Annotated in this window: 47 protein-coding genes; 17 read left to right on the top strand and 30 right to left on the bottom strand. The window is 67.6% G+C overall.

From position 1 onward, the window contains the following. The first annotated feature begins 184 nt into the window (after positions 1-184). Positions 185-1,036 carry a substrate-binding periplasmic protein gene (locus RN02_RS18625; RefSeq protein ID WP_043315845.1) on the top strand — a complete coding sequence of 284 codons (852 nt, stop codon included), beginning with the start codon at positions 185-187 and terminating at the stop codon, positions 1,034-1,036. Beyond that, positions 1,033-3,915, top strand: coding sequence for an HD domain-containing phosphohydrolase (locus RN02_RS18620; protein ID WP_043315843.1), 2,883 nt, complete (start codon positions 1,033-1,035; stop codon positions 3,913-3,915). Before RN02_RS18625 ends, RN02_RS18620 begins: the two co-directional genes overlap by 4 nt. Positions 3,916-4,564: 649 nt before the next feature. Here RN02_RS18620 and RN02_RS18615 read toward each other — a convergent pair. Next, complete coding sequence (locus tag RN02_RS18615; protein ID WP_009618384.1) at positions 4,565-5,638, bottom strand: ABC transporter ATP-binding protein; 1,074 nt, start codon at positions 5,636-5,638, stop codon at positions 4,565-4,567. Between the two features lie 126 nt (positions 5,639-5,764). Further along, positions 5,765-6,682, bottom strand: a complete 918-nt coding sequence (gene argF / locus RN02_RS18610) for an ornithine carbamoyltransferase (protein WP_009618386.1) — start codon at positions 6,680-6,682, stop codon at positions 5,765-5,767. A gap of 326 nt (positions 6,683-7,008) precedes the next feature. On the opposite strand from argF, the gene RN02_RS18605 reads away from it, so the two are divergent. From RN02_RS18605 to RN02_RS18590, 4 genes are all read left to right on the top strand, one after another. Beyond that, the gene (locus tag RN02_RS18605) at positions 7,009-7,443 is read left to right on the top strand and encodes a hypothetical protein (protein WP_009618388.1); all 435 of its coding nucleotides are present in this window, start codon (positions 7,009-7,011) and stop codon (positions 7,441-7,443) included. Between the two features lie 197 nt (positions 7,444-7,640). Continuing rightward, the gene (locus RN02_RS18600; RefSeq protein ID WP_043315841.1) at positions 7,641-9,734 is read left to right on the top strand and encodes a molybdopterin oxidoreductase family protein; all 2,094 of its coding nucleotides are present in this window, start codon (positions 7,641-7,643) and stop codon (positions 9,732-9,734) included. Between the two features lie 103 nt (positions 9,735-9,837). Next, positions 9,838-10,164 carry a Grx4 family monothiol glutaredoxin gene (grxD, locus tag RN02_RS18595; RefSeq protein ID WP_009618392.1) on the top strand — a complete coding sequence of 109 codons (327 nt, stop codon included), beginning with the start codon at positions 9,838-9,840 and terminating at the stop codon, positions 10,162-10,164. Positions 10,165-10,243: 79 nt separating this feature from the next. Then, the gene (locus tag RN02_RS18590; protein WP_043315839.1) at positions 10,244-11,404 is read left to right on the top strand and encodes an MFS transporter; all 1,161 of its coding nucleotides are present in this window, start codon (positions 10,244-10,246) and stop codon (positions 11,402-11,404) included. Between the two features lie 40 nt (positions 11,405-11,444). Here RN02_RS18590 and bfrB read toward each other — a convergent pair whose 3' ends face one another. The 4 genes from bfrB to pyrC form a co-directional block, all read right to left on the bottom strand. Then, positions 11,445-11,921 carry a bacterioferritin BfrB gene (gene bfrB / locus RN02_RS18585; RefSeq protein ID WP_043315837.1) on the bottom strand — a complete coding sequence of 159 codons (477 nt, stop codon included), beginning with the start codon at positions 11,919-11,921 and terminating at the stop codon, positions 11,445-11,447. A 207-nt stretch (positions 11,922-12,128) separates the two neighbouring features. Beyond that, a complete protein-coding gene (locus RN02_RS18580; RefSeq protein ID WP_009618406.1) occupies positions 12,129-12,344 on the bottom strand; it encodes a bacterioferritin-associated ferredoxin in 216 nt (71 codons plus the stop codon). Positions 12,345-12,767: 423 nt separating this feature from the next. Next, positions 12,768-13,442 carry a ribonuclease T gene (rnt, locus tag RN02_RS18575; RefSeq protein WP_009618408.1) on the bottom strand — a complete coding sequence of 225 codons (675 nt, stop codon included), beginning with the start codon at positions 13,440-13,442 and terminating at the stop codon, positions 12,768-12,770. Next, the gene (gene pyrC / locus RN02_RS18570) at positions 13,439-14,485 is read right to left on the bottom strand and encodes a dihydroorotase (protein WP_043315835.1); all 1,047 of its coding nucleotides are present in this window, start codon (positions 14,483-14,485) and stop codon (positions 13,439-13,441) included. The genes rnt and pyrC overlap by 4 nt, the downstream gene beginning before the upstream one ends. Positions 14,486-14,626: 141 nt before the next feature. On the opposite strand from pyrC, the gene RN02_RS18565 reads away from it, so the two are divergent. From RN02_RS18565 to gloA, 3 genes are all read left to right on the top strand, one after another. Next, complete coding sequence (locus RN02_RS18565; RefSeq protein ID WP_043315833.1) at positions 14,627-15,628, top strand: flagellar protein MotY; 1,002 nt, start codon at positions 14,627-14,629, stop codon at positions 15,626-15,628. A gap of 117 nt (positions 15,629-15,745) precedes the next feature. Next, positions 15,746-16,963 (top strand): argininosuccinate synthase, encoded by a 1,218-nt coding sequence (locus tag RN02_RS18560; protein ID WP_009618414.1) that lies wholly within the window; start codon positions 15,746-15,748, stop codon positions 16,961-16,963. A 93-nt stretch (positions 16,964-17,056) separates the two neighbouring features. Next, positions 17,057-17,449: a lactoylglutathione lyase gene (gloA, locus tag RN02_RS18555; protein ID WP_009618415.1), complete on the top strand. Its 393-nt coding sequence runs from the start codon at positions 17,057-17,059 to the stop codon at positions 17,447-17,449. 657 nt (positions 17,450-18,106) lie between these two features. On the opposite strand, the gene RN02_RS18550 is transcribed toward gloA, so the two are convergent. The 11 genes from RN02_RS18550 to metG form a co-directional block, all read right to left on the bottom strand. Continuing rightward, positions 18,107-18,286 (bottom strand): PA3496 family putative envelope integrity protein, encoded by a 180-nt coding sequence (locus RN02_RS18550; protein WP_009620730.1) that lies wholly within the window; start codon positions 18,284-18,286, stop codon positions 18,107-18,109. A 108-nt stretch (positions 18,287-18,394) separates the two neighbouring features. Next, positions 18,395-19,033 carry an endonuclease III gene (gene nth / locus RN02_RS18545; protein ID WP_043315830.1) on the bottom strand — a complete coding sequence of 213 codons (639 nt, stop codon included), beginning with the start codon at positions 19,031-19,033 and terminating at the stop codon, positions 18,395-18,397. Beyond that, positions 19,030-19,737 carry an electron transport complex subunit E gene (locus tag RN02_RS18540; protein WP_043315827.1) on the bottom strand — a complete coding sequence of 236 codons (708 nt, stop codon included), beginning with the start codon at positions 19,735-19,737 and terminating at the stop codon, positions 19,030-19,032. Before RN02_RS18540 ends, nth begins: the two co-directional genes overlap by 4 nt. Continuing rightward, entirely contained in the window at positions 19,730-20,374 is a 645-nt protein-coding gene (rsxG, locus tag RN02_RS18535) for an electron transport complex subunit RsxG (RefSeq protein WP_043315824.1), read from the bottom strand. Before rsxG ends, RN02_RS18540 begins: the two co-directional genes overlap by 8 nt. A gap of 1 nt (position 20,375) precedes the next feature. Continuing rightward, positions 20,376-21,413: an RnfABCDGE type electron transport complex subunit D gene (locus RN02_RS18530; RefSeq protein ID WP_043315822.1), complete on the bottom strand. Its 1,038-nt coding sequence runs from the start codon at positions 21,411-21,413 to the stop codon at positions 20,376-20,378. 3 nt (positions 21,414-21,416) lie between these two features. Further along, positions 21,417-23,714 (bottom strand): electron transport complex subunit RsxC, encoded by a 2,298-nt coding sequence (gene rsxC / locus RN02_RS18525; protein ID WP_043315819.1) that lies wholly within the window; start codon positions 23,712-23,714, stop codon positions 21,417-21,419. Then, a complete protein-coding gene (gene rsxB / locus RN02_RS18520) occupies positions 23,711-24,277 on the bottom strand; it encodes an electron transport complex subunit RsxB (protein ID WP_043315815.1) in 567 nt (188 codons plus the stop codon). The genes rsxC and rsxB overlap by 4 nt, the downstream gene beginning before the upstream one ends. Then, positions 24,274-24,858 carry an electron transport complex subunit RsxA gene (gene rsxA / locus RN02_RS18515; protein ID WP_043315811.1) on the bottom strand — a complete coding sequence of 195 codons (585 nt, stop codon included), beginning with the start codon at positions 24,856-24,858 and terminating at the stop codon, positions 24,274-24,276. Before rsxA ends, rsxB begins: the two co-directional genes overlap by 4 nt. Positions 24,859-24,901: 43 nt before the next feature. Then, positions 24,902-25,213, bottom strand: a complete 312-nt coding sequence (locus RN02_RS18510; protein ID WP_043272501.1) for a CcdB family protein — start codon at positions 25,211-25,213, stop codon at positions 24,902-24,904. Continuing rightward, positions 25,213-25,458, bottom strand: a complete 246-nt coding sequence (locus tag RN02_RS18505) for a type II toxin-antitoxin system CcdA family antitoxin (RefSeq protein WP_043272502.1) — start codon at positions 25,456-25,458, stop codon at positions 25,213-25,215. Before RN02_RS18505 ends, RN02_RS18510 begins: the two co-directional genes overlap by 1 nt. A 108-nt stretch (positions 25,459-25,566) precedes the next feature. After that, the gene (gene metG, locus RN02_RS18500; RefSeq protein WP_043315808.1) at positions 25,567-27,600 is read right to left on the bottom strand and encodes a methionine--tRNA ligase; all 2,034 of its coding nucleotides are present in this window, start codon (positions 27,598-27,600) and stop codon (positions 25,567-25,569) included. Positions 27,601-27,884: 284 nt separating this feature from the next. Between metG and apbC the strand changes: the two genes are divergently transcribed. Then, positions 27,885-28,979, top strand: coding sequence for an iron-sulfur cluster carrier protein ApbC (gene apbC, locus RN02_RS18495; protein WP_043272504.1), 1,095 nt, complete (start codon positions 27,885-27,887; stop codon positions 28,977-28,979). A 60-nt stretch (positions 28,980-29,039) separates the two neighbouring features. On the opposite strand, the gene RN02_RS18490 is transcribed toward apbC, so the two are convergent. Together RN02_RS18490 and RN02_RS18485 are read right to left on the bottom strand one after the other, a co-directional pair. Next, positions 29,040-29,876, bottom strand: a complete 837-nt coding sequence (locus tag RN02_RS18490) for a hypothetical protein (protein ID WP_043315805.1) — start codon at positions 29,874-29,876, stop codon at positions 29,040-29,042. A gap of 80 nt (positions 29,877-29,956) precedes the next feature. Beyond that, positions 29,957-30,535, bottom strand: coding sequence for a tetratricopeptide repeat protein (locus RN02_RS18485; protein ID WP_043315803.1), 579 nt, complete (start codon positions 30,533-30,535; stop codon positions 29,957-29,959). 331 nt (positions 30,536-30,866) lie between these two features. Here RN02_RS18485 and dcd point away from each other — a divergent pair, with 331 nt between their 5' ends. Beyond that, positions 30,867-31,433 carry a dCTP deaminase gene (dcd, locus tag RN02_RS18480; RefSeq protein ID WP_009620709.1) on the top strand — a complete coding sequence of 189 codons (567 nt, stop codon included), beginning with the start codon at positions 30,867-30,869 and terminating at the stop codon, positions 31,431-31,433. A 796-nt stretch (positions 31,434-32,229) separates the two neighbouring features. Here the strand turns inward: dcd and RN02_RS18475 are convergent. The 7 genes from RN02_RS18475 to RN02_RS18445 form a co-directional block, all read right to left on the bottom strand. Then, on the bottom strand, positions 32,230-32,994 hold the full coding sequence (locus tag RN02_RS18475) for an ABC transporter ATP-binding protein (RefSeq protein WP_009620708.1): 765 nt from the start codon (positions 32,992-32,994) through the stop codon (positions 32,230-32,232). 40 nt (positions 32,995-33,034) lie between these two features. Further along, positions 33,035-33,748 (bottom strand): ABC transporter permease, encoded by a 714-nt coding sequence (locus RN02_RS18470; RefSeq protein WP_009620706.1) that lies wholly within the window; start codon positions 33,746-33,748, stop codon positions 33,035-33,037. Next, positions 33,745-34,470: an ABC transporter permease gene (locus tag RN02_RS18465; protein ID WP_043315801.1), complete on the bottom strand. Its 726-nt coding sequence runs from the start codon at positions 34,468-34,470 to the stop codon at positions 33,745-33,747. Before RN02_RS18465 ends, RN02_RS18470 begins: the two co-directional genes overlap by 4 nt. 85 nt (positions 34,471-34,555) lie before the next feature. Beyond that, positions 34,556-35,335 carry an ABC transporter substrate-binding protein gene (locus RN02_RS18460; RefSeq protein WP_009620702.1) on the bottom strand — a complete coding sequence of 260 codons (780 nt, stop codon included), beginning with the start codon at positions 35,333-35,335 and terminating at the stop codon, positions 34,556-34,558. A 326-nt stretch (positions 35,336-35,661) separates the two neighbouring features. Further along, a complete protein-coding gene (locus RN02_RS18455; protein ID WP_043315798.1) occupies positions 35,662-38,205 on the bottom strand; it encodes a penicillin acylase family protein in 2,544 nt (847 codons plus the stop codon). 593 nt (positions 38,206-38,798) lie between these two features. Next, positions 38,799-38,990 carry an SEC-C metal-binding domain-containing protein gene (locus tag RN02_RS32510; protein ID WP_009620699.1) on the bottom strand — a complete coding sequence of 64 codons (192 nt, stop codon included), beginning with the start codon at positions 38,988-38,990 and terminating at the stop codon, positions 38,799-38,801. 7 nt (positions 38,991-38,997) lie between these two features. Next, a complete protein-coding gene (locus tag RN02_RS18445; RefSeq protein WP_009620697.1) occupies positions 38,998-39,483 on the bottom strand; it encodes an LEA type 2 family protein in 486 nt (161 codons plus the stop codon). 125 nt (positions 39,484-39,608) lie between these two features. Between RN02_RS18445 and RN02_RS18440 the strand changes: the two genes are divergently transcribed. Continuing rightward, entirely contained in the window at positions 39,609-40,157 is a 549-nt protein-coding gene (locus RN02_RS18440; RefSeq protein ID WP_043315795.1) for a hypothetical protein, read from the top strand. A 4-nt stretch (positions 40,158-40,161) separates the two neighbouring features. Here the strand turns inward: RN02_RS18440 and RN02_RS18435 are convergent, their stop codons facing one another. The 3 genes from RN02_RS18435 to RN02_RS18425 all read right to left on the bottom strand — a co-directional run bounded on the left by RN02_RS18435 (position 40,162) and on the right by RN02_RS18425 (position 41,991). Then, complete coding sequence (locus tag RN02_RS18435) at positions 40,162-40,788, bottom strand: trimeric intracellular cation channel family protein (protein WP_009620693.1); 627 nt, start codon at positions 40,786-40,788, stop codon at positions 40,162-40,164. A 238-nt stretch (positions 40,789-41,026) separates the two neighbouring features. Beyond that, a complete protein-coding gene (locus tag RN02_RS18430; protein WP_043315793.1) occupies positions 41,027-41,500 on the bottom strand; it encodes a YchJ family protein in 474 nt (157 codons plus the stop codon). A gap of 2 nt (positions 41,501-41,502) precedes the next feature. Beyond that, the gene (locus tag RN02_RS18425) at positions 41,503-41,991 is read right to left on the bottom strand and encodes a DUF6231 family protein (protein ID WP_043315790.1); all 489 of its coding nucleotides are present in this window, start codon (positions 41,989-41,991) and stop codon (positions 41,503-41,505) included. Positions 41,992-42,131: 140 nt separating this feature from the next. Here RN02_RS18425 and RN02_RS18420 point away from each other — a divergent pair, with 140 nt between their 5' ends. From RN02_RS18420 to RN02_RS18410, 3 genes are all read left to right on the top strand, one after another. Then, positions 42,132-42,764, top strand: a complete 633-nt coding sequence (locus RN02_RS18420) for an OmpA family protein (protein WP_009620687.1) — start codon at positions 42,132-42,134, stop codon at positions 42,762-42,764. Between the two features lie 120 nt (positions 42,765-42,884). After that, positions 42,885-43,160, top strand: coding sequence for a DUF1145 domain-containing protein (locus tag RN02_RS18415; protein ID WP_043315788.1), 276 nt, complete (start codon positions 42,885-42,887; stop codon positions 43,158-43,160). Beyond that, the gene (locus tag RN02_RS18410) at positions 43,153-43,917 is read left to right on the top strand and encodes a hypothetical protein (RefSeq protein WP_043315784.1); all 765 of its coding nucleotides are present in this window, start codon (positions 43,153-43,155) and stop codon (positions 43,915-43,917) included. The genes RN02_RS18415 and RN02_RS18410 overlap by 8 nt, the downstream gene beginning before the upstream one ends. Before the next feature lie 64 nt (positions 43,918-43,981). Here the strand turns inward: RN02_RS18410 and RN02_RS18405 are convergent, their stop codons facing one another. Beyond that, positions 43,982-44,446, bottom strand: coding sequence for a CopD family protein (locus tag RN02_RS18405; RefSeq protein WP_043315781.1), 465 nt, complete (start codon positions 44,444-44,446; stop codon positions 43,982-43,984). Between the two features lie 387 nt (positions 44,447-44,833). Here RN02_RS18405 and dinG point away from each other — a divergent pair, with 387 nt between their 5' ends. Continuing rightward, positions 44,834-46,978: an ATP-dependent DNA helicase DinG gene (dinG, locus tag RN02_RS18400; RefSeq protein ID WP_043315777.1), complete on the top strand. Its 2,145-nt coding sequence runs from the start codon at positions 44,834-44,836 to the stop codon at positions 46,976-46,978. An 86-nt stretch (positions 46,979-47,064) separates the two neighbouring features. Further along, positions 47,065-47,260, top strand: a 196-nt coding sequence (locus RN02_RS18395) for a hypothetical protein (RefSeq protein ID WP_043315775.1), incomplete at its 3' end; no start/stop codon positions are given.

Raw genomic sequence — 47,260 nt, 5'->3', positions numbered from 1 at the left:
CCCGCCGCAAGCCTGTGGCGGGCGTTTTCCCGCCGCCGCCGGGGTGGAATCCGACGAACTGCGTTTTTCCGGCAAAAGGCCAGCCTCCTATTACACTTTCCTACAGCTCTTTCTTACTAATTCTCCTGCCGCGGAAGAGGTCGTTGCGCTCCTCCCTGGCCGACACAACGGATGGGTCGGATTCATGGTCGTGCACCCTGTTTTGCGAACCGGGCTGGTTTTCGCCGTGCTGGCCTGCGCGGGTCCGCCCGCGGCCGCGGATGACCTTTACGGCTGCGCGCAACCGGTGCGCCTGGCGTTCTACCGCAACCAGGTGTTCTACCACGACGGCAAGGGCCTGGACGCCGACCTGGTGGCGGAGCTGGCGCGCCGCACCGGCTGCGCCTTCGAGGTCTCGGTGCGGCCGCGGGCGCAGATCTGGACGGCCCTGCAGCGCGGCGAACTGGACATGGCCACCAGCGCCGTGGCCACCGTCGAGCAGCGCCGCTACGCCTACTTCGTGCCCTACCTGCGCCTGCGCGAACGGCTGATCGTGCCGCTGGACCTGTCCGCCGACCTGCACAGCCTGGACGACTTCCATGCGCTGCCGGGCGTGCGCCTGGGCGCGGTCGCCGGCTACAACCACGGCCCCTACCTGGACGCCATGCTGCGCATCCTGCGCAGCGAGGGGCGGGTGCGCGAATACGTCGACGAGACGGCCTGCTTCAACGCCCTGCTGGGCGGCGAGGTGGACGGGCTGATCGGCCACGAACTGAGCCTGTCCGGGCTGCTCCACGAGCCGGCGCTGCGCCACCGCTTCCGCGGCATCGACGTGGCCCGCGGGCCCGGCGTGCCGCGCAGCCTGGTGCTGGCCCGCGGGCGTTTCAGCGCGGCGCAGAGCGCGCAGTGGCAGCGCCTGTTCGAGGACCTGCGGCTGGACGGCTCGCTGGTCCGCATCTTCCTGCGCAACGCGCCGCTGGACGTCGCCGCGGCGCTTCTCGACAACGGCTACCGGCCGACCCCCGACGGGCAAGGCGGACAGGATGAGGCACCATGAGGGCAGACAAACGCGGCATCCCCCTGCAGGTCCTGGTGACCGGCGCCATCATCCTGAGCATGCTGGTGCTGGCCGTGTCCCTGCTGGTGCAGGGCTACCGGGGCGTGGAAGGGGCGTTGGTGACGGCGGCGGGGGAATCCGCAGCGCAGCTGGGGGTGACGGTCAACGAGCGCATCCGCCGGCTGCTCGACCCGGCGCAGAACACCCTGCGCCTGCTCAGCTACGACGGCATCTCGCAGACCGACAACCTGCCGGCGCGCCTGGAGCGCCTGCCGATGCTGGCCGAGAACCTGCGCGCCAACCGCACCCTCAGCGCGCTCTACGTCGGCTACCCGAACGGCGAGTTCCTGCTGATCCGCGCCCTGCGCACGACGAAGGCGCGGCAGGCGCTCAAGGCCCCGGACAAGACCTTCTACCTGGTGCAGAGCCAGACCCTCGGCGAGCAGGGCGCGCTGGTCGGCGAGTGGCGCTTCTACGACGCGCGCCTGCAACTGCTGCAGCGCCAGGAACGCCCCGACTACCGCTACGACCCGCGCCAGCGCCCCTGGTACAAGGACGCCTATGCCGGCAAGGGCACGGTACTGACGCAGCCCTACGTGTTCTTCACCACCCAGGAGATCGGCCTGACCCTGGCCCTGCGCAGCGTCGACGGCGCGGCGGTGATCGGCATGGACGCCTCGGTGGACGACCTGGCCACCGAAATGGGCGGCCTGCGCCAGACCGCCAACACCGAGCTGGCGGTGCTCGGCGCACAGAACACGGTGATCGCCTACCCGGACCTGGAGCGTTTGCTGCTGCACCAGGGCGGCGAGGTGCGCCTGGCGCATCTCGACGAACTCGGCGTGCCCAGCCTGGAACGCCTGGTGGAGCTCGGCGGCCCGCCCGGCACGCCGCAGCGCTACCAGGTGGCGGGCGAGGACTGGTACGGCATCTGGGTACCGCTGGTGAGTTTCGCCAGCGGCCAGGCGCGGGTGCTGATCGGCATCCCGGCCGACGAACTGCTGGCCGGCGCGCGGCAGATGCTGCTGCGCCAGGCCGCCTGGAGCGGCGCGCTGCTGCTGGCCCTGCTGCTGCTCGGCTGGCTGATCGGCCGGCGCATCGCCCGCCCGCTGCGGGCCCTGGCCGACCAGGTGGGGGCGCTGGCGGCCTTCGACTTCGCCCGGCCGGTGGGCGTCGACTCGAAGATCCGCGAGGTGCGCGAGCTGAGCCGGGTGCTCGGCGGCATGTCGCGGACCATCCACAACTTCCAGGGCATCACCCTCAGCCTGAGCCGTGAGACGCGCCTGGACAGCATGCTCGCCGAGGTGCTGTCGCGCCTGGTGGTGGCCACCGGCGTGCAGGGCGGCGCGGTGTACCTGCTGCAGGAACAGGACAACCGCCTGGCGCAGGCCTGCGCGGTGAACGGCGAGCACTACCCGCAGTCGCTGCTCATCGAGGGCTTCGACGAGGCGCAGCTGGCCAGCCTGCTGGACCAGGCCCTGAGCGGCCGCGGCCGGCACATGGAGGTGCCGCTGAGTAATCGCAGCGGGGAGCTGCTGGGCATCCTGGTGCTGCAACTGCAGGAGGAGGGCGAGCGCCGGCGCACGCCGCGGCGGCCGTTCAAGCGCTTCGTCGAGGAGCTGTCCGGCGCCGCCGCCGTGGCCATCGAGACGCGCCAGCTGATCGAGGCCCAGCAACGCCTGCTGGACGCCATCATCAAGCTGCTGGCCGACGCCATCGACGCCAAGAGCCCCTACACCGGCGGCCACTGCGAGCGAGTGCCGCAGCTGGCCGACATGCTGCTGCAGAAGGCCATCGACGACCGTGACGGGCCCTACGCGGCCTTCGCCATGAGCGACGCCGAGCGCTACGAATTCCAGATCGCCGCCTGGCTGCACGACTGCGGCAAGATCACCAGCCCCGAGTACGTGGTGGACAAGGCCACCAAGCTGGAGACCCTGTACAACCGCCTGCACGAAGTCCGCATGCGCTTCGAGGTGCTCTGGCGCGACGCCGACATCCGCTACTGGCGCGACCGCGCCGAGGGCGGCGAGGAAAGCCAGCTGCGCGAGCGGCGCGATGCCGAGCAGCAGGCGCTGCGCGAGGACTTCGCTTTCGTCGCCCAGGCCAACGTCGGCGGCGAGTTCATGAAGGACGAGGACATCGAGCGCCTGGCGCGCATCGGCGAGCGCCGCTGGTGGCGGCACTTCGACGACCGCATCGGCATCTCCCACGACGAGGCCGAGCGCCTGGCCGCGACGCCAATCGAGCCGTTGCCGGCGGAGGAGCGCCTGCTGGCCGACAAGCCCGCGCACCAGGTGCCCTGGGGCGAACGCAAGCCGCCGGTGGCCAAGGACGACCCGCGCAACACCTGGGGCTTCGACATGCGCCTGCCGGCCTTCGCCAGCCACTACGGCGAGCTGTACAACCTGGGCATCCGCCGCGGCACCCTGACCGACGAGGAGCGCTTCAAGATCAACGAGCACATCGTCCAGACGCTGATGATGCTCAGCGCGCTGCCGCTACCCCGGCACCTGCGCCGGGTGCCGACCATCGCCGCCAACCACCACGAGAAGATGGACGGCACCGGCTACCCGCGGCGGCTGTCGGGCGAGGCGATGAGCATTCCCGAGCGGATCATGGCCATTGCCGACATCTTCGAGGCGCTGACCGCCGCCGACCGCCCCTACAAGGCGCCGAAGACGCTGTCCGAGTCGCTGAAGATCCTCGCCTTCATGGCCCGCGACCGTCATGTGGACGCGGGGCTGTTCCGGCTGTTCGTGGCCAGCGGCGTGTACCGCGAGTACGGCGAACGCTTCCTGCGGCCGGAGCAGATGGATGTGGTGGACGAGGCGGCGGTGCTGGCCATCGTCGAGGCGGGGCAGGCGGAGAAGGCCTGAGCCGCGGCGCAATGCGGTTCACTACGGCGTTATCCGCCGAATCGCGGACGGAGTCCGCTACGGGGGAGGCATACCGTGCTTCCCGGCAACCTGTAGGAGCGGGCCCTGCCCGCGATTCGCGCGCAGGGCGCGCTCCTACATGGAAATGGCGTGGGTGGGGCAGCGTAGGAGCGGATCTCATCCGCGAATCGCGCCGGATCGTCCGGCTATCGCGGACAAGGTCCGCTTACGGGGGAGGAATACTGTGCTTCCCGGCAACCTGTAGGAGGCCCTGCCCGCGATTCGCGCGCAGGGCGCGCTCCTACATGGGGACGCTGCGGGTGGGGCGGCATAGGAGCGGATCTCATCCGCGAATCGCGCCGGAGGTTCCGGCTATCGCGGACAAAGTCCGCTACGGGGGAGGCATACCGTGTTTCCCGGCAACCTGTAGGAGCGGGCCCTGCCCGCGATTCGCGCGCAGGGCGCGCTCCTACATGGGAATGGCGTGGGTGGGGCAGCGTAGCGGATCTCATCCGCGAATCGCGCCGGATTGTCCGGCTATCGCGGACAAGGTCCGCTCCTACGGGGGAGGAATACTGTGCTTCCCGGCAACCTGTAGGAGCGGGCCCTGCCCGCGATGGGATTCACCGGCACGAACAACGGGGCGGCGTCAGCGCGCCGAGTCCAGCGCCACGCTGCCCTCGGCCTGGAACAGCACCAGGTGGTCGGCGGCCACGCCGATGCCCACTTCCTCGCCCGGCTGGTGGTCGGCATGGCTGGGGAAGATCGATTCCAGCAGGGTGCCGGTGGCCAGTTGCAGGCGGTACAGGGTGGCCGCGCCGAGGAACGACTTGCCGACGATGCGCGCCTTCAGGGTGCCCTGGGGGGCGTAGACGAGGTCGTCCGGGCGCAGCAGCACGTCCACCGCGCTGCCCTGGGGCAGGCTGTAGGCGCGGTTGCCGCGCAGCACGCCCAGTTCGGTCTGTACGCTGTCCGGGTCGAGCATCTGCCCGCGGATGAAGTAGCCCTGGCCGATGAAGCTGGCGACGAAGGGCGTCTGCGGCTCGTGGTAGAGGTTGAAGGGAGTGTCCCACTGCTCCAGGTGACCGTGCTTGAACACGCCGACCTGGTCGCTGACGGCGAAGGCCTCTTCCTGGTCGTGGGTCACCAGCACGGCGCTGGTGCCGCGCGCCTTGAGGATTTCGCGGACCTCGTGGCTGAGCTTGCGGCGCAGCTCCACGTCAAGGTTGGAGAAGGGCTCGTCGAGCAGCAGCAGCAGCGGCTCGGGGGCCAGCGCGCGGGCCAGGGCCACGCGCTGCTGCTGGCCGCCGGACAGCTCGTGGGGGTAGCGCCGGCCGAGCTTGTCGAGCTTCACCAGCTCCAGCAGCTCGGTGACGATGCGCCGGCGTTCGGGGTGCTTGCGGATGCCGAAGGCGACGTTGTCCTCCACCGTCAGGTGCGGGAACAGCGCGTAGTCCTGGAACACCATGCCGATGCGGCGCTTCTCCGGCGCCAGGGTGAAGCCGGGGCGCGAGATGGTCTCGCCGGCCAGGTGGATCTCGCCTGCCTGCACCGGCTCGAACCCGGCGATGGCGCGCAGGGTGGTGGTCTTGCCGCAGCCGGAAGGGCCCAGCAGGCAGCCGATGTCGCCGGCGTTCAGGTGCAGGCTGACGTCCTGCACCACGCGCTGCTGCCCATAGCCACAGGAGAGGTTTCTGAGTTCGAGCAACAGCGGTCGGGTCATGGATCGGGCCGTGGAGAAAGAAGCGGAGGCAGAGAGTTTACACGTGGCGAATGAGAATTACTCGCCGGCGCGAACGCGGCGACCCCGTGCCGCACGGCGGGCCGGGGCCGTGCGGCTGGGTGAAGGTCAGGCGTAGTGGGCGTGTTCGACCAGCAGTTCGAGCAGCGCCTTCTGCGCGTGCAGGCGGTTCTCCGCCTGGTCCCAGGCCACCGAACGCGGGTCGTCCAGCAGGTCTTCGCTGATCTCCTCGCCACGGTGCGCCGGCAGGCAGTGCATGAACAGCACGTCCGCGGCGGCGCCGTCAAGCAGTTCGCGGCTCACCTGGTAGGGGCGGAAGGTGCGCAGGCGCGCCTGGGCTTCGTCTTCCTGGCCCATGGAGGCCCAGACGTCGGTGCTCACCAGGTGCGCGCCGGCCACCGCCTCGCGCGGGTCGCGCACCACGCGCACGCGCTCGCCGGCCAGTTCCTGCAGCGCGGCGCTGGGCTCGTAGCCTTCGGGGCAGGCCACGCGCAGCTGGAAGTCGAAGCGGATGGCCGCCTCGATGTAGCTGTTGCACATGTTGTTGCCGTCGCCGATCCAGGCCACCGTCTTGCCGGCGATGCTGCCGCGGTGCTCGTGGAAGGTCTGCATGTCGGCCAGCAACTGGCAGGGGTGCAGGTCGTCGGACAGGCCGTTGATCACCGGTACGCGGGAGTTGGCGGCGAACTCGGTGAGGGTGCTGTGGGCGAAGGTGCGGATCATCACCGCGTCGACCATGCGCGACATCACCTTCGCCGCGTCGGCGATGGGTTCGCCGCGGCCCAGCTGGGTGTCGCGCGGGGAGAGGAAGATCGCCTGGCCGCCGAGCTGGATCATGCCGGCTTCGAAGGAGATCCGCGTGCGGGTGGAGGCCTTCTCGAAGATCATGCCCAGCACGCGGTTCTTCAGTGGCTCGTAGAGCACGCCTCGGTCGCGCAGGTCCTTCAGCTCGCTGCCGCGGCGGATCAGACCGAGGAGTTCGTCGGTCGTGTAATCCAGCATCGAGAGGAAGTGCCTTGCGCTCATGATTCAGTACCTACTGCTTGTTCTCAGAGTTGCGACCGAGGGTCTGGCCGGCTTTTCGAGAAAAAACGGACTGAACCTGCGGCCTGACCGCATGCAGCGGAAATTTAGGGGGAAGACGCGATCCTATAAGGAAATTACGCATCCACGCAAGTTTGCCGCGGAGAGCCCCGCCAGGCCCGGTGACGGCGGGTTTCGGAACATTTCGCAAACGAACGGAAAGGTCCTATTGGGTCTGGCGAGCGGGACTACATAAATGCCCGCGTCTCCCTTGATAGCTTTTCGCCGCCGCCGAGTCCGGCGGCACAAGCCATTAGGAGAAGCTTTCAATGAAGAAATTATGGATGAGCACCGCCCTGGCAGCGGTGATCGTGACCGCCAGCGGTTGCACCAGCTACAACGTCAACCAGCCGTCGGCGCCCATGGATGGCGTGGTGAGCACCGACCTCAAGGCCGACGTCCGCGTCGGCGAGCCGATCACCGGCCAATCCTCGGTGAACATCCTGTTCGGCTTCCTCAAGTTCGGCGGCGACAACCAGTTCGCCGACGGCGTGGCCTACGGCGGCACCGACGGCGGCTCGCTGCTGTCCTTCGACCCGGTGTCCAGCGTCAAGTCCGCCGCGGCCTTCAAGGCCGTCAAGAGCTCCGGCGCCGACCTGATCGTCGCGCCGCGCTACGAGGTGTCGGTACAGGACTACTTCGTGTTCAAGAAGGTCGACGTCAAGGTCACCGGCAACAAAGGCAACATCGCCGGCATCCGCTGATGCCGGCACGGTCGGCATCCCCCCTCTGCCGACCGTCGTCCCCTGGTGGAGGGCCGGCCTCGTGCCGGCCCGATTCACGTCTATATCCCTCGATTCACTGCACTTAGGCTTGTGGCGTTCGCCGCGGCGCGGTTCCATAGTGCTCGCTCTGGTAACGACCGGCCCATGAAGGCCGGCGCAACAACAAGAGGCGAGCCATGAGCAAGACCCTCCACCACCGTGCGTGCCACCTGTGCGAGGCCATCTGCGGCCTGACCATCGAAACCGAGGACCAGCGCATCCTGTCGATCAAGGGCGATGCGCAGGACAGCTTCAGCCGCGGCCACATCTGCCCCAAGGCAGTGGCCCTGCAAGACATCCAGAACGACCCCGACCGCCTGCGCCAGCCGATGCGGCGGGTCGGCGGCGAGTGGCAGCCGATCGCCTGGGACGAGGCCTTCGAGCTGGTCGCCGCGCGCCTGGCGGAGATCCGCGAGCGCCACGGCAACGACGCGGTGGCCGTGTACCAGGGCAACCCCAGCGTGCACAACTACGGGCTGATGACCCACAGCAACTACTTCCTCGGCCAGTTGAAGACGCGCAACCGCTACTCGGCCACCTCGGTGGACCAGCTGCCGCACCACCTGGTCAGCCAGCAGATGTTCGGCCACGGCCTGCTGATCCCCATCCCGGACATCGACCACACCGACTTCATGCTGATCCTCGGCGGCAACCCGCTGGCCTCCAACGGCAGCATCATGACCGTGCCGGACGTGGAGAAACGCCTCAAGGCCCTGAAGGCCCGCGGCGGCCGCCTGGTGGTGGTGGACCCGCGGCGCACCGAGACCGCGGCGCTGGCCGACCAGCACCTGTTCATCCGCCCGGGGCAGGACGCGGCGCTGCTGCTGGGCATCCTCGACGTGTTGTTCGGTGAGAACCTGGGGCGCGTCAGCCACCTGCCGGTGGTTGGGCTGGAGGAGGTGCGCGCGGCGCTGGCGCCCTTCGGCGTCGAGGCCATGGCGCAGCGCTGCGGCGTGCCGGCGGCGAGCATCCGCGCCCTGGCCCGGGACCTCGCCGCCGCCGACAAGGCGGTGTGCTACGGGCGCATGGGCGTTTCCACCCAGCGCTTCGGCACCCTCTGCCAATGGCTGGTGCAACTGATCAACCTGGTCACCGGCAACCTCGACCGCGTCGGCGGCAGCCTCTGCACCACGCCGGCCGTGGACCTGGTGGCGAGCACTTCCGGCGGCGCCTTCGGCCGCTGGCGCAGCCGGGTGTCCGGCCTGCCGGAGTACGGCGGCGAGCTGCCGGTGGCGGCCCTGGCCGAGGAAATGCTCAGCGAGGGCGAGGGCCAGGTCCGCGCGCTGATCACCGTGGCCGGCAACCCGGTGCTCTCCACCCCCAACGGGCGGCGCCTGGAGCAGGCCCTCGACGGCCTGGAGTTCATGCTCGCCATCGACCTCTACATCAACGAGACCACGCGCTACGCCGATCTCATCCTGCCGCCCACCGCGCCGCTGGAGCACGAGCACTACGACAGCACCTTCAACGTCTTCGCGGTGCGCAACGTCACCCGTTTCAACGAGGCGGTGCTGCCCAGGCCCGCCGGCGCGCTGCACGACTGGGAAATCTTCGTCGGCCTGGCCAAGGCCTATGCTGCGCGCCAGGGCTCCGAGCTGAAGCCGACCATGGCGCCGGAACAGATGATCGACATGGGCCTGCGCTTCGGTCCCTATGGCGATGCCAGCGAGCACAAGCTCAGCCTGGTGCGCCTACGCGAGCATCCCCACGGCCTGGATCTTGGCCCGCTGCGGCCGAACCTGGCGGCGCGCCTGAAGACTCCCAGCCGGCAGGTGGAAGCCGCGCCGGCGTTGTTCCTCGCCGACCTCGGGCGCTTCGCCGACACCCCGGCGCCGGCCGAGGGCCAGTTGCTGCTGATCGGCCGCCGCCACGTGCGCAGCAACAACTCCTGGATGCACAACTACCACCGCCTGGTGAAGGGCAAGCCGCGCCACCAGTTGCTGATGCACCCCCGGGACCTGGCCAGCCGCGGCCTGGTGGACGGCCAGCGGGTGCGGGTGCGTTCGCGGGTGGGCAGCGTCGAGATCGAGGTGGCGGCCAGCGACGAAGTGATGGCCGGCGTTGTCAGCCTGCCCCATGGCTGGGGCCATGCGCGCCCCGGCGTGCAACTGGCCATCGCCAGCGAGCAGGGCGGCGCCAGCGCCAACGACCTGACCGACGAGCGCCACCTCGACACGCTGTCCGGCAACGCCGCGCTCAACGGCGTGCCGGTGGAGGTGGAGGCGGCCTGAGGCGCGCGGCAAAGCCGAGCGCTGTGCTCGGCTTTCCGGTACACTGTCGGCAAAGTACCGGCTGCATTGCCGGGCAGTAGCGAAGTTCAGCCGAGGTTAGCCAATGGACATCATCGATACCATCAAAGAGCAGATCGCCAACAACCCCATCCTGCTGTACATGAAAGGTTCGCCGAACGCTCCGCAGTGCGGTTTTTCCGCCCGTGCCGCGCAGGTGCTGATGGCCTGCGGCGAGAAATTCGCCTACGTGGACATCCTGCAGAACCCGGAAATCCGCGCCAACCTGCCGAAGTACGCCAACTGGCCGACCTTCCCGCAGCTGTGGGTGGGGGGCGAACTGGTCGGCGGTAGCGACATCCTCGTCGAGATGTTCGAAAAGGGCGAACTGCAGCCGCTGATCAAGCAGGCCGTCGGCAAGACCGAAGCCTGATCGCAGGCGTAGTCGCCGTAGCGAAGAACCCCGCGCCAGCGCGGGGTTTTTCATTTGTGCGGAGAAAGGATTCGAACCGATGGACGACCGCAAGAGAGCCCGCGCGGCCCGCTGGGCCTGCGCCTTCTGCTTCGGCGCCGGTGGGCTGGTGCATGGCAGCGCCATGGGGCGCATCCCGGCGCTGAAGAACCTCGCCGGCGTCGACGAGCAGGGCCTGGGCCAGGCGCTGCTGGGCGCCGGGCTCGGCGCATTGCTGGCGTTCTCCTTCGCCGGCTCCCTGGTGCGGCGCCTCGGCAGCCGGCGGGTGACCCTGGCCAGCGCCGCGGCGCTGCTGCTGGTGTTCCCGCTGCTGGGGCTGTGCCAGAGCTGGTGGGCGCTGGCTCTCGCGCTGCTGCTGGTAGGGCTGACCTTCGCCACCCTGGACGTGGCGATGAACACCCAGGCGGTGGAGGTGGAGCGCCTGCTGGGCCGGCCCTGCCTGTCCAGCCTGCATGGCATGTACAGCCTCGGCGGCCTGCTCGGCGCGTTGGGCGCGGCCTTGCTGGCGGGGCTCACGCCGTTCTGGCATTTCAGCCTGCTCGCCGTGCTGGCGCTGCTGGCGCTGCCGCTATTCGGCCGGCGCCTGCTGGAAGGGCGCAGCGAACCACAGGCCGACGCGCAACCGCGCCGGCGGGGGCTCCGGCTGCCGCCGGCGGCGCTGGTCGGCCTGGGGCTGCTGACGCTCTGCGCCTTCGTCTCCGAAGGCGCGGTGGCGGATTGGAGCGCGCTGCTGCTGCATAGCGTGCTGGGCGCTTCGGAGCGGATGGCCGCGCTAGGCTTCGCCGCCTTCTCGGCGACCATGGTGATCGGCCGGCTGTTCGGCGACCGGTTGCGCGTGCACGTCGCCGACGTGGCCCTGGTGCGCGGGCTCAGCCTGCTGGCCATCGCCGGCATGCTGCTGGCGCTGTTCGGCGGCCGCGTCGAGCTGTCGGTGGCGGGCTTCGCCCTGGTCGGCCTGGGCCTGTCGGTGGTGGTGCCGATCCTCATCGGCGCGGCCGGCAACCGGCCGGGCGTGGAGGCATCGAGCGGGGTCGCGGCGGTGGCGTCGTTCGGCTATGGCGGGCTACTGCTGGGGCCGCCGCTGATCGGCATCCTGGCCGAGCACATCGGCCTGCGCCTGGCATTGCTGGTGGTGGTGGGGCTGTGCGCGGGGCTGCTGTTCTGGGCGCACCTGGTGCGCCGCCCGCAGCAGGCGGGGTAGGGAAGGGCGGGGGCGCCGCGCGGGGCGGCGCCCGCAACCGTCAGTCGTCTTCGTGCATGTGCGACTGCAGGTAGTTCTCCAGGCCGACCTTCTGGATCAGGCCGAGCTGGGTCTCCAGGTAATCGATGTGCTCTTCCTCGGATTCGAGGATGTTCTTGAGCAGATCGCGGCTGACGTAGTCATGCACGCTTTCGCAATGCACGATGGCCTCGCGCAGGTCCTTCGCGGCCTTGAGTTCCAGGTTCAGGTCGCACTGCAGCATTTCCTGGGTGTTCTCGCCGACCAGCAGCTTGCCCAGGTCCTGCAGGTTGGGCAGGCCCTCGAGGAAGAGGATGCGCTCGATGAGCTTGTCCGCATGCTTCATCTCGTCGATCGACTCGTGGTACTCGTGGGCGCCGAGGCGCTTCAGGCCCCAGTCGTTCCACATGCGCGAGTGCAGGAAGTATTGGTTGATGGCGATCAGCTCGTTACCGAGGACCTTGTTCAGATGCTGGATGACTTTCTTGTCGCCTTTCATGCCGAGTCCTGCCGTGTGGAGTGGGTAGGACTGGAATTTTCGCCCTCTTATAACCGGATGTCAAACGTAAGCTATTGATTTAGTTATAAAAAAGAATATGAATACGAATGTTTTCATTCCGCAGTTAGACGCTAAATCCTTGAATTGCGGGCATAAAAAAACCGGGCCTGGGCCCGGTTCTTCTGGCGTATGCCGAATCGGCATCGCTCAACTGGCGGCATAGGCCAGCGAGTAGTTCATCGTTTGCGCGCCCTGCAGGTCGCCGAGGGTCTCGCGGACCACCTGCTTGGCGAGGCAGGCGCACTTGCCGCACTGAGTGCCGACGCCGGTGCTTTCACGCACTTCGCGGTAACTGCAGCATCCCTCATAGATCGCGTCGCGGATCTGGGTATCGGTAACACCTTGGCAGAGGCAGACGTACATGGATGGCACTACTGGTGTGGGGTTGTTGGCGTCGATACTAATGTTAATGAGAATGATTGTCAAAGCTTGAGAGGAGACTTTTTGGCGTGTCGACGAACGGTCTTTCGGGGGGAAGGACCCAATCGCGGACGGAGTCCGCTCCTACGGTTCCAGGAAGCATGGCTTTTCGTAGGATGGCGTTGAGCGAAGCGATACCCATCACCACGGCAGCATGGGTATCGCAAGCTCAACCCATCCTACGAAGAGCACCTCGGCGTAAGCCTGAGGTTCAGGGAGGTACGGGCGGAGGAGCGGACTCCGTCCGCGATGGGGTTCACCGGCCACGCCGGACGCCCCGGTGGCACGAACAGCCCCAGGCATCGATCCAATAAAAAAGCCCCGCATCGGCGGGGCTTTCTCATAGCAAAGGGCCAAGAACAAGGATCAGTCCTCATCCTCCATCCACCCACCGCATTCCTTCCAGCGGTTGACGATCCCGCAGAACAGCTCCGCGGTCTTCTCGGTGTCGTAGCGCGCCGAGTGCGCCTCGCGGTTGTCGAACTCCATGCCGGCGGCCTGGCAGGCCTTGGCCAGGACCGTCTGGCCGTAGGCCAGGCCGGCGAGGGTGGCGGTGTCGAAGCTGGAGAAGGGGTGGAACGGGTTGCGCTTGATCCCGGTGCGGTTCACCGCGGCGTTGAGGAAGCCCAGGTCGAAGCTGCTGTTGTGGCCGACCAGGATCGCCCGCTTGCAGCCGTTGGCCTTCAGCGACTTGCGCACGCCACGGAAGATCTCGGTGAGCGCCTGCTCCTCGGCCACCGCCATGCGCAGCGGGTGGTCGAGCTTGATGCCGGTGAACTCCAGGGCCGCCGGCTCGATGTTGGCGCCTTCGAAGGGCTCGACGCGGAAGAAATGGGTATGTTCCGGGAACAGGTAGCCGTTCTCGTCCATGCCGATGGTCACCGCGGCGATTTCCAGCAGGGCGTCGGTGGCGCAGTTGAAGCCGCCGGTCTCGACGTCCACCACCACCGGCAGGTAGCCGCGGAAGCGGCGCGCCATGGGGTGGCGCGGGCCGGGGGGGAAGTTGCCGTCGAACTCCTCTTCGTAATGCTCCTCGCTCATGCGCCGGCCTCCAACAGGCGCCAGCGCAGTTTTTCGCCGGCGCGCAGGGGCACCACCTCATGGTCGCCGAAGGGCAGGCTGGCCGGCGCCTGCCATTCCTCGCGGACCAGGGTGATGCTGTCGGCGTTGCGCGGCAGGCCGTAGAAGTCCGGGCCGTGGAAGCTGGCGAAGGCTTCCAGCTTGTCCAGGGCGTTGCGCTGCTCGAAGGCCTCGGCGTACAGCTCGATGGCGGCGTAGGCGGTGTAGCAGCCGGCGCAGCCGCAGGCCGCTTCCTTGGCGTGGCGGGCGTGGGGCGCCGAGTCGGTGCCGAGGAAGAACTTCGGGTTGCCGCTGGTGGCGGCGTCGAGCAGGGCTTCCTGGTGCACGTTGCGCTTGAGGATCGGCAGGCAATAGAAGTGCGGGCGGATGCCGCCGACCAGCATGTGGTTGCGGTTGTACAGCAGGTGGTGGGCGGTGATGGTGGCGCCGACGTTGGCCGGGGCGGCCAGGACGAACTGCGCCGCATCGCCGGTGGTGATGTGCTCGAACACCACCTTGAGCGTCGGGAAGCGCTCGACCACGCGGGCCAGGTGCTCGTCGATGAAGCGCTTCTCGCGGTCGAACACGTCCACCTCGGCGCGGGTCACCTCGCCGTGCACCAGCAACGGCAGGCCGACCTCGGCCATGGCCTCGAGCACGTGGAAGATGTTGTCGATGCTGGTCACGCCGGAATCGGAGTTGGTGGTGGCGCCGGCCGGGTACAGCTTGGCCGCGTGGACGAAGCCGCTGGCCTTGGCGTTGCGCACGTCCTCGGCGCTGGTGCGGTCGGTGAGGTAGAGCACCATCAGCGGTTCGAAGCGGCTGCCGGCCGGGCGCGCGGCGAGGATGCGCTGGCGGTAGGCGTCGGCTTCGCCGGTGTTGCGCACCGGCGGCACCAGGTTGGGCATGATGATGGCGCGGCCGAAGGTGCGCGCGGCATCGCCGACGGTCTGGGCGAGGGCGGCGCCGTCGCGCAGGTGGATGTGCCAGTCGTCGGGGCGCAGCAGGGTCAGGCGGTCGGACATGGGGATACCAGAGGACGATTTGCAGCGGAATTGAAGTGGGGAAATGCTACCGGAAAAGCCCGCCGCCGGCACTCGCTATCAAGTTTTGCCGAGCCCGTCCGATATCTCCTGGGTACTTTCCAGCATTACCCGGAGCCGTCCGTGCGCCATTCCTACTTTCTCCTGCTCGGCCTGTGCGCCAGCCTGCCGGCCTGGGGGCTGACCTTCCAGACGCGCCTGGAGAACGCGCGCTGGACGGCGGCGGGCGACCAGTTCGAATGCCGCCTGTCGCAACAGGTGGACGGCTTCGGCGTCGGCGAGTTCGTCTGGCGCGCCGGCGAGCAGCCGACCTTCCGCCTCAAGCCGCAGCGCAACTGGACCGGCGGCGGTTCGGCGACGCTCCTGGCGGCGGCGCCGCCGTGGCGGCCGACCCAGGGCGACATCAACCTGGGCTCGGTGGCCCTGGTCGCCGGCGAGGTGTCCTTCACCAGCAGCCAGCAGCAGGCCGGGCGCCTGCTCGACGGCGTGCTGGAAGGGCGCAGCCCCGAGGTGCGCCTGCGCGCCATGGGCGGCCAGGACCTGCGGGTGCGCCTGCTGCCGGCGCGCTTCGCCGATGGCTACGCGCAGCTGCAGGATTGCTCGACCAAGATGCTGCCGGTGAACTTCGAGCAGGTGCGCCAGGCGCAGGTCGGCTTCCCCGGCGGCGGCGACGCCCTGGACGCCGTGGCCCGCGCCAAGCTGGACATCGTCCTGCAGTACCTCAAGGCCGACCCGACGGTGAACCGCATCGAGCTGGACGGCCATTCCGACAACAGCGGCAACCGCCTGAGCAACCGCGACATCTCGCGGCGCCGCGCGGTGGCGGTGATGGAGTACCTCAAGGCCCACGGCGTGCCCGAGGAGCAGATCACCGTGCGCTTCTACGGCGAGCGCTACCCGCTGGTGAAGAACAACTCCGAGGCCAACCGCGCGCGCAACCGCCGGGTGACCCTGCACCTGTCCCGCGAGGCCGTGCCGGAAACCCCGCCGGCGCCCACCGCCGCGCCCAACGCGACGCCGCCCGCGCCGCCAGCCCCCGCGCCCGCTGCCCCGCAGGCCAAGACACCGGCCGGCAACGCCCCGGCTTCGGCGCCGCCGGGCCAGTCGCCAGCACGCGGCGCCTAGTCGCACTCACGATAGAATCTGTCGCTTTGTCGTCAAAAGCTGTCGCGCCTCTGTAATTTCCTGAAGCGCGGCAGTAGAATCGGGGGTTTTCGTGACAACCCCCCGTGGAGTGATGGCATGGCGGACGTGAAGAAGGTAGTCCTGGCGTATTCCGGTGGCCTGGATACCTCGGTGATTCTCAAGTGGCTGCAGGATACTTATAACTGCGAAGTGGTGACCTTCACTGCCGATCTCGGCCAGGGCGAAGAGGTCGAGCCTGCCCGCGCCAAGGCCAAGGCCCTGGGTGTGAAGGAAATCTACATCGAGGACCTGCGAGAAGAGTTCGTCCGCGACTTCGTCTTCCCGATGTTCCGCGCCAACACCATTTATGAAGGCGAGTACCTGCTGGGCACTTCCATCGCCCGTCCGCTGATCGCCAAGCGCCTGATCGAGATCGCCAACGAGACCGGCGCCGACGCCATCTCCCACGGCGCCACCGGCAAGGGCAACGACCAGGTGCGCTTCGAGCTGGGCGCCTATGCGCTCAAGCCGGGCGTCAAGGTCATCGCCCCCTGGCGCGAGTGGGACCTGCTGTCCCGCGAGAAGCTGATGGACTACGCCGAGACCCACGGCATCCCGATCGAGCGCCACGGCAAGAAGAAGTCGCCGTACTCCATGGACGCCAACCTGCTGCACATCTCCTATGAAGGCGGCGTGCTGGAAGACACCTGGACCGAGCACGAAGAGGACATGTGGAAATGGACAGTCTCCCCGGAGAAGGCCCCTGACGCCCCCACCTACATCGAGCTGACCTACCGCAAGGGCGACATCGTCGCCATCGACGGCAAGGAACTGACCCCGGCGCAGGTGCTGACCGAGCTGAACCGCATCGGCGGCGCCAACGGCATCGGCCGCCTCGACATCGTCGAGAACCGCTATGTCGGCATGAAGTCCCGCGGCTGCTACGAGACCCCCGGCGGCACCATCATGCTCAAGGCCCACCGCGCCATCGAGTCGATCACCCTGGATCGCGAAGTCGCCCACCTGAAGGACGAGCTGATGCCGCGCTACGCCAAGCTGATCTACACCGGCTACTGGTGGAGCCCGGAGCGCGAGATGCTGCAGCAGATGATCGACGCCTCCCAGGAGTACGTGAACGGCGTGGTGCGCCTGAAGCTGTACAAGGGCAACGTCATCGTGGTTGGCCGCAAGTCCGACGACTCGCTGTTCGACGCCAACATCGCGACCTTCGAGGAAGACGGCGGCGCCTACAACCAGGCCGACGCCGCGGGCTTCATCAAGCTCAACGCGCTGCGCATGCGCATCGCCGCGAACAAGGGCCGCAAGCTGTTCTGATAAGCTTGCCAGCCTGAGCCAGACAAGCCCCGGCCACGAGCCGGGGTTTGCTTTTATGCGCCCGAAACGGGCCGGATGAGGAGAACGACCCCCATGAGACTGCTGCATACCATGCTGCGCGTCGGCGATATGGACAAGTCCATCGCCTTCTACACCGAAGTCCTGGGCATGACCCTGCTGCGCCGCAAGGACTACCCGGACGGCCAGTTCACCCTGGCCTTCGTCGGCTACGGCGCCGAGGACGAGAACAGCGTCATCGAGCTGACCTACAACTGGGGTGTGGACAAGTACGAGCTGGGCACCGGCTACGGCCACATCGCCCTGGAAGTGGACGACGTCTACAAGGCCTGCGAGGACATCCGCTCGCGCGGCGGCAAGATCACCCGCGAGCCGGGCCCGATGAAGCACGGCACCAGCATCCTGGCCTTCGTCGAGGACCCGGACGGCTACAAGATCGAGCTGCTGTCGCCGCAGCGCAAGGACTGAGCCGGAAAACGAAGCCCCGCCACGGCTACGGCGTTATCCGCCGAATCGCGGACGGAGTCCGCTCCTACGACTCCAGGAAGCGCGGCTTTTCGTAGGATGGCGTTGAGCGAAGCGATACCCATCACCACGGCAGCATGGGTATCGCAAGCTCAACCCATCCTACGAAGAGCCCCTCGGCGTAAGCCTAAGGTTCAGGGAGGCAGGGGCGTGGGAGCGGACTTTGTCCGCGATCGGATTCACCGGCCACGCCGCACGCCCCGGTGGCAGTCCCGTAGGATGGGTTGAGCGAAGCGATACCCATCGCCACGGCTACGGCGTTATCCGCCGAATCGCGGACGGAGTCCGCTCCTACGACTCCAGGAAGCGCGGCTTTTCGTAGGATGGCGTTGAGCGGAGCGATACCCATCACCACGGCAGCATGGGTATCGCAAGCTCAACCCATCCTACGAAAAGCACCTCGGCGTAAGCCTAAGGTTCAGGGAGGCGCGGACGTAGCGGACTTTGTCCGCGATTGGGCTCACCGGCCACGCCGCACGCCCCGGAGGCACGAACAGCCAGAGGGCTGGGGCGAGGGGGCGGAGCCGGGATCAGGCGCCATGGCCGCGCCGGAAAAACGAAGCCCCGCCAAGTGCGGGGCTTTTTCATGCGGGGCAAGGCTCAGAGATCGAAATCGTAGTCCGACAGCTGGCGCTGCAGGCGGCGCTCTTCGAGGTAGTTGTCGATGATGCGGCGCTTGGTGAGGTTGGTCTTGGCGACTTCGACGACGGCTTCGACGCTGTCGTCGGCATCGTCGGTGCTCACTTCGTCTTCGAGCTCGAGATCTTCTTTATCGGCCATAACGATCACTCCAACGTGCGGGGTGTGCTTGGCGCCCCTTATAGCGACAAAGCTCGGGGCGGTAAAAAAGATTTTTTCAATGAGCAGCGATGCTTTTGACGATAGCACTCAATCGTCGGAAGTCTTGTGCTTGTACTCGCACAGGTCCTCGATGCGGCAGCTGCCGCACTGCGGCTTGCGCGCCTTGCAGACGTAGCGGCCATGCAGGATCAGCCAGTGGTGGGCGTCCAGCAGGTATTCCCTGGGCACGAACTTGAGCAGCTTGCGTTCCACCTCCAGGACGTTCTTCCCCGGCGCGATGTTGGTGCGGTTGGCGACGCGGAAAATATGCGTGTCCACCGCCATGGCCAACTGGCGGAAGGCGGTGTTGAGCACCACGTTGGCGGTCTTGCGCCCGACGCCGGGCAGGGCCTCCAGGTCCTCGCGGTTCTCCGGCACCTTGCTGCCGTGCTTCTCGATGAGGATGCGGCAGGTCTCGATGACGTTCTTCGCCTTGCTGTTGTACAGGCCGATGGTCTTGATGTACTCCGACAGCCCGTCCACGCCCAGGGCGTAGATGGCTTCGGGAGTGTTGGCCAACGGGTAGAGCTTGGCCGTGGCCTTGTTCACCCCGACGTCGGTGGCCTGGGCGGAGAGGATCACCGCGATGAGCAGCTCGAAGGGCGAGTCGTAGGCCAGCTCGGTCTTGGGGTCGGGGTTGTCTTCTCGCAGTCGGCGGAAAATCTCCGCGCGCTTGGCGGCATTCATTCGATCACTCCGGTCACGCGGACGCGCTGGCGCTCTGCGGCGGGTACGTTGCCCGCCTGCGCCTTGGCGCGTTCCGCCAGGCTTTCATCGATACGGTTCTTCAGGGCTATCAGCAGGCCCAGCAGGAGGAAGGCGCCGGGCGGCAGCACGGCGAGCAGGAAGCCCTGGTAGTCGGCTATCTGCAGCTTCCAGCCTGCGGCGGCCGGACCGAACAGCAGGTTCATGTCGGCCAGCAGGGTGCCGTGGCCGATGAGTTCGCGCAAGGTGCCCAGCACCAGCAGCACCAGGGCGAAGCCGGCGCCGGTCATCAGGCCGTCGAAGGCCGCGCGGGCCACGCCGTTGCGCGCGGCGAAGGCCTCGGCGCGGCCGAGGATCACGCAGTTGGTGGTGATCAGCGGGATGAAGATGCCGAGGATCTGGTACAGCTCGTAGGTCCAGGCCTGCATCAGCAGTTCGATGCAGGTGGTCAGCGCGGCGATGATCAGCACGAACACCGGCAGCCGCACCGCCTCGCCGACCCAGCGGCGCGTCGCGGAGATGGCGGCGTTGGAGCAGGCCAGCACGAAGATGGTCGCCAGGCCCAGGCCGAGGGCGTTGACCATGGAGTTGCTGGTGCCCAGCAGCGGGCACAGGCCCAGCAGCTGGACCAGGCCGGGGTTGTTCTGCCACAGGCCCTGGCGGGCGATCTCGCGGTAGCTATTCATGTTGTTCGCCTCCGGCCGCCGGCGCGAGCAGCGCGGCCTTGTGCGCATCGAAATACTGCAGCGCCTTGTGCGTGGCCTTGACCACGGCGCGCGGGGTGACGGTGGCGCCGGCGAACTGGTCGAACCGGCCGCCGTCCTTCTTCACCTTCCAGCCGGCCTCGTCCGGGTCGGCCAGGGAGCGGCCGTCGAAGCCGTGCAGCCAGTCGCTCTTGCCCGGCTCGATCTTGTCGCCCAGCCCTGGGGTTTCCTTGTGCGCCACCACGCGCACGCCGAGCAGGCGGCCTTCGGCGCTGACCCCCACCAGCAGCTCGATGGCGCCGCTGTAGCCGTCCGGCGCGGTGGCCGGGAGTATGACGCCGGTGGCGCGGCCCTGCAGGCGGGCGACGAAGGCCTGGGCCGGCTGCGGCTTGCCCAGCAGCTTGGGTTCGAAGACTTCGACGGGAGCGTCCAGCGGGTGGTTGTCGTAGCTGCCCGGCGGCAGCAGTTCCAGCAGCAGGCGCCCGCGCGCCTCGCGCTGGGCCTGCTCGATGCGCGCCTGGGTGAACTGGTGGACGACGGCCACCAGGCCGACGCAGAGCACCGCGAAGGCCCCCAGCAGCAGGGCGTTCTTCAGCATGGAACGGCGGCTGTCGGCCATCTCATTCCCCCAGCTTGAAGCCGCGCTTGGGCTTCTTGTGCCCGTAGGTGCGCGGGCGGGTGTAGTAGTCGATGGTCGGCGCCGCCAGGTTCATCAGCAGCACGGCGAAGGCCACGCCGTCGGGGTAGCCGCCCCAGGCGCGGATCACGTAGGTGACGATGCCCACGCCGAGGCCGAACACCAGGCGCCCGCGGTTGCTGGTGGCGCCGGAAACCGGATCGGTGACGATGAAGAACGCGCCGAGCATGGCCGCGCCGCTGAACAGGTGGAACAGCGGCGAGCCGTGGGAGTCCGAGCCCGAGCCGTTCCAGAACAGCAGGCTCATGACGAACAGGCCGCCGAGCATGCCCAGCGGCGCATGCCAGGTGAACAGCTTGCGCCAGAGCAGGAACAGGCCGCCGGCGAGGAAGGCCAGGTTGACCAGTTCCACGCCGCGTCCGCCGACATGGCCGAAGGCCGTGCTCTGCGTCACCAGCTCGTCGATGGTCAGGCTGTGGTTGTTCTTCAGCACGTCCAGCGCGGTGGCGCCGGCCCAGGCGTCCGGCGGCGGCGCGCCCAGGCCGAGGATGCGCGACAGGCCGTCGACCAGGCCGAGGCCGGCGTCGGGGCTGGGCCAGCGCGTCATTTCCAGGGGGAAGGACACCAGCACCACCACGTAGCCGAGCATCGCCGGGTTGAACGGGTTCTGCCCGAGGCCGCCGTACAGGTGCTTGCCGAACACCAGGGCGAAGGCGCTGGCCAGCAGGCTCAGCCACCAGGGCGCGTAGGGCGGCAGGGCCAGGGCCAGGAGCACGGCGGTGACCAGCGCGCTGCCGTCCTTGAGGAACACCGCCAGCGGGCGCTTGCGCAGGTGCAGCATCAGCGCTTCGGTGCCCAGGGCCACGGCGCTGCACCAGAGCAGGTTGAACAGCGGGCCGACGCCGTACAGGGCGATCAGCGCCAGGGCGCCCGGGGCCAGCGCGGCGAGCACCTGCAGCATGACCTTCTGCGTGCGGTTGGCGCCGGTGGCGTGGGGCGAGGAAAAACGCGGCAGGGCCATGGGTCACTCCGTATCGCGCGCGGCCAGCGCGTTTTCCGCCGCCGCCAGGCGCTCGCGCGCGGCGGCCAGGCGGGCTTCGTCGGCGCCTTCGCGTTCGAGCTTCCTGAGGTCGGCGCGGGCGTAGGCCAGTTCGGTCTTGAGGGCGCGGGTGGCGGCGTCCACCGGGCGCTTGTCGATGCGTTGCAGGTCCGGCGCGGGCTTGCCGCTGGCGTCCTCGGCGGCATGCAGCTGGCGCTCGGCCTCGGCCAGGGCTTCGCGCAGCAGGGCCAGGTCGGCTTCGCCGGCGCCGTCCTGCTCGGCTTTCCTCAGCTCGGCGCGGCGGCTGACCAGGGCGATCTTGGCCTTCTTCAGGTTCGCCATGCCGTCGCCGGCGGGCTCCGCCTTGGGTTCGGGCGCTGCCTGCAATTGCGCCAGGTGGCGCTCGGCCCGTTCGGCGGCTTCGCGAAGCTGGGCTAGGGTGGCCTGTTGCTGTTCGTCGGGCGCTTCGCCGAAGGCTTTCTCGGACTTCTTCAATTGGGCGCGGGTCATGGCAGCGTCGATCTTCGCCTTCTTCAGGGCCGCTTCGTCGCCGATTGCTGGCTTGGGAGCGGCGGGGGCTGGTTCGGCTTCGGCAGCTTCCAGGGCCAGGCGGGCCTGCTCGGCGGCCTGGCGCAGGGCCTCGACCTGGGCGCGTAGTTGTTCGGTGTCGTGGGCGGCCAACTGCTTTTCGGCCTTCTGCAGGGCGACGCGGGCCATGCTGGCTTCGATCTTCAGCCGCTTGAGGTCGGCGCCGGCGTTGCCCACGGCCTTCTCCGCCTTCACCCGTTCGATGACCGCTTGCGGCGCTTCCGCCACCGGCGCGGCAGCCTGGGCTTCGCGGGCGCGGGCGGCGCGTTCCAGGCGGGCCTGGCGTTCCTCGGCCTTGCGTTGCTCTTCGCGGCGCAGGCGTTCCTGGCGGTGCTCGAAGCGCAGGCGCGAATGCTCGGCCTTCTGCTGTTTCAACTGCAGTTCGCGGATGTCCGCCTTGGCCGCGCGGTAGTACTGCACCAGCGGGATGCTGGAGGGGCAGACGTAGGCGCAGGCGCCGCACTCGATGCAGTCGAACAGGTTGTAGGCCTGCAACTGCTCGTGGTCGTCGCCCCGGGCGAAGAAGTACAGCTGCTGCGGCAGCAGGCTGGCCGGGCAGGCCTGGGCACAGTCGCCGCAGCGGATGCACGGCAGCGCCGGCGGCGGCACCGGTAGTTCCTCGGCGGTCGCGGCCAGCAGGCAGTTGGCGGTCTTGATCAGCGGGGCCTGCAGGTCGCCGAGGGTGATGCCCATCAGCGGGCCGCCCATGATCAGGCGGCCGAGCCGGCCGCGGTCCAGCCCGGCGAATTCCAGCAGTTCGCCGACCGGCGTGCCGAGCAGCGCCTCGACGTTCATCGGCCGCGCCAGGGCGGCGCCGGTCAGGGTGGTGATGCGCGAGATCAGCGGGCGCCCGAGGATCAGCGCGTCGCGCAGCGCCACGGCGGTGCCGACGTTGACGCAGACCATGCCGATGTCCGCCGGCAGGCCGCCGCTGGGCACCTCGCGGCCGCTGAGCAGCTGGATCAGCTGGCGTTCGCCGCCGGAGGGGTATTTGGTGGGGACCACCCGCAGTTCGATGGCGCGCTCGCCGATGGCCTGGCGCAGGGCCTCGATGGCCTGGGGCTTGTCATCCTCGATGCCGAGCAGCACCTGCGGCGGCTGCAGCAGGTGGATGAGAATCTCGATGCCTTCCACCAGTTCGGCGGCGCGTTCGCGCATCAGCATGTCGTCGGCGCTGATGTAGGGCTCGCACTCGGCGCCGTTGATCACCAGGGTGTGCAGGTCTTCGGCGGCGCGGGCGGCCAGCTTGGCGGCGGTGGGGAAGCCGGCGCCGCCGAGCCCGGCGATGCCGGCCTGGCGGATGCTTTCCAGCAGGGCGGCGGGGCTTTCCAGGCGGTAGTCGGGGCAGGGCTGCAAGGGCGCCCATTCGTCCAGTCCATCGGCGTCGATGACGATGGCTTCGGCCAGCAGGCCGGAAGGGTGTGGATAAGGTTGCTCGCCGATGGCCACCACCGTGCCGGAGGTCGGCGCATGCACGGCGGCGCTGATGGCGCTGCCGGGGCTGGCGATCATCTGGCCCTTGAGCACGCGCTCGCCGACGTCCACGCAGGGCAGGGCCGGCGCGCCGGTGTGTTGCTGCAGCGGCAGGATCAGCCGGCTGGGCAGTGGCGCCTGGACGATGGGGCCGGCGGTGGATTGCGCCTTGTTCGGCGGCAGGTATAAGCCGCCGGGGAAGTCCCAGGCCTTGGCGTTCATGCGGCCTGCTCCCGGTCGCTGGCGATCAGCCGGGCATCGGGCAGCGGCCATTTCCAGTCGCGCACACCGACTTCCAGGTCGAGCATGTCGATGCAGTCCACCGGGCAGGGCTCGACGCACAGGTCGCAGCCGGTGCATTCGGCGGCGATCACCGTGTGCATCTGCCGCGCGGCGCCGACGATGGCGTCCACCGGGCAGGCCTGGATGCACTTGGTGCAGCCGATGCACTCGGCCTCTCGGATGAAGGCCACGCGCGGCGGGGTTTCCGCCGGAGCGTCCAGGGGCGGCGCCTCGACGTCGAGCAGGTCGGCGAGGGCGGCGATGGTGGTGCTGCCGCCGGGCGGGCACTTGTTGATCGCGTCGCCCTGGGCGATGGCCTCGGCGTAGGGCTTGCAGCCGGCATAGCCGCATTGCCCGCACTGGGTCTGCGGCAGCAGGGCGTTGACCTGTTCGGCCACCGGGTCGCCCTCGACGCGGTAGCGCACCGCCGCGTAGCCGAGCAGGGCACCGCTGGCCAGGCACAGGGCCAGCAGCACGCCGACCGCGAGCAGCACGGCAGTCATAGCTTGATCAGCCCGGTGAAGCCCATGAACGCCAGGGACATCAGCCCGGCGGTGATCATGCCGATGGCCGCGCCCTGGAATGGCTTGGGCACGTCGGCGATGGCGATGCGCTCGCGCAGGGCGGCGAACAGCACCAGCACCAGGGAGAAGCCCAGCCCGGCGCCGAAGCCCTGGACGCTGGACTGCAGGAAGCCGTACTCGGGCTTGTTGGCGTTGAGCAGGGCCACGCCGAGGACGATGCAGTTGGTGGTGATCAGCGGCAGGAAGATGCCCAGCACGCGGTACAGCAGCGGGCTGCTCTTCTTCACCAGCAGTTCGGTGAACTGCACCACCACGGCGATCACCAGGATGAAGCCGATGGTGCGCAGGTACTCCAGGTCCAGCGGGCGCAGCACATAGCGCTGCAGGATGTAGCTGCAGATCGAGGCCAGGGTCAGCACGAAGGTGGTGGCCAGGGCCAGGCCGATGGCCGTCTCGATCTTGCGCGACACGCCCATGAACGGGCACAGGCCGAGGAACTGCACCAGCACGAAGTTGTTGACCAGGATGGCGCTGACCAGGATCAGGGCGAGTTCGGTCATGGCCGGGCGCCTCGGGCCGGGCGGTGGCGGAGCTTGGGCATGCTCAGATTCCCGTGATCAGCAGGTCGATGGCGGCGATGATGTCCAACCGCAGGTGCGCCAGGCTGCCCACCGGTTCGCCCAGCTCGCGGCGCGCCACGCCGGCCATCTGCGGGGTGAGCAGCAGCAGCGTTTCGCCCCCCACCGTCACCTCGGGCATCAGCCGGTCGATGCCGGCCAGGCCCTTGCCGCGGCTGAGCGGGATCACCACGCGGGTGTTCAGCGAGGCGAGCAGGTCGCTCTGCACGTCCAGCAGCAGCGGGATGTCCTCGCGGCTGCGCGGGCTGGGGTTGCGGTACAGGTCGAACTGCGGCATCAGAAGCTCCGCAGGTCGTCGGCGAACACGCCGGCGCCGTCCACATGCTGATTGTAGGCGTCTATCGCCTGGCGGTTCTGTTCCAGCCAGCGTTGACGCAGGCGTTCGCGCACCACGTCGGCCAGCGCTTCCTCCAGCACCGCCGAGAGGTTCACGTCCAGCTCGCGGGCCTGCTTGAGCAGGTCGCTGTTCAGGCTGAGGTTGGTGGCTTTCTTCGGGGCTTGGGGATCGTAGGTCGTGTGCATGGGAACCTCCGAGACGGATGCGCATAGGTTATGCGCATGGCTGTGCCCGGGCAAGGCAGAAACGACGACGCCGGCCCTGGGGCCGGCGTCGCGTTCGGCGCGTGCCGCTTACTTCACGCGCTGGCCCGGCTTGGCGCCGCTGTCGGGGCTGAGCAGGTAGATTTCCTCGCCGCCGGGGCCGGCGGCCAGGACCATGCCTTCGGAGACGCCGAACTTCATCTTGCGCGGGGCAAGGTTGGCCACGTACAGGGTCAGGCGGCCTTCGAGCTTGCTCGGGTCCGGGTAGGCGCTCTTGATGCCGGAGAACACGTTGCGCTTCTCGTCGCCGATGTCCAGGGACAGGCGCAGCAGCTTGTCGGCGCCCTCGACGAACTCGCACTTCTCGATCAGCGCGATGCGCAGGTCGACGGCGGCGAAGGCGTCGAAGTTGATTTCCGCGGCCAGCGGGTCCTTCACCAGTTCGCCGTTGCCAGCGGGTTTGTTGGTGGCGGCGAGGTCTTCCTTGGAGGCTTCGATCATGGCTTCGATTTTCGCGGGCTCGATACGGGTCATCAGCGGGTTGAACGGGTTCAGCTGGTGGTTGGCCAGCAGTTGCTCGTGGTCGCTCCACTTCAGCGGGGCGACGTTGAGGAAGGCTTCGGCGGCCTCGGCCAGCTTCGGCAGCACCGGCTTGAGGAAGATCACCAACTGGCGGAACAGGTTCACGCCCAGGGCGCAGATGGCCTGGACCTCGGCCTGCTTGCCTTCCTGCTTGTTCAGCGCCCAGGGCGCCTTGTCGGCGATCCAGGCGTTGGCCTGGTCGGCCAGGGCCATGATTTCGCGCATGGCGCGGCCGAAGTCGCGGGCTTCGTAGGCGGCGGCGATGCTCGGCGCGGCGGCCTTGAAGGCTGCGACCAGTTCCGGAGCCGGGTCGGCGTCCACCAGCACGCCGGCGTTGCCCTTGTGGATGAAGCCGGCGCAACGGCTGGCGATGTTGACCACCTTGCCGACCAGGTCGGAGTTGACCTTCTGCACGAAGTCCTCGAGGTTCAGGTCGAGGTCGTCGACGCCGCGGCCGAGCTTGGAGGCGTAGTAGTAGCGCAGGTATTCCGGGTCCAGGTGGTCCAGGTAGGTGCGCGCCTTGACGAAGGTGCCGCGGGACTTGGACATCTTCTGGCCGTTGACGGTCAGGTAGCCGTGCACGTTCAGCGCGGTGGGCTTGCGGTAGCCGGCGCCTTCGAGCATGGCCGGCCAGAACAGCGCGTGGAAGTTGACGATGTCCTTGCCGATGAAGTGGTACAGCTCGGCCTTGGAATCCTTGTTCCAGAAGGCGTCGAAGTCCAGCTCCGGGCGGCGCGCGCAGAGGTTCTTGAAGCTGGCCATGTAGCCGATGGGCGCGTCCAGCCAGACGTAGAAGTACTTGCCCGGGGCCTCGGGGATCTCGAAGCCGAAGTAGGGCGCGTCACGGGAGATGTCCCATTCCTGCAGGCCGGCGTCCAGCCATTCGGCGATCTTGTTGGCCACCGACTCCTGCAGCGCGCCGCTGCGCGTCCACTGCTTGAGCATGGCGTCGAAGTCCGGGAGCTTGAAGAAGTAGTGCAGCGACTCCTTGAGCACCGGGGTGGCGCCGGAGATGGCCGACTTCGGGTCCTTCAGCTCGGTGGGCGAGTAGGTGGCGCCGCAGGCTTCGCAGTTGTCGCCGTACTGGTCGGCGGTGCCGCACTTCGGGCAGGTGCCCTTGATGAAGCGGTCGGCCAGGAACATCTGCTTTTCCGGGTCGAAGTACTGGGTCACCGGGCGCGTGGCGATGTGCCCGGCGTCGCGCAGCTTCAGGTAGATGGCCGAGGACAGCTCGCGGTTCTCTGCCGAATGGGTCGAGTAGTAGTTGTCGAAGTCCACCAGGAAGTCGGCGAAGTCGGTCATGTGCTCGGCGCGCACGGCGTCGATCAGCTGTTCCGAGGTGATGCCTTCGCGCTCGGCGCGCAGCATGATGGCCGAGCCGTGGGCATCGTCCGCGCAGACGTACACCGCCTGGTTGCCACGCATCTTCTGGAAACGCACCCAGATGTCGGTCTGGATGTATTCCAGCATGTGGCCCAGGTGAATGGAGCCGTTGGCGTAGGGCAGGGCGCTGGTGACGAGGATCTGGCGGTTTTCGGACATGATGCTCAGGCCATTGGGGCAAAACGAGGGAAGTCGGTAACTATAACAGGCTGCAGGCAGCAGGCTATAGGCTACAGGTAGGAGCGAAGAGCGATCGGTGCTTGAAGCCCGAAGCCCGAAGCCTGAAGCCTGAAGCCTGAAGCCTGAAGCCTGAAGCCTGAAGCCTGAAGCCTGAAGCCTGAAGCCTGAAGCCTGAAGCCCGAAGCCCGAAGCCTGCAACCTATAGCCTGCCGCTGCTGTTAATATTCCCGCCTACCGTGCTCAGCCTTTTTTCGGGAGAACCCATGAGCGTCGTCACCCGCGCCACGGTGGAGGCCGTCCTCCGCCAGATCACCGACCCGCACACCGGCCAGAACCTGCTCGACGCCGGCTACCTGCGCGACCTCGACATCCAGGGCGGGCGCATCGCCCTGGGCCTGGAGCTGGGCTACGCCTGCGGCCTGTTCAGGAATGGCCTGGCGCAGACCGTGCAGATGGCCCTGGAAGCCCTCGACGGGGTGGACTCGGCCCAGGTGAAGGTGGACGTGAAGATCGCCGCGCACAAGGCCCAGGCCCAGGTGCCGGGTATGAGCAACGTGAAGAACATCATCGCCGTGGCCTCCGGCAAGGGCGGCGTGGGCAAGTCCACCACCGCCGCCAACCTGGCCCTGGCGCTGGCCCGCGAAGGGGCGAAGGTGGGCATCCTCGACGCCGACATCTACGGCCCCAGCCAGGGCATTATGTTCGGCATTCCCGAGGGCACCCGGCCGAAGGTGCGCGAGCAGAAGTGGTTCGTGCCGCTGGAGGCCCATGGCGTGGAGGTCATGTCCATGGCCTTCCTCACCGACGACAACACCCCGGTGGTGTGGCGCGGGCCGATGGTTTCCGGCGCGCTGCTGCAACTGATCACCCAGACCGCCTGGAACGACCTGGACTACCTGGTGATCGACATGCCGCCGGGTACCGGCGACATCCAGCTGACCCTGGCGCAGAAGGTCCCGGTGGCCGGCGCGGTGATCGTCACCACCCCGCAGGACCTGGCCCTGCTCGATGCCAGGAAGGGCGTGGAAATGTTCCGCAAGGTCAACATCCCGGTGCTGGGCGTGGTGGAGAACATGGCGGTGCACATCTGCTCCAACTGCGGCCACGCCGAGCACCTGTTCGGCGAGGGCGGCGGCGAGAAGCTGGCGGCGCAGTACGGCGTGGAACTGCTGGCTTCGCTGCCGCTGTCCATGGCCATCCGCATGCAGGCCGACGGCGGCAAGCCGACGGTGATCGCCGACCCGGAAAGCCAGTTGGCGATGATCTACCAGGAAATGGCCCGCTGCGTGGGCGCGCGCATCGCTCTGAGCGAGAAGGACGCGCCGGCGATGCCGAGCATCTCCATCAGCGAGGACTGATCAAGGGCGCGGCCTGGCGGCCGCGCTCGTCATTTGCCGGACGCCATGGCCGCGGTGGCCTCAGTTGACCTTCAGCTTGCCGCCACGGCCCAGCCCGCCCTCGACGTTCTGGGCCTTGTAGTCCTGCAGGGACACGACCATCTTGTTCCAGGCATCGATGAAGGCGACCACCGTGGCCTTGCCTTCGGGCGTGCGGGAAAAGCCGCCCAGCCCCCCGCCGACGCCACCGCCGAAGCCGGCCAGCGCGGCTCCGTAGTTGGTCGCGGTCGAGTTGCCTTCGGCTGCGGCGATCTGCACCGAGGAGCGAATGTCGAACAGCGAGAGCGTGACCACCGAGGCCTTGGTTTGCAGCGCGCCGGCGAGTTGGCCGATGGCGGCGTTGCCGATCAGCCCGCCGAGGGTTCCGGCCAGGCCGCCAATGGCGGAGTCGTTGATGATGATCTGCGGTTCCAGGTAATAGTCGGCGGCGACCCGCTGGCCCTTGTGCTGTTTAGAACCGGCGCGGTATTCGCCGGATAGCCGCTGTATCTCGGTGATGCGCGACAGGCGGGCGTCGGATCGCTGGTTGCCGATCGAGGTGATGACGAAGCAGTTCGATTGCTGTACCGCCAGGCGCAGCAGGGGTTCGATGGAGGTCATCTGCGTGGCGCTGCCGAAGGGGCCGTACCAGTCGGCCTCGCGCCCGTCGTCCACGGCGATGGTGCCCAGTGGCCTGTCGCAGCGCTGCAGCGATTGCTGCGCGCCGTTGCTGTTGCCGCCGGCCGCCGCGCCGGAAACCCCGGCATGCTGTCCCCCCGGCGAGAGCAACCCTCCGCCCAGTGCCGCGCATCCATTCAATGTGCCGGCAATGACCGCGCCCAGCATGTATTTAACAATGCTCTTCGATTTTGATTTCATGTTGTTTGCCGTTTGGTGTTGGGGGGTGTTTGTTCTTCTGCCAGTTGCCGTTGCGGAAACTTTCGACTTGTGACTTCCAGCTAGCGCCAGTGCCAGTTGTCATCCCGCCAATAACTGCGATAGGGATAGGCCGAGTACCAATAGCGCAGGGTCATTTCCCGCCAATCGGTCTTCCACTTGAAATAGGCGGCTTCGGAGTTTTTGGCGGCGCGGGCCTGGGCCAGGAGTTGCATCGACTCCTGGTCGCCTCGGCCCGCGGCCATCGCCAGCCATTTCTCGGCTTCCTGCGGGTCCGCGCCCATTTCCTCGAGGCCGCCCAGGTAGAGGCCGCCGAGGGCCTTCTGCGCCTCCAGGTCCCCGCGCTCCGCGGCGCTGCGCATCCACTGCAGCGCCTGGTAGCTGTCCTGGGCCACGCCATCCCCGCGGAAATAGCGCAGCCCCAGGTCGTAGGCCGCGCGCGGGTCGCTGGCGGCGAGGGACAGGAGCGCGCTCGAGGCTCGGTCCGTGTCGATATCCGTGGGGTTATTGCCGGCAACTGAGGATGACGCTGGGGGCTGTTGTGCTCCACAGCCTTGTTCATCGCAAACCGGCTTCGGGTCATTTGTCGCGCACGCAATTAGCAACAAGGGAAACAACAGGAGGGGAATCTTTGGATTCATGGGAGTTCCCTGCGGGGCGTTTATTGTGATTTCCGCTGTAGGCAACTTATGGCGGGGCAGGGGACAAAGTATCTTTCACGTCCGGTTCAAGGTGCAGGTGAGGTTTCTTTTGAGTCTTGTGAGATTTTTCTTAAAAATTCGGAAGTATCTCGGCAATATCTGAAATACGCGTTGGCCCGCCACTCTCGTGGGCTGCATTCGTGCATTGCTGGAAGGCCTTCGGCGGGCCTGTGCGCAACGCGCTCTCGACGTTGGTCATGCAGCCTTTGCTGCCGACGGGCGCTGCCGGTAAGATTCGCGTTTCTTTTTCAGCAGCTACGGGACGCCCGCCATGAGCATCAAATCGGACAAGTGGATTCGCCGCATGGCCCTGGAGCACGGGATGATCGAGCCCTTCGTCGAGCGCCAGGTGCGCGGCGCCGACGACAGCCGGGTGATCTCCTACGGCGTCTCCAGCTACGGCTACGACGTGCGCTGCGCCGCGGAATTCAAGGTGTTCACCAACATCCACTCGGCGGTGGTGGACCCGAAGAACTTCGACGAGAAGAGCTTCGTCGACATCAACAGCGACGTCTGCATCATCCCGCCGAACTCCTTCGCCCTGGCGCGTACCGTGGAGTACTTCCGCATCCCCCGCGACGTGCTGACCATCTGCCTGGGCAAGAGCACCTACGCGCGCTGCGGCATCATCGTCAACGTCACCCCGCTGGAGCCTGAGTGGGAAGGCCACGTGACCCTGGAGTTCTCCAACACCACCAACCTGCCGGCGAAGATCTACGCCCACGAGGGCGTGGCGCAGATGCTGTTCCTGCAGTCGGACGAGGCCTGCGAGGTGTCGTACAAGGACCGTGGGGGCAAGTACCAGGGGCAGACTGGGGTGACGCTGCCCAAGGCTTGAGGCTTGAGGCTTGAGGCTTGAGGCTTGAGGCGAACGCGAGAAACCGGGCTTTGGCCCGGTTTTTTGTTGCCGGCTGAATCTTGACCTTCAGCCTGCTCAGGACAAGCCCCCTCTCCCTTCAGGGAGAGGGCTGGGGAGAGGGGACGGACTTCGACGACACTCCGGCGCTGGGACTTGGCCCCGTTCCCCCTCCCTAACCCTCCCCCGCAAGCGGGAGAGGGGACCGTTCGGTGTGAAGCGGGGCTACGGAGCTCCCTGCGAGACTATGGCGTTGCCGGCTGACTCCTGATCTTCAGCCTGCTCAGGACAAGCCCCCTCTCCCTTCAGGGAGAGGGCTGGGGAGAGGGGACGGACTTCGACGATACGCCGGCGCTGGGCTTGGCCCCGTTCCCCCTCCCTAACCCTCCCCCGCAAGCGGGAGAGGGGACCGTTCGGTGTGAAGCGGGGCTACATCGCTCCCTGCGAGACTATGGCGTTGCCGGCTGACTCCTGACCTTCAACCTGCTCAGGACAAGCCCCCTCTCCCTTCAGGGAGAGGGCTGGGGAGAGGGGACGGACTTCGACGACACGACGGAGCCGGGCTCGACGCCGCTCCCCCTCCCTAACCCTCCCCCGCAAGCGGGAGAGGGGACCGTTCGGTGTGAAGCGGGGCTACATCGCTCCCTGCAAGCCTACAGTTGCCGGCTGACTCCTGACCTTCAGCCAGCTCAGGACAAGCCCCCTCTCCCTCCGGGAGAGGGCTGGGGTGAGGGGAACGGATTCCGATGGCACGCCAGCGCCGAGCCTGGCACCACCCCTACTTCAGATTCCCACTGAGAAACTGCCGCAACCGCTCGCTCTTCGGCTGGCCCAGCACCTCCTGCGGCGGCCCCTGTTCCTCGACGCGGCCCTGGTGGAGGAACAGCACCTGGCTGGAAACCTCGCGGGCGAAGGCCATTTCGTGGGTCACCAGGATCATGGTGCGGCCTTCCTCGGCCAGGGCCTTGATCACCTTGAGCACCTCGCCCACCAGTTCCGGGTCCAGCGCCGAGGTGGGTTCGTCGAACAGCATGATCTCCGGCTCCATGGCCAGGGCGCGGGCGATGGCCACGCGCTGCTGCTGGCCGCCGGAGAGGAAGGCCGGGTACTTGTCCTCCACCTGGGTCGGCAGGCCGACCTTGGCCAGGTAGCTGCGCGCGCGTTCCTCGGCTTCCTTGCGCTCGACGCCCAGGACGCGGCGCGGGGCCAGGGTGACGTTCTCCAGCACCGTCATGTGGCTCCACAGGTTGAAGTGCTGGAACACCATGGCCAGGCGCGTGCGGATGCGCTGCAACTGCGCCGCGTCGGCCACGCGCATGCCGCCGGGGCTGGCGACCATGCGGATTTCCTCGCCATCCAGGCTCATGCGGCCTTCGTCGGGCTGTTCGAGGAAGTTGATGCAGCGCAGGAAGGTGCTCTTTCCCGAGCCGCTGGCGCCGATCATGCTCACCACGTCGCCGGTGCGGGTCTCCAGGGACACACCCTTGAGCACCTCGTTGTCGCCGTAGCGCTTGTACAGGCCTTCGATCTTCAGTGTGGTCATGGAGTCCTCAGGTTACGACCGCCGCGCGGCCGGGATGGGTTCAGCCATGGCTGGGGCCGAGGAAGGCCAGCCAGCGGCGTTCGGCGAGGCGGAACAGGCCGACCAGGGTGAAGGAGGTCACCAGGTACAGCGCCGCGGCTATGCCGAAGGACTGGAAGGAGAGGAAGGTGGCGGCGTTGGCGTCGCGGGCGATCTTCATGATGTCCGGCACCGTGGCGGTGAAGGCCACGGTGGTGGAGTGCAGCATGAGGATCACCTCGTTGCTGTAGTAGGGCAGCGCGCGGCGCAGCGCCGAGGGCATGATCACGTAGCGGTACAGGCGCCAGCCGCTCAGGCCGTAGGCGCGGGCCGCCTCGACCTCGCCGTGGGCGATGTTGCGGATGGCCCCGGCGAATATCTCGGTGGTGTAGGCGCAGGTGTTCAGGGCGAAGGCCAGCAGCGTGCAGTTCAGGCCGTTGCGGAAGAAGGCGTCGAGGATCGGCTGCTCGCGCACCGCCGCCACGCTGTAGATGCCGGTGTAGCAGACCAGCAGCTGGATGTAGAGCGGCGTGCCGCGGAACACGTAGGTGTAGAACTGCACCGGCCAGCGCAGCAGCGGGTTGCGCGAGACGCGGGCGATGGACAGGGGAATGGCGAAGGTGAAGCCGAAGGCGATGGACACCGTCAGCAGCCAGAGCGTCATGGCCAGGCCGGTGATGTGGTAGCCGTCGCTCCAGAGGAAGGCCTTGCCGTACTGCTGCAGCAACTCGATCATCGCAGGGCCTCGCGCACGCCGATGGCGTAGCGGCGCTCAAGGGCGTTGAGCACGATGTTGGAGACGGTGGTGAAGAGCAGGTAGATGGCCGCCGCCACCAGCAGGAAGAACAGCAGGCGGTAGCTGCTCTTGCCGGCGTCCTGGGCCGCGCGCACCACGTCGGAGAGGCCGATGATGGAGACCAGCGCGGTGGACTTGATCAGCACCATCCAGTTGTTGCCCACCCCCGGCAGGGCGAAGCGCATCATCTGCGGGAAGAGCACGAAGCGGAAGCGCTGCAGGCGCGTCAGGCCGTAGGCGCTGGCCGCCTCCAGCTGGCCGCGCGGCACGGCGAGGATGGCGCCGCGGAAGGTCTCGGTGAAGTAGGCGCCGTAGATGAAGCCGAGGGTGATGATGCCGGCGCTGAAGGGGTCGATCTCGATGTAGTCCCATTCCATGTAGTCGGTCAGGTCCGCCAGCCAGGTCTGCAGGCTATAGAAGATCAGCAGCATCAGCACCAGGTCGGGCACGCCGCGGATCAGCGTGGTGTAGCAGGTGGCGGGGAAGCGCAGCAGCCTGGAGCCGGACAGCTTGGCGCTGGCGCCCAGCAGGCCGAGGGTCACCGACAGCAGCAGCGAGCAGATCGACAGCTTGACGGTCATCCAGGTGCCGTCGAGGAGGATGGAGCCGTAACCCTTGAGGCTCATGGTCTCGGCCAGGGTACGGAAGAAGTCCTGGAGCATGCGCAGGCAACTCCTTGTGCGGCGTTATCAGCAGAATAGACCGCGCCCGGCCGCCTTGGCGGCAGCCGGGTGCGGTGGACGCGGGTCAGTCGTTGTAGATGTCGATGTCGCCGAAGTATTTCTTCTGCAGCTTGTCGTAGGTGCCGTCGGCGTGGATCGCCTTGATGCCCTTGTTGATCATCTCGCGCAGTTCGTTGTTGCCCTTCTTGATGCCGATGGCGATGTCGGCCGGCATCAGCGGGTCATGCACCGGCTTGCTGATCTCGAAGCCCTTGCCCTGGTCGGTGGTGAGGAAGCCCTGCTCGGCCTGCAGCATGTCCTGCAGCGAGACGTCCAGGCGCCCGGACACCAGGTCGGCGTAGACCTGGTCCTGGTTCTGGTAGCTCTTCACGTTGACCCCGGCCGGCTCCAGCTTGGCCTTGGCGAAGGTTTCCTGGATGGTGCCCTGCTCGACGCCGACGGTCTTGCCCTTGAGCGATGCGGCGGTGGCCTCCAAGCCCGAGCCCTTCTTGCTGATCATCGCGGTGGGGCTGGTGAACAGCTTGTCGCTGAAGTCGATTTCCTTCTGGCGCGCCTCGGTGACGGTCATCGAGGAGATCACGCCATCGAACTTGCGAGCCTTCAGGCCCGGGATCATGCCGTCGAAGTCGTTGGCCATCCACACGCACTTGACCTTCAGGTGCTCGCAGATGGCGTTGCCCAGGTCGATGTCGAAGCCGACCAGGCTGCCGTCCGGCGCCTTGGATTCGAAGGGCGCGTAGGACGGGTCGGTGGCGAAGCGGATTTCTTTCCATTCCTTGGCCTGCAAAGCTCCGGCGCCAGCCAGCAGCACCAGGGCGGAGAGGGTCAGCCATGCTTTTTTCATCGGTTGGAATCCTTGGTGGTTGATTCAAGCAGTGGAACCAAAGGCATAACATCAATGTGACAGCAAGTTTCGAACCAGAGGCGCAACCACGGGCCTCGGCGGTAGGAGACGGACGACAGGCGCGTTCCTACGACAGGTATAGCAGCCGGTCGGGGAAGGGATGCCCCATGACGGGGCGAGGAGGCGGGGTTTTCGGTAACAGCCTGGTGCGCCGGTTGTGGCGTGGGCAGCAAAAAAGAAAGGCACCCGAGGGTGCCTTGAAGATGATCATGGAGTAAGTCGACAGATCCGACCCGCCGGCGCGGCGGAAGTTCCGCGCCGCGCGCTCATTTCTGCGGAACGAGGGTCAGGCGCTTGCTGCCGTAGACGCGGTCGAGGTTCTGGCTCTGGAACGGGAAACTCATGTAGTCGCCCTTCAGCCAGGCGTCGATGCCGTCGGCGTAGTGCGGGCTGGCCGGGTTGCCGGACTGGCCGCTGCTGTTGACGCCGAGCATGGGCTCGCTCTGGCCGAAGTCGACGACGATGCGCATGGCCGGGATCAGCCAGGTGTCGAAGTTCTGGCCCCAGTTGTAGGCCGAGACGTTCAGCGTGCTGTGGTCGCCGCCGGCCGGGTAGGGGCCGCGGTCCAGGTAGCCCTTGATGGCGCCCAGGCCGGCGCGCTGTCCGGCGTCCAGGTAGGGCGCCATCTTGGTGCTGTCGCTGACCCAGTTGTAGGTGTGCAGCTTGCCCCACTGCCAGGCATGGCGGTCGCTGCCCAGCTTCTGCTCGCAGAAGGCGGTGGCGGCGGCCAGGCTGCGCGCGAGGATGGCTGGCTTGTCTTCCTTCTGCGGCGTTTTCACGTCGTCCCAGAAGGGGCTGTCGTCGCGGCCCAGCAGGTGGTCGGCCTGGGCCGAGTAGGAGAGGTCGGCGTTCTGCACGAAGGCCTTCCAGGCCGGGCTGTCTTCCGGGCCGAGTTCGTCGAGGAAGATCTGCTTCGCGCTTTCCTGCAGGAAGGCCTCGTAGAGGGCGGCGTCGGCGGAGCTGGCGGAGAGCTTGCCGTCGAAGGCCATCAGCCGGTCCAGGGCCTCGCGGGCGCGCTCGCGCTGGCCCTCGGGCAGCGCCTGGATCGCCTGCTTCAGCGGCGCGGCCATGCCGGGCGCGTCGAGCATGCCCTGCAGCTTGGCGGCGAAGGGCGTGGTCTGGTCGTACTGCATGGCGATCATGCTGCGCGCGTCGTGGCGGTTGCTGGCGTTGGCCAGTTGGGCGATGCGCTCGGCGCGTTCGGGGTAGTACCAGGAGCTGGACAGCTGCGCGCCGTAGCCGGGCTGCACGGTGCGGTTGTTGGCGGTGCCCAGCCAGCCCTGCTGCGGGTCCTGGTCGGAGGGATGGAGGATCGGGTCGGCATAGCCGTCCCAGTCGTAGCGCCCGTCCCAGCCGGGGGAGGGCAGCAGGCCGCGGCCGTCCTTGCGGTTGGGGAAGCGCCCGGTGACCTGCCAGCCGATGTGCTTCTCGTCGGCGAACACGATGTTCAGCGGCATGGCGCGTATTTCGCGGGTGGCGTCGAAGGCCTGCTCGACGCTCTTGGCCCGCGACAGGTCGAAGAAGGCGTCCAGGCTCCTGTCCGACACCGCCTGGATGCTCTGGTAGGCCAGGCCGTAGCTGGTGCTCATCGGCAGCGGCTGCAGGTCGTTCTTCTTCGCGCCGAGCAGGGCGCTGTTGAGCAGCGGGCCGTGGCGGGTTTCGTAGAGGGTCTCGCGCACCGGGCGCTGGCCCTTGATGAAGAAGGTCTCGACGCGCTCGCTGGCCGGCTTCCACTGGCCGTCGGCCAGGTAGTAGAGCTTGCCGCCCTGGCGCCGCAGCTGTTCGAGGAAGACGTCCTGGTTGTCGCCCATGACCATGGTCATGCCCCAGGCCAGCTTGCCGTTGAAGCCGGCCACCACGCCGGGTACGCCGGCGATGGTGACGCCCGCGGCGCTGTACTTCGGCGAGCGGATCTGCATGAAGTTCCAGATCGACGGCATCGACAGCGGCAGGTGGGTGTCGTTGGCCAGCAGGCTCTTGCCGCTGCGGCTGCGCTGCGGGGCGATGGCCCAGTTGTTGGAGGCGGCCACGCCGAGCATCTGCAGCCCGGCCACGGCCTCGGCGGCGCCACCGACCTCGGCCAGGCCGGGAATCTGCCCGGCGAGGTTCAGGCCCTTGAGCTTGTCGGCCTCGGCGAAGGGCAGTTCCTCGTCGGGATAGATGGGCGTGAGCCAGGCGAGCTTCCCGGCGCCGACCTTCTGCGCGAGCACCAGCGAGTCCAGTTCCTCCTGCAGGTTCACCGCCAGGCCGAAGTTGAGCAGGGCGAAGACCAGCGCCGAGTCTTCGGGCTTCCAGTATTCCGGGCGGTAGCCGGACTCGGCGAGGTCCATCGGCAGCTTGTCGCGGTAGCGGAACAGGTAGGCGTTGACGCCGCGCGCGTAGGTTTCGAAGAAGCGCTTCAGGCGCGGCGAGGAGCCGGCGTAGAGGGCATTGGCGGCCTGCCTGAGGTTGACCGTGCGCATGAAGCGGTCGATCTCCAGGGCGCCCGGGCCGACCATCTCCGACAGCCGCCCCTGGGCCATCAGGCGCAGGCCGACCATCTGGCCGATGCGGTCGCTGGCATGTACGTAGCCCATGGCGAAGAGCGCGTCGTGGAAGGTGCTGGTCTCGATCAGCGGCATGCCCAGGGCATTGCGGCGCACCGACACGCTTTCGGCCAGGCCCTTGAGCGGCTGCACGCCGGAAGTCGGCGGCAGGCTATCGGCGTAGCGGTCGTTCAGCCAAGTCTGACAGCCAGTCAGGCTGACGGCGGCGCTGAGGGTGGCGGCGAGGCCGAGTCGGGGAAGCGGGCGGAAGGCTCGCGAGGCCATGGAAGTGTGCTCCTGCACAGGGCTTGCGGAAAGCCGCTACGTTAGAGAGCCGCGCACCTTCGCGCAAGCCGCGGGGGCAGGGAATTCGCGGGGTGTGGGTGGTTCGGGAGGGGGGGCGCGGGGATGTTCGCGATGGGTGTTCGTGCCACCGGGGCGTCCGGCGTGGCCGGCGAGTCCAATCGCGGACGGAGCCCGCTCCTACCCCACCGGCACACAAGGCCTCGTAGGATGGCGTTGAGCGAAGCGATACCCATCACCACGACCGCATGGGTTTCGCCGAGGCTCAACCCATCCGTTGAGGCGCGCCTCGGCGCCGCCGGCAAGACTGTTCCTACGCCCTCCGGCAAATACGACGCCGCGTAGGATGGTGTTGAGCGAAGCGATACCCATCACCACGAGCGCATGGGTTTCGCCGAGGCTCAACCCATCCTACGAAGAGCGCCTTGGCGCAGTCGGCACTACGATCACCGGGGAGGCATGGCATTTCCCTCGTGGGAGCGGATTGCTCCTACAGGGGGTTTTTGTGCCCGCCGGAAACGAAAACGCCGTTTCCCCTCACGGAAGAAACGGCGTTCTCACCTAGCCCACCCGCCTCAGGCGCCGTGGCACTTCTTGAACTTGGCGCCGCTGCCGCAAGGGCACGGATCGTTGCGGCCAACGTCCTTCAGCGGATTACGCACCGGCTCGTGGCTGTGGTTGCAGTGCGGGCCGTGCACGTGGTGGTGATGGTCATGATCATGGTCGTGGTTGCAATCGGGACCATGTACATGGGGTTCCTGGCTCATGGGTGCCTCACTCCGGGATGAAATCGCCGGGGATTATCTCGCCATTGCGCGCGATATGCACGGTGCGGCCGAACAGCAGCCCGGTCTTCACGTCACCCTCGAGGCTGTAGCGGATCGGCTTGTCCGGGTCTTCCAGCAGCTTGACGATGTACTTCATGTGCCGCCAGAGGTTGGTCTGCACCGGTACCTCGAAGAACTGCCGGCCGTTGGCGGGCACGGTGAACCAGACGCTGGATTCGCCTTCGGCCAGGTCGACGTCGTTCAGCTTGACCTTGTAGGCCAGGCCGCGCACCGGCAGGCTGAAGTCGTTCGGGTTGTCGATACGGAAGTGCAGTGTGAACTGTTGCTCTAGCAGGCGGGCTTTCACCACGTCCACTTTCATCAGCTTCACGTCGGGGCTTTCGAAGCTACCGGTCATCCAGCTGCAACCGGAGAGGAGCGCGAAAATCCAGACTAGGCTGATAATTCTTATCGTTTGCGCCTGATAATTCATTTCAATCCCCCAAGACGTCCCAGTGTACCAAGCGGCTGCTTGGCCGCAAGTTGTTGTTGCGTTAAAAGAAGTTGTCCCATACTGGGCCGCCCGTCGGCAGACGGGAGAACACAGGAGTGTGATGGATGAGCCGTTACGAAATCGTCTTTTCCGGTCAGACGCTTCCAGGCGCCGATCCGGAAGCGGTGAAGGCCAACCTGGCCAAGCTGTTCCAGGCCGATGCGCAACGCATCGCCCTGCTGTTTTCCGGCCGCCGCCTGGTGCTGAAGAATAACCTCGACGCCGCCGCCGCCGACAAGTACCGCGCCGCTCTGGAACGGGCCGGCGCGCGCGTCGAGGTGGTGGACATGGCCCCCGCGGTGGAGGAGATCGAACTGGCCCCGCCGCCCGCCGCCGAACCCGCTCCTACCCCGGCACCGGCCGCGGCTACGCCGGGACGGCTGAAGGTAGCCCCGCGCGACGAGTACATGGCGGCCTTCGCCGAGGTGGACGCGCCGGACTTCGGCCTGGCCCCGGTGGGCGCCGACCTGCAGGACGACAAGGCCGAGCCGCGCGCGCCGCAGGTCGACCTCAGCCAGTTCAGCCTGGCCCCGGTGGGCAGCGACATGGGCCAGGCCAAGGCGGACCCCGCCGCGCCGGCGCCCGACACCAGCCATCTGAAGCTGGCCGACTGAGCGCTCAGCCGTTCTGCTGGGGATCGTCCTTGTAGACGAACTTGGGCATTTCCCAGTGGAAACGGATCGCCAGCAGGCGGAACAGGAAGCCGGCGAACAGGGTGATCAGCATGGCCTGCTCGTTGGGCAGCTCCAGCTGGATGCAGATCAGGTAGCACCAGGCGCTGGCGAAGGACACGCTGGCGTACAGCTCGCGGCGGAAGATCAGCGGCACGTCGTTGCAGAAGATGTCGCGCAGGATGCCGCCGAACACCCCGGTGATCACCCCGCTGACCGCGGCGATCAGCAGGCTGTGGCCCATCTCCAGGCCGACCTGGCAGCCGATCAGGGTGAAGGCCACCAGGCCGATGGCGTCGAGCACCAGGAACAGCGAGCGCAGGTGGCGCATCAGCGGCGCGATGAACACCGTGACCAGCGCGGCGCCGGCGGTGAGCGCCAGGTATTCCGGGTGGCGCACCCAGGTCAGCGGGTAGTGCCCCAGCAGCATGTCGCGCATCGAGCCGCCGCCCAGGGCGGTGACGCAGGCCACCAGCACCACGCCGAACAGGTCCATGCTGCGGCGCCCGGCCGAAAGCGCGCCGGTCATGGCCTCGGCGATGATGGCGATGATGTAGAGGGTGGTCAGCAGCATGGCGGGGCCCGCGGAAAAGCGCGCATTCTAGCCGATGCACCCAATGGGTGCATGCGGTGTCCCTTTTTGGTGGCAATGAATCCTTTGCTATCCACGCCCGCCGGAAGGCCGCTGGCTACCGGTGCAAGAGAAACGCTGACGTAGGATGGGTTGAGCTTGCGATACCCATCACCATGGCCGCATGGGTATCGCTTCGCTCAACCCATCCTACGAGGCATGCCTCGGTGCATTCGCCGCGTCAACCGATCCACGGCCCGCAGCATTTCTTCAGCTTGCCGCCGGCGCCGCACGGGCAGGGATCGTTGCGGCCCAGCTTGAGCGGCACCGTCGGGTCGAGGAAGTACCAGCGGCCGTCGCGCTGGACGAAGCCGGAGCATTCGCGGTGGCTGTGCTCGCCGTTGGCGTCGTGCCAGCGCGCGGTGAAGGTGACGCGGGCATGCTCGGGCGTGCCGCCGAGCACCTCGTGGCTTTCCACCTCCAGGCCCAGCCAGGTGCTGCCCAGGCTCCAGGCGCGGATGGCCTCCAGGTCCAGGCCGGGCTGCTGGGCCGGCAGCGTGGTGTCGCGCAGGTAGTCCACCAGGCCCAGGGCGTAGGCGCTGTAGCGCGAACGCATCAGCGCCTCGGCGGTGGGCGCCGGCTGGCCGGCGTGCAGGCGGCCGCAGCAGTCCGCCAGGGGCAGGCCGCTTCCACAGGGGCAGCAGGGCTCGGTCATGGTCACCACCAGTACTTGCCGAAGTTTTCCGGGTTGGCCCAGAACTTGGCGTTCAGCCAATCCGGGACCTGCTTGTATTCACGCAGATCGTAGGTGAACAGCGTGAGTGTCTGATCGTCGCGCTGGAAGCGTTCGCTGGCCTGCATGCCCAGGGCGTAGAAGTCGATTTCGGCGACGCCGGCTTCGGCCAGGTCGACCAGCACGGCGACGCGGCTGCTGTTGAGGTTGCGGATGCCGCCGACCAGTTGCAGCGCCGCGCGGCGCTCCAGGTGTTCCAGGCAGTCGGCCAGCAGCGCCAGGTCGTAACGCTGCGCCGCCAGTTCCGCCGGCAGCTCGCCCGCTGCGGCGCCGTGCACCTGGCAATCGGGGTGGGCCTGGCGGAAGGCTTCCACGGCGGGAATGCCGCTGGCGCCTACCAGCAGCAGGCGTTGCGGGGCGTAGCGGTCGAGCAGGGCGGCCAGCGCCTGCTGGGGCGTGCGAGCGGAAATCATCGGTGTGCGGAAACTCTCGTTCGGAATGCGCAGAGACTAGCCTGTGAACCCCTTCATGGCCTAGTGCTGGCGTATTCGTGCATCGCCGTCTTTACTCGGTAATTGTCGGTTCAGACCCATCTCACAGGAGAGACTGATATATGAGCATCAAAAGGACCGCTTTACCCCTGCTGCTGGTAAGCACGCTGCTCACCGGTTGCGCAGGGTTGCAGAAGTCCGACTGGCCGACCTGCGCATTGGTCGGTGGTGTAGGGGGCGCTGGCCTGGGCTCCATCGAAAGCAGTGCCTGGGCGGGCTGGGGCGCGCTGATCGGCGGCGTGCTCGGCGCGTCCTACTGCTGGGTGCATGGCGAAGGCGAGAAGGTGGTCGAGGCGCCGCCGCCCGCACCGGCTCCCGAACCGGCTCCGGCACCGCTGCCGAAGGAAGAGACCATCGTTGTCAGGGACCTGCACTTCGCCTTCGACTCGTCGAAGATCGACAACCGTGACAAGGACAAGCTCGACACCATCGCCACCCGCCTGAAAGAGGAAGCCTCCACCACCACGCTGGATATCTCCGGCCACACCGACAGCGTCGGCACCGACGCCTACAACCAGAAACTGTCCGATCGCCGCGCCCACGCGGTGGCCAACTACCTGGTGGATGCCGGCGTGCCTGCCAGCAGCATCAAGTCGGTGGAAGGCTACGGCGAAAGCAAACCGGTCGCCGACAACAAGACCAAGGAAGGCCGCGCGGAAAACCGTCGCGTGGAAATCCTGATCAAGCGCCAGTGACACCCGGCGCGTGCTGAAGCGAAAGGGGCCTTTGCGCCCCTTTCGTGTTTCCGCCGCCTATGGAAATCGTCACCGCCTCCGGAGTATGGTGCCGGCACAAGAAACCGGGGGAGCATCTACATGAAGGCTTTTGTGGGGCTGGGCAAGCTGGTTGCCCTGTTGTTCTGGCTGGCGGTGCTGGCCAATCTGCTGCATCCCTTCGCCCATCCGTTCGCGACCCTGCTGAAGGTCGCCGGGGGCCTCATCCTGCTGATCCACATCCTTGAACTGCTGGCGCTCGGCGCACGTCTGAAGGGGCGTTCGTCTCCCTGGCTGGACCGCATCCAGGTCCTGCTGTTCGGCATCTTCCATTTCCTCTCGCTGCCGGCACCGGCCAAGGAGGGCGGCCATGCGTAAGCTGCTGTTGGGCCTGATGCTGCTGGCGCCGATCGAGGCCGCCAGCGCCGCCTCGGTACAGGTGGAGGCCAATACCGTGCTGCGCCTGCCGGTGAAGGGCGAGTCCCTGAGCCTGGAACGCGTCCGCGTGGCCGAGGGCGGCGCGCTGCTGATCCCGTCGCGGGTGAAGGTGCTGCACATCGACGAACTCGACCTGCAGAAGAACGCCCGCCTGGGCGTGTTCCCCGGCGAGCAGCCGCTGCGCATCGAGGTGGCTCGCGGGCACCTCGCCGATGGCAGCGTGATCGCCGCCCAGGGCGCTTCCGGCAGCTTCCATCGCCCGGCCAGCGCCGGCCGCACCCTGACCCTGCGCCTGCAGGACGTGCAGGTGGAGAACCTGCTGGTCGACGTGCGCGGCGGCGTCGGCGCGCCGGGCTACGACGGCCTCGACGGCGCCCACGCGCGCAGCGGCGGCTGCCTGTGGGGCGGTGCGGAACAGGGCGGCGACGGCCAGGACGCCGGCGACGGCCAGACCGGTGGCGCCGGCGGCGTGGTGCGCCTGGAAGTGCCCCAGCAATTCCCCGTGGAACTGGTCAAGGTGCGCCTGGAAGGCGGCGCCGGCGGTGCCCCGGGCAAGCCGGGCAAGGCCGGCGCGCGCAGTGGCGAGAAGGGCTGCCTGCTGTACTCGGTGGACGGCGGCAAGGCCGGCCATGACGGCGGAGCCGGCAAGCCCGGCCCCAGCGGTGCCCAGGGCCGTCTGGACGTGGTGCGTTTCTGACTTGCTTCTGAGTTAGCCGCGCTTCTGACTGAAACCGGCGCGGGCCCGCGGCCCGCGCCAAGGCTCACCAGTGCGGGCGCGCGGCGACTATCGCTACCAGCGCCAGGCCCAGCAGCAGGTTGCCGCCCACGGTGCGGCGGATGCGTCCCAGCGCCGCGCCGCCGGCGGGCCAGTCGGACGCCTCGATGGCGCGGCGCAGCTCCGGCAGCTGCAGCGCCTGCACCCGCAGGAACAGCGCCAGCATGGCCACGTACAGCCCCATCATCACCTGCACGTAGCGCGGCGCGCCGGCCACGCCGTTGAAGCTCAGCTGCAACATGCCGATACCAGTCACCGGCAGCGCCAGCACCGCCACCCAGACCCACACGAAGAAGCGCCGGAACACCTCGACCCACAGCTTCAGCCGCGCCGGCGCATCCAGCGCGGCGACGGCCGCCGGACGGAGGATCGTCCAGGCGAAGAACATCCCTCCGACCCAGACCAGGGCGGCCAGGACGTGCAGGGCGTAGACGGGGGCAAAGGCGGTCATTCGGCGATCTCCGCTGGCGGTTGAAAATAAGCGCGCTATCATAGCCGCCCCACAGGGTCTGTTGACGTTTTGTCGCGAGCCGCGTTGCAGCGACAAATGGCGCCAGGCTAGGCGCGGGACGCAGGCAATGGCGTTCCCTTGGCAAGTCCCGCAACGACGCATGGCGCCATTTGCCGCGCAACCCGAAGGGACGGGCCCTTTTTTGCGTGGTGCCGCGTTACTCGTCGTTCATTTGGAATGACCAAACCGCTCTCCTCGCGCCTTGCCCCACGCAAAAAATGGCTCCGTCGCGGTCGTGACAAAACGCCAACAGACCCTGCTACCACTGAAAATTTATCCAGCATCCGGACATGTCCCGATGGACAGTCCCGCATGCCCGGGAATTCCATGCTCAGCAACGAACTCAAGGCCACCATCCAGGGCGCCTATACGCGCTTCCTGGAAGCCAAGGAACTCAAGCCGCGCTACGGCCAGCGCCTGATGATCGCCGAAGTGGCCAAGGTCCTGGGCACCATCGAGACCGACGAGGAAGGCCAGCGCAGCGGCGAGCCCGCGGTGGTGGCCGTGGAGGCCGGCACCGGCACCGGCAAGACCGTGGCCTACAGCCTGGCCGCCATCGCCTGCGCCAAGGCCGCCGGCAAGCGCCTGGTGATCGCCACCGCCACGGTGGCGCTGCAGGAGCAGATCGTCCACAAGGACCTGCCCGACCTGCTGCGCAACAGCGGCCTGGCCTTCAGCTTCGCCCTGGCCAAGGGCCGCGGCCGCTACCTGTGCCTGTCCAAGCTCGACCACCTGCTGCAGGAAGGCCAGGCGCAGAACGCCACGGCCCAGCTGTTCGAGGAAGAGGGCTTCCGCATCGACGTCGACGAGAGCGGCAGCAAGCTGTTCAACCAGATGATCGAGCGCCTGGCCGGCAACCGCTGGGACGGCGACCGCGACTCCTGGCCCGAGGCCATCGAGGACGCCCACTGGGCGCAGCTGACCACCGACCACAGCCAGTGCACCAACCGGCATTGCCCGAACTTCCAGCAGTGCGCCTTCTACAAGGCGCGCGAGGGCATGACCAAGGTCGACGTCATCGTCACCAACCACGACCTGGTGCTGGCCGACCTGGCCCTGGGCGGCGGCGCCATCCTGCCCGACCCGCGCGAGACCCTCTACGTCTTCGACGAAGGCCATCACCTGCCGGACAAGGCCATCGGCCACTTCGCCCACTTCACCCGTCTGCGCGCCACCGCCGACTGGCTGGGGCAGGTGGAGAAGAACCTGAGCAAGCTGCTGGCGCAGAACCCGCTGCCCGGCGACCTCGGCCGGCTGATCGAGCAGGTGCCGGAACTGGCCCGCGAACTGCGCACCCAGCAGCAGTTCATGTTCACCGCCTGCGAGGAGATCGGCGACTTCCGCGCCGGCGAGGACATGGAAGGCCGCGAGCGCCCGCGCCACCGCTTCGTGGGCGGGGTGGTCCCCGAGCACATCCGCGAGATGGGCATCGAGCTGAAGAAGGGTTTTTCCAAACTCACCGACCTCTTCACCCGCCTCACCGAACTGCTCAAGCAGGCCATGGACGGCGAGGGCACCGCCGGCGTCGCCAGCTACCAGGCAGAGGAGTGGTACCCGCTGTTCGGCAGCCTGCTGTCGCGCGCCCAGGGCAACTGGGAACTGTGGACCGCCTTCACCTGCGAGGACCCGCAGGACAGCCCGCCCATGGCGCGCTGGCTGACCCTCGCCGAGAGCGGCAGCTTCTACGACATCGAAGCCAACGCCAGCCCGATCCTCGCCGCCGAGACCCTGCGCCGCAACCTGTGGAACGTGGCCTACGGCGTGCTGGTGACCTCCGCCACCCTGACCGCCCTGGGTACCTTCGACCGCTACCGCATGCGCGCCGGCCTGCCGCGCGCGGCGGTCACCGCCGTGGTGCCCAGCCCCTTCCACCACGCCGATGCCGGCCTGCTGCGGGTGCCGGACCTGAAGGCCGACCCGCGCGACGCCGCCGCCCACACCGCGGCCATCGTCCGCGAGCTGCCGGCCATGGTCGAGGGCGCGCGCGGCACCCTGGTGCTGTTCGCCTCGCGGCGGCAGATGCAGGACGTGTTCGACGGCCTGGAGCGCGACTGGCGCAAGCGCGTGCTGATCCAGGGCAACCTGTCCAAGCTGGAGACCCTCAACAAGCACAAGGCCCGCGTCGACGACGGCGAGCCCAGCGTGCTCTTCGGCCTGGCCAGCTTCGCCGAGGGCGTCGACCTGCCGGGGGCCTACTGCGAGCACGTGGTGATCGCCAAGATCCCCTTCGCGGTGCCGGACGACCCGGTGGAAGCGGCGCTCTCGGAGTGGATCGAGGCGCGCGGCGGCAACCCCTTCATGGAGATCGCCGTACCCGACGCCTCGCTGCGCCTGGTGCAGGCCTGCGGGCGCCTGCTGCGCACCGAGCAGGACCGCGGCACCATCAGCCTGCTGGACCGCCGTGTGGTGACGCAGCGCTACGGCAAGGCCATCCTCAACGCGCTGCCGCCGTTCCGCCGCGAGATCGCCTAAGGCGCGGCATCCGTAACAGGGGACGGCGCGCCGTCCCAGGTCGCAAATCCCGGTGGCGCCCGGCGCCGCCCCAAGGACAAGGTTGCATGCGTTCACTCCGTTGGCATCTGCCCCTGCTGTTCAGCCTGAGCCTCGCCTGCGCCCCGCTGTGGGCCGCGCCCAGCGAGGACGTCCTGTTCAACTTCGTCAAGCCGATGGCGGTGGTCAGCGTCGGCCTGCAGGATGCCGACCTGCCCAGCGCCACCGCCGAGGCCACGCCCGAGGGCGAGATCCTGCGGCGGG

It is taken from the genome of Pseudomonas sp. PI1, from assembly GCF_000812405.1.
GTDB lineage: Bacteria > Pseudomonadota > Gammaproteobacteria > Pseudomonadales > Pseudomonadaceae > Pseudomonas > Pseudomonas citronellolis.
Note: the sequence above shows the minus strand (reverse complement) of the source record. Positions and strands in the feature narration are given on the sequence as shown.

Excerpts from the sequence above, each read along its gene's own strand:
- RN02_RS18625 (WP_043315845.1), top strand. The coding sequence starts at position 185 with ATGGTCGTGCACCCTGTTTTGCGAACCGGGCTGGTTTTCGCCGTGCTG.
- RN02_RS18620 (WP_043315843.1), top strand. The coding sequence starts at position 1,033 with ATGAGGGCAGACAAACGCGGCATCCCCCTGCAGGTCCTGGTGACCGGC.
- RN02_RS18615 (WP_009618384.1), bottom strand. The coding sequence starts at position 5,638 with ATGACCCGACCGCTGTTGCTCGAACTCAGAAACCTCTCCTGTGGCTAT.
- argF (WP_009618386.1), bottom strand. The coding sequence starts at position 6,682 with ATGAGCGCAAGGCACTTCCTCTCGATGCTGGATTACACGACCGACGAA.
- RN02_RS18605 (WP_009618388.1), top strand. The coding sequence starts at position 7,009 with ATGAAGAAATTATGGATGAGCACCGCCCTGGCAGCGGTGATCGTGACC.
- RN02_RS18600 (WP_043315841.1), top strand. The coding sequence starts at position 7,641 with ATGAGCAAGACCCTCCACCACCGTGCGTGCCACCTGTGCGAGGCCATC.
- grxD (WP_009618392.1), top strand. The coding sequence starts at position 9,838 with ATGGACATCATCGATACCATCAAAGAGCAGATCGCCAACAACCCCATC.
- RN02_RS18590 (WP_043315839.1), top strand. The coding sequence starts at position 10,244 with ATGGACGACCGCAAGAGAGCCCGCGCGGCCCGCTGGGCCTGCGCCTTC.
- bfrB (WP_043315837.1), bottom strand. The coding sequence starts at position 11,921 with ATGAAAGGCGACAAGAAAGTCATCCAGCATCTGAACAAGGTCCTCGGT.
- RN02_RS18580 (WP_009618406.1), bottom strand. The coding sequence starts at position 12,344 with ATGTACGTCTGCCTCTGCCAAGGTGTTACCGATACCCAGATCCGCGAC.
- rnt (WP_009618408.1), bottom strand. The coding sequence starts at position 13,442 with ATGAGCGAGGAGCATTACGAAGAGGAGTTCGACGGCAACTTCCCCCCC.
- pyrC (WP_043315835.1), bottom strand. The coding sequence starts at position 14,485 with ATGTCCGACCGCCTGACCCTGCTGCGCCCCGACGACTGGCACATCCAC.
- RN02_RS18560 (WP_009618414.1), top strand. The coding sequence starts at position 15,746 with ATGGCGGACGTGAAGAAGGTAGTCCTGGCGTATTCCGGTGGCCTGGAT.
- gloA (WP_009618415.1), top strand. The coding sequence starts at position 17,057 with ATGAGACTGCTGCATACCATGCTGCGCGTCGGCGATATGGACAAGTCC.
- RN02_RS18550 (WP_009620730.1), bottom strand. The coding sequence starts at position 18,286 with ATGGCCGATAAAGAAGATCTCGAGCTCGAAGACGAAGTGAGCACCGAC.
- nth (WP_043315830.1), bottom strand. The coding sequence starts at position 19,033 with ATGAATGCCGCCAAGCGCGCGGAGATTTTCCGCCGACTGCGAGAAGAC.
- RN02_RS18540 (WP_043315827.1), bottom strand. The coding sequence starts at position 19,737 with ATGAATAGCTACCGCGAGATCGCCCGCCAGGGCCTGTGGCAGAACAAC.
- rsxG (WP_043315824.1), bottom strand. The coding sequence starts at position 20,374 with ATGGCCGACAGCCGCCGTTCCATGCTGAAGAACGCCCTGCTGCTGGGG.
- RN02_RS18530 (WP_043315822.1), bottom strand. The coding sequence starts at position 21,413 with ATGGCCCTGCCGCGTTTTTCCTCGCCCCACGCCACCGGCGCCAACCGC.
- rsxC (WP_043315819.1), bottom strand. The coding sequence starts at position 23,714 with ATGAACGCCAAGGCCTGGGACTTCCCCGGCGGCTTATACCTGCCGCCG.
- rsxB (WP_043315815.1), bottom strand. The coding sequence starts at position 24,277 with ATGACTGCCGTGCTGCTCGCGGTCGGCGTGCTGCTGGCCCTGTGCCTG.
- rsxA (WP_043315811.1), bottom strand. The coding sequence starts at position 24,858 with ATGACCGAACTCGCCCTGATCCTGGTCAGCGCCATCCTGGTCAACAAC.
- RN02_RS18510 (WP_043272501.1), bottom strand. The coding sequence starts at position 25,213 with ATGCCGCAGTTCGACCTGTACCGCAACCCCAGCCCGCGCAGCCGCGAG.
- RN02_RS18505 (WP_043272502.1), bottom strand. The coding sequence starts at position 25,458 with ATGCACACGACCTACGATCCCCAAGCCCCGAAGAAAGCCACCAACCTC.
- metG (WP_043315808.1), bottom strand. The coding sequence starts at position 27,600 with ATGTCCGAAAACCGCCAGATCCTCGTCACCAGCGCCCTGCCCTACGCC.
- apbC (WP_043272504.1), top strand. The coding sequence starts at position 27,885 with ATGAGCGTCGTCACCCGCGCCACGGTGGAGGCCGTCCTCCGCCAGATC.
- RN02_RS18490 (WP_043315805.1), bottom strand. The coding sequence starts at position 29,876 with ATGAAATCAAAATCGAAGAGCATTGTTAAATACATGCTGGGCGCGGTC.
- RN02_RS18485 (WP_043315803.1), bottom strand. The coding sequence starts at position 30,535 with ATGAATCCAAAGATTCCCCTCCTGTTGTTTCCCTTGTTGCTAATTGCG.
- dcd (WP_009620709.1), top strand. The coding sequence starts at position 30,867 with ATGAGCATCAAATCGGACAAGTGGATTCGCCGCATGGCCCTGGAGCAC.
- RN02_RS18475 (WP_009620708.1), bottom strand. The coding sequence starts at position 32,994 with ATGACCACACTGAAGATCGAAGGCCTGTACAAGCGCTACGGCGACAAC.
- RN02_RS18470 (WP_009620706.1), bottom strand. The coding sequence starts at position 33,748 with ATGATCGAGTTGCTGCAGCAGTACGGCAAGGCCTTCCTCTGGAGCGAC.
- RN02_RS18465 (WP_043315801.1), bottom strand. The coding sequence starts at position 34,470 with ATGCTCCAGGACTTCTTCCGTACCCTGGCCGAGACCATGAGCCTCAAG.
- RN02_RS18460 (WP_009620702.1), bottom strand. The coding sequence starts at position 35,335 with ATGAAAAAAGCATGGCTGACCCTCTCCGCCCTGGTGCTGCTGGCTGGC.
- RN02_RS18455 (WP_043315798.1), bottom strand. The coding sequence starts at position 38,205 with ATGGCCTCGCGAGCCTTCCGCCCGCTTCCCCGACTCGGCCTCGCCGCC.
- RN02_RS32510 (WP_009620699.1), bottom strand. The coding sequence starts at position 38,990 with ATGAGCCAGGAACCCCATGTACATGGTCCCGATTGCAACCACGACCAT.
- RN02_RS18445 (WP_009620697.1), bottom strand. The coding sequence starts at position 39,483 with ATGAATTATCAGGCGCAAACGATAAGAATTATCAGCCTAGTCTGGATT.
- RN02_RS18440 (WP_043315795.1), top strand. The coding sequence starts at position 39,609 with ATGAGCCGTTACGAAATCGTCTTTTCCGGTCAGACGCTTCCAGGCGCC.
- RN02_RS18435 (WP_009620693.1), bottom strand. The coding sequence starts at position 40,788 with ATGCTGCTGACCACCCTCTACATCATCGCCATCATCGCCGAGGCCATG.
- RN02_RS18430 (WP_043315793.1), bottom strand. The coding sequence starts at position 41,500 with ATGACCGAGCCCTGCTGCCCCTGTGGAAGCGGCCTGCCCCTGGCGGAC.
- RN02_RS18425 (WP_043315790.1), bottom strand. The coding sequence starts at position 41,991 with ATGATTTCCGCTCGCACGCCCCAGCAGGCGCTGGCCGCCCTGCTCGAC.
- RN02_RS18420 (WP_009620687.1), top strand. The coding sequence starts at position 42,132 with ATGAGCATCAAAAGGACCGCTTTACCCCTGCTGCTGGTAAGCACGCTG.
- RN02_RS18415 (WP_043315788.1), top strand. The coding sequence starts at position 42,885 with ATGAAGGCTTTTGTGGGGCTGGGCAAGCTGGTTGCCCTGTTGTTCTGG.
- RN02_RS18410 (WP_043315784.1), top strand. The coding sequence starts at position 43,153 with ATGCGTAAGCTGCTGTTGGGCCTGATGCTGCTGGCGCCGATCGAGGCC.
- RN02_RS18405 (WP_043315781.1), bottom strand. The coding sequence starts at position 44,446 with ATGACCGCCTTTGCCCCCGTCTACGCCCTGCACGTCCTGGCCGCCCTG.
- dinG (WP_043315777.1), top strand. The coding sequence starts at position 44,834 with ATGCTCAGCAACGAACTCAAGGCCACCATCCAGGGCGCCTATACGCGC.